General features: G+C 61.6%; 54 protein-coding genes and 1 pseudogene (2 of these 55 only partly in view). 20 read left to right on the plus strand and 35 right to left on the minus strand.

Annotated elements, in window-relative coordinates:
- Nucleotides 1-109, minus strand: partial view of an NAD(P)-dependent oxidoreductase gene (locus ACWA1U_RS05305; protein WP_463724298.1) — the beginning only. The gene continues 776 nt to the left of window position 1, outside the view; the window shows 109 of its 885 coding nt (coding positions 1-109); it begins with the start codon at nucleotides 107-109; the stop codon falls past the left edge of the window.
- Between the two features lie 83 nt (nucleotides 110-192).
- Here ACWA1U_RS05305 and ACWA1U_RS05310 point away from each other — a divergent pair, with 83 nt between their 5' ends.
- A complete protein-coding gene (locus tag ACWA1U_RS05310) occupies nucleotides 193-855 on the plus strand; it encodes a CGNR zinc finger domain-containing protein (RefSeq protein ID WP_463724299.1) in 663 nt (220 codons plus the stop codon).
- Nucleotides 856-1,445: 590 nt separating this feature from the next.
- Here the strand turns inward: ACWA1U_RS05310 and ACWA1U_RS05315 are convergent.
- The 3 genes from ACWA1U_RS05315 to ACWA1U_RS05325 all read right to left on the minus strand — a co-directional run bounded on the left by ACWA1U_RS05315 (nucleotide 1,446) and on the right by ACWA1U_RS05325 (nucleotide 5,037).
- Entirely contained in the window at nucleotides 1,446-1,943 is a 498-nt protein-coding gene (locus tag ACWA1U_RS05315; RefSeq protein ID WP_463724300.1) for a universal stress protein, read from the minus strand.
- A gap of 135 nt (nucleotides 1,944-2,078) precedes the next feature.
- Nucleotides 2,079-3,509 (minus strand): MFS transporter, encoded by a 1,431-nt coding sequence (locus ACWA1U_RS05320; protein WP_463724301.1) that lies wholly within the window; start codon nucleotides 3,507-3,509, stop codon nucleotides 2,079-2,081.
- A 364-nt stretch (nucleotides 3,510-3,873) separates the two neighbouring features.
- Nucleotides 3,874-5,037, minus strand: coding sequence for an NAD(P)/FAD-dependent oxidoreductase (locus tag ACWA1U_RS05325; protein WP_463724302.1), 1,164 nt, complete (start codon nucleotides 5,035-5,037; stop codon nucleotides 3,874-3,876).
- Nucleotides 5,038-5,138: 101 nt separating this feature from the next.
- Here ACWA1U_RS05325 and ACWA1U_RS05330 point away from each other — a divergent pair, with 101 nt between their 5' ends.
- The 4 genes from ACWA1U_RS05330 to ACWA1U_RS05345 all read left to right on the plus strand — a co-directional run bounded on the left by ACWA1U_RS05330 (nucleotide 5,139) and on the right by ACWA1U_RS05345 (nucleotide 9,060).
- Nucleotides 5,139-5,351: a heavy-metal-associated domain-containing protein gene (locus ACWA1U_RS05330; protein WP_463724303.1), complete on the plus strand. Its 213-nt coding sequence runs from the start codon at nucleotides 5,139-5,141 to the stop codon at nucleotides 5,349-5,351.
- Nucleotides 5,348-6,367: a heavy-metal-associated domain-containing protein gene (locus ACWA1U_RS05335; protein ID WP_463724304.1), complete on the plus strand. Its 1,020-nt coding sequence runs from the start codon at nucleotides 5,348-5,350 to the stop codon at nucleotides 6,365-6,367. The genes ACWA1U_RS05330 and ACWA1U_RS05335 overlap by 4 nt, the downstream gene beginning before the upstream one ends.
- 68 nt (nucleotides 6,368-6,435) lie before the next feature.
- Complete coding sequence (locus ACWA1U_RS05340) at nucleotides 6,436-8,751, plus strand: heavy metal translocating P-type ATPase (RefSeq protein WP_463724305.1); 2,316 nt, start codon at nucleotides 6,436-6,438, stop codon at nucleotides 8,749-8,751.
- 45 nt (nucleotides 8,752-8,796) lie between these two features.
- Nucleotides 8,797-9,060 (plus strand): YHS domain-containing protein, encoded by a 264-nt coding sequence (locus ACWA1U_RS05345; protein WP_463724306.1) that lies wholly within the window; start codon nucleotides 8,797-8,799, stop codon nucleotides 9,058-9,060.
- A 658-nt stretch (nucleotides 9,061-9,718) separates the two neighbouring features.
- On the opposite strand, the gene ACWA1U_RS05350 is transcribed toward ACWA1U_RS05345, so the two are convergent.
- From ACWA1U_RS05350 to ACWA1U_RS05360, 3 genes are all read right to left on the minus strand, one after another.
- Complete coding sequence (locus tag ACWA1U_RS05350; protein ID WP_463724307.1) at nucleotides 9,719-9,877, minus strand: hypothetical protein; 159 nt, start codon at nucleotides 9,875-9,877, stop codon at nucleotides 9,719-9,721.
- A gap of 305 nt (nucleotides 9,878-10,182) precedes the next feature.
- Nucleotides 10,183-11,502 carry an MFS transporter gene (locus ACWA1U_RS05355; RefSeq protein ID WP_463724308.1) on the minus strand — a complete coding sequence of 440 codons (1,320 nt, stop codon included), beginning with the start codon at nucleotides 11,500-11,502 and terminating at the stop codon, nucleotides 10,183-10,185.
- 63 nt (nucleotides 11,503-11,565) lie between these two features.
- Nucleotides 11,566-12,102: a carboxymuconolactone decarboxylase family protein gene (locus ACWA1U_RS05360; protein WP_463724309.1), complete on the minus strand. Its 537-nt coding sequence runs from the start codon at nucleotides 12,100-12,102 to the stop codon at nucleotides 11,566-11,568.
- An 858-nt stretch (nucleotides 12,103-12,960) separates the two neighbouring features.
- Here ACWA1U_RS05360 and ACWA1U_RS05365 point away from each other — a divergent pair.
- Nucleotides 12,961-13,302, plus strand: a complete 342-nt coding sequence (locus ACWA1U_RS05365; RefSeq protein WP_463724310.1) for a metal-sensitive transcriptional regulator — start codon at nucleotides 12,961-12,963, stop codon at nucleotides 13,300-13,302.
- A 365-nt stretch (nucleotides 13,303-13,667) separates the two neighbouring features.
- On the opposite strand, the gene ACWA1U_RS05370 is transcribed toward ACWA1U_RS05365, so the two are convergent.
- The 3 genes and pseudogenes from ACWA1U_RS05370 to ACWA1U_RS05380 form a co-directional block, all read right to left on the minus strand.
- Nucleotides 13,668-14,051 (minus strand): 2-oxo acid dehydrogenase subunit E2, encoded by a 384-nt coding sequence (locus ACWA1U_RS05370; RefSeq protein WP_463724311.1) that lies wholly within the window; start codon nucleotides 14,049-14,051, stop codon nucleotides 13,668-13,670.
- 94 nt (nucleotides 14,052-14,145) lie between these two features.
- A pseudogene (locus tag ACWA1U_RS05375) lies at nucleotides 14,146-14,565 on the minus strand (hypothetical protein); the annotation flags it as partial.
- Nucleotides 14,531-15,322, minus strand: a complete 792-nt coding sequence (locus ACWA1U_RS05380; protein WP_463724312.1) for an MBL fold metallo-hydrolase — start codon at nucleotides 15,320-15,322, stop codon at nucleotides 14,531-14,533. The pseudogene ACWA1U_RS05375 and the gene ACWA1U_RS05380, both read right to left, overlap by 35 nt.
- Before the next feature lie 140 nt (nucleotides 15,323-15,462).
- Here ACWA1U_RS05380 and ACWA1U_RS05385 point away from each other — a divergent pair, with 140 nt between their 5' ends.
- Complete coding sequence (locus tag ACWA1U_RS05385) at nucleotides 15,463-15,729, plus strand: metal-sensitive transcriptional regulator (RefSeq protein ID WP_463724313.1); 267 nt, start codon at nucleotides 15,463-15,465, stop codon at nucleotides 15,727-15,729.
- A gap of 201 nt (nucleotides 15,730-15,930) precedes the next feature.
- On the opposite strand, the gene ACWA1U_RS05390 is transcribed toward ACWA1U_RS05385, so the two are convergent.
- From ACWA1U_RS05390 to ACWA1U_RS05415, 6 genes are all read right to left on the minus strand, one after another.
- A complete protein-coding gene (locus tag ACWA1U_RS05390) occupies nucleotides 15,931-16,956 on the minus strand; it encodes an NAD(P)H-dependent flavin oxidoreductase (protein ID WP_463724314.1) in 1,026 nt (341 codons plus the stop codon).
- Nucleotides 16,953-17,564: a flavodoxin family protein gene (locus tag ACWA1U_RS05395; protein WP_463724315.1), complete on the minus strand. Its 612-nt coding sequence runs from the start codon at nucleotides 17,562-17,564 to the stop codon at nucleotides 16,953-16,955. Before ACWA1U_RS05395 ends, ACWA1U_RS05390 begins: the two co-directional genes overlap by 4 nt.
- A gap of 293 nt (nucleotides 17,565-17,857) precedes the next feature.
- Complete coding sequence (locus ACWA1U_RS05400; RefSeq protein ID WP_463724316.1) at nucleotides 17,858-18,337, minus strand: carboxymuconolactone decarboxylase family protein; 480 nt, start codon at nucleotides 18,335-18,337, stop codon at nucleotides 17,858-17,860.
- 225 nt (nucleotides 18,338-18,562) lie between these two features.
- A complete protein-coding gene (locus ACWA1U_RS05405; protein ID WP_463724317.1) occupies nucleotides 18,563-19,393 on the minus strand; it encodes a hypothetical protein in 831 nt (276 codons plus the stop codon).
- Nucleotides 19,394-19,815: 422 nt separating this feature from the next.
- Complete coding sequence (locus ACWA1U_RS05410; RefSeq protein WP_463724318.1) at nucleotides 19,816-21,045, minus strand: MFS transporter; 1,230 nt, start codon at nucleotides 21,043-21,045, stop codon at nucleotides 19,816-19,818.
- A gap of 375 nt (nucleotides 21,046-21,420) precedes the next feature.
- A complete protein-coding gene (locus ACWA1U_RS05415) occupies nucleotides 21,421-21,747 on the minus strand; it encodes a metal-sensitive transcriptional regulator (protein ID WP_463724952.1) in 327 nt (108 codons plus the stop codon).
- Nucleotides 21,748-22,526: 779 nt separating this feature from the next.
- Between ACWA1U_RS05415 and ACWA1U_RS05420 the strand changes: the two genes are divergently transcribed.
- The 4 genes from ACWA1U_RS05420 (at nucleotide 22,527) to ACWA1U_RS05435 (ending at nucleotide 26,102) form a co-directional block, all read left to right on the plus strand.
- Nucleotides 22,527-23,306 carry an alpha/beta hydrolase family protein gene (locus ACWA1U_RS05420; protein ID WP_463724319.1) on the plus strand — a complete coding sequence of 260 codons (780 nt, stop codon included), beginning with the start codon at nucleotides 22,527-22,529 and terminating at the stop codon, nucleotides 23,304-23,306.
- Nucleotides 23,307-23,737: 431 nt separating this feature from the next.
- Nucleotides 23,738-24,643 carry a DMT family transporter gene (locus ACWA1U_RS05425; protein WP_463724320.1) on the plus strand — a complete coding sequence of 302 codons (906 nt, stop codon included), beginning with the start codon at nucleotides 23,738-23,740 and terminating at the stop codon, nucleotides 24,641-24,643.
- Between the two features lie 130 nt (nucleotides 24,644-24,773).
- Nucleotides 24,774-25,181: a hypothetical protein gene (locus ACWA1U_RS05430; protein WP_463724321.1), complete on the plus strand. Its 408-nt coding sequence runs from the start codon at nucleotides 24,774-24,776 to the stop codon at nucleotides 25,179-25,181.
- Nucleotides 25,182-25,970: 789 nt separating this feature from the next.
- The gene (locus ACWA1U_RS05435; protein WP_463724322.1) at nucleotides 25,971-26,102 is read left to right on the plus strand and encodes a hypothetical protein; all 132 of its coding nucleotides are present in this window, start codon (nucleotides 25,971-25,973) and stop codon (nucleotides 26,100-26,102) included.
- A 731-nt stretch (nucleotides 26,103-26,833) separates the two neighbouring features.
- Here ACWA1U_RS05435 and ACWA1U_RS05440 read toward each other — a convergent pair.
- Complete coding sequence (locus ACWA1U_RS05440; RefSeq protein WP_463724323.1) at nucleotides 26,834-27,541, minus strand: FadR/GntR family transcriptional regulator; 708 nt, start codon at nucleotides 27,539-27,541, stop codon at nucleotides 26,834-26,836.
- Nucleotides 27,542-27,646: 105 nt separating this feature from the next.
- Nucleotides 27,647-29,380, minus strand: a complete 1,734-nt coding sequence (locus ACWA1U_RS05445) for a glycoside hydrolase family 13 protein (protein WP_463724324.1) — start codon at nucleotides 29,378-29,380, stop codon at nucleotides 27,647-27,649.
- A 164-nt stretch (nucleotides 29,381-29,544) separates the two neighbouring features.
- Here ACWA1U_RS05445 and ACWA1U_RS05450 point away from each other — a divergent pair, with 164 nt between their 5' ends.
- From ACWA1U_RS05450 to ACWA1U_RS05465, 4 genes are all read left to right on the plus strand, one after another.
- Nucleotides 29,545-30,888: an ABC transporter substrate-binding protein gene (locus tag ACWA1U_RS05450; protein WP_463724325.1), complete on the plus strand. Its 1,344-nt coding sequence runs from the start codon at nucleotides 29,545-29,547 to the stop codon at nucleotides 30,886-30,888.
- Between the two features lie 88 nt (nucleotides 30,889-30,976).
- Nucleotides 30,977-31,942, plus strand: a complete 966-nt coding sequence (locus tag ACWA1U_RS05455) for a carbohydrate ABC transporter permease (protein ID WP_463724326.1) — start codon at nucleotides 30,977-30,979, stop codon at nucleotides 31,940-31,942.
- Complete coding sequence (locus ACWA1U_RS05460) at nucleotides 31,939-32,889, plus strand: carbohydrate ABC transporter permease (RefSeq protein WP_463724327.1); 951 nt, start codon at nucleotides 31,939-31,941, stop codon at nucleotides 32,887-32,889. Before ACWA1U_RS05455 ends, ACWA1U_RS05460 begins: the two co-directional genes overlap by 4 nt.
- 7 nt (nucleotides 32,890-32,896) lie before the next feature.
- A complete protein-coding gene (locus tag ACWA1U_RS05465; RefSeq protein ID WP_463724328.1) occupies nucleotides 32,897-33,907 on the plus strand; it encodes a LacI family DNA-binding transcriptional regulator in 1,011 nt (336 codons plus the stop codon).
- Between the two features lie 82 nt (nucleotides 33,908-33,989).
- Here ACWA1U_RS05465 and ACWA1U_RS05470 read toward each other — a convergent pair whose 3' ends face one another.
- The 4 genes from ACWA1U_RS05470 to ACWA1U_RS05485 form a co-directional block, all read right to left on the minus strand.
- Nucleotides 33,990-34,793, minus strand: a complete 804-nt coding sequence (locus tag ACWA1U_RS05470; protein WP_463724329.1) for an ABC transporter permease — start codon at nucleotides 34,791-34,793, stop codon at nucleotides 33,990-33,992.
- A gap of 8 nt (nucleotides 34,794-34,801) precedes the next feature.
- Nucleotides 34,802-35,713 (minus strand): ABC transporter permease, encoded by a 912-nt coding sequence (locus ACWA1U_RS05475; RefSeq protein WP_463724330.1) that lies wholly within the window; start codon nucleotides 35,711-35,713, stop codon nucleotides 34,802-34,804.
- Nucleotides 35,714-35,787: 74 nt separating this feature from the next.
- Nucleotides 35,788-36,969, minus strand: coding sequence for an ABC transporter substrate-binding protein (locus ACWA1U_RS05480; RefSeq protein ID WP_463724331.1), 1,182 nt, complete (start codon nucleotides 36,967-36,969; stop codon nucleotides 35,788-35,790).
- A gap of 53 nt (nucleotides 36,970-37,022) precedes the next feature.
- Nucleotides 37,023-38,084, minus strand: coding sequence for an ABC transporter ATP-binding protein (locus ACWA1U_RS05485; RefSeq protein ID WP_463724332.1), 1,062 nt, complete (start codon nucleotides 38,082-38,084; stop codon nucleotides 37,023-37,025).
- 118 nt (nucleotides 38,085-38,202) lie between these two features.
- Between ACWA1U_RS05485 and ACWA1U_RS05490 the strand changes: the two genes are divergently transcribed.
- The 3 genes from ACWA1U_RS05490 to ACWA1U_RS05500 all read left to right on the plus strand — a co-directional run bounded on the left by ACWA1U_RS05490 (nucleotide 38,203) and on the right by ACWA1U_RS05500 (nucleotide 40,496).
- Nucleotides 38,203-38,976, plus strand: coding sequence for a FadR/GntR family transcriptional regulator (locus ACWA1U_RS05490; RefSeq protein WP_463724333.1), 774 nt, complete (start codon nucleotides 38,203-38,205; stop codon nucleotides 38,974-38,976).
- 62 nt (nucleotides 38,977-39,038) lie between these two features.
- The gene (locus ACWA1U_RS05495; protein WP_463724334.1) at nucleotides 39,039-39,749 is read left to right on the plus strand and encodes a cache domain-containing protein; all 711 of its coding nucleotides are present in this window, start codon (nucleotides 39,039-39,041) and stop codon (nucleotides 39,747-39,749) included.
- An 18-nt stretch (nucleotides 39,750-39,767) separates the two neighbouring features.
- The gene (locus tag ACWA1U_RS05500) at nucleotides 39,768-40,496 is read left to right on the plus strand and encodes an alanine--tRNA ligase-related protein (protein ID WP_463724335.1); all 729 of its coding nucleotides are present in this window, start codon (nucleotides 39,768-39,770) and stop codon (nucleotides 40,494-40,496) included.
- 10 nt (nucleotides 40,497-40,506) lie between these two features.
- Here ACWA1U_RS05500 and ACWA1U_RS05505 read toward each other — a convergent pair whose 3' ends face one another.
- Genes ACWA1U_RS05505 through ACWA1U_RS05515 form a run of 3 tightly spaced genes read right to left on the minus strand, consistent with a single transcriptional unit; the run spans nucleotide 40,507 to nucleotide 43,457 of the window.
- Nucleotides 40,507-41,796 (minus strand): MFS transporter, encoded by a 1,290-nt coding sequence (locus tag ACWA1U_RS05505; RefSeq protein ID WP_463724336.1) that lies wholly within the window; start codon nucleotides 41,794-41,796, stop codon nucleotides 40,507-40,509.
- A gap of 8 nt (nucleotides 41,797-41,804) precedes the next feature.
- Nucleotides 41,805-42,653: a DUF8083 family protein gene (locus ACWA1U_RS05510; protein WP_463724337.1), complete on the minus strand. Its 849-nt coding sequence runs from the start codon at nucleotides 42,651-42,653 to the stop codon at nucleotides 41,805-41,807.
- Between the two features lie 3 nt (nucleotides 42,654-42,656).
- Nucleotides 42,657-43,457: an exodeoxyribonuclease III gene (locus tag ACWA1U_RS05515; RefSeq protein ID WP_463724338.1), complete on the minus strand. Its 801-nt coding sequence runs from the start codon at nucleotides 43,455-43,457 to the stop codon at nucleotides 42,657-42,659.
- Nucleotides 43,458-43,553: 96 nt separating this feature from the next.
- On the opposite strand from ACWA1U_RS05515, the gene ACWA1U_RS05520 reads away from it, so the two are divergent.
- Nucleotides 43,554-44,981 carry a sensor histidine kinase gene (locus ACWA1U_RS05520; protein WP_463724339.1) on the plus strand — a complete coding sequence of 476 codons (1,428 nt, stop codon included), beginning with the start codon at nucleotides 43,554-43,556 and terminating at the stop codon, nucleotides 44,979-44,981.
- A gap of 10 nt (nucleotides 44,982-44,991) precedes the next feature.
- Here ACWA1U_RS05520 and nadE read toward each other — a convergent pair whose 3' ends face one another.
- From nadE to ACWA1U_RS05570, 10 genes are all read right to left on the minus strand, one after another.
- Nucleotides 44,992-45,819, minus strand: a complete 828-nt coding sequence (gene nadE, locus ACWA1U_RS05525) for an ammonia-dependent NAD(+) synthetase (protein WP_463724340.1) — start codon at nucleotides 45,817-45,819, stop codon at nucleotides 44,992-44,994.
- Nucleotides 45,820-45,861: 42 nt separating this feature from the next.
- Nucleotides 45,862-46,860 carry a sugar phosphate isomerase/epimerase family protein gene (locus ACWA1U_RS05530; protein ID WP_463724341.1) on the minus strand — a complete coding sequence of 333 codons (999 nt, stop codon included), beginning with the start codon at nucleotides 46,858-46,860 and terminating at the stop codon, nucleotides 45,862-45,864.
- A 45-nt stretch (nucleotides 46,861-46,905) separates the two neighbouring features.
- Nucleotides 46,906-48,006 carry a Gfo/Idh/MocA family protein gene (locus ACWA1U_RS05535; protein WP_463724342.1) on the minus strand — a complete coding sequence of 367 codons (1,101 nt, stop codon included), beginning with the start codon at nucleotides 48,004-48,006 and terminating at the stop codon, nucleotides 46,906-46,908.
- Complete coding sequence (locus ACWA1U_RS05540) at nucleotides 48,003-48,740, minus strand: sugar phosphate isomerase/epimerase family protein (RefSeq protein ID WP_463724343.1); 738 nt, start codon at nucleotides 48,738-48,740, stop codon at nucleotides 48,003-48,005. The genes ACWA1U_RS05535 and ACWA1U_RS05540 overlap by 4 nt, the downstream gene beginning before the upstream one ends.
- A gap of 22 nt (nucleotides 48,741-48,762) precedes the next feature.
- Nucleotides 48,763-49,932, minus strand: a complete 1,170-nt coding sequence (locus ACWA1U_RS05545) for a Gfo/Idh/MocA family protein (RefSeq protein ID WP_463724344.1) — start codon at nucleotides 49,930-49,932, stop codon at nucleotides 48,763-48,765.
- Nucleotides 49,929-50,801: a sugar phosphate isomerase/epimerase family protein gene (locus ACWA1U_RS05550; RefSeq protein ID WP_463724345.1), complete on the minus strand. Its 873-nt coding sequence runs from the start codon at nucleotides 50,799-50,801 to the stop codon at nucleotides 49,929-49,931. The genes ACWA1U_RS05545 and ACWA1U_RS05550 overlap by 4 nt, the downstream gene beginning before the upstream one ends.
- 89 nt (nucleotides 50,802-50,890) lie before the next feature.
- Nucleotides 50,891-52,126 (minus strand): substrate-binding domain-containing protein, encoded by a 1,236-nt coding sequence (locus ACWA1U_RS05555; RefSeq protein ID WP_463724953.1) that lies wholly within the window; start codon nucleotides 52,124-52,126, stop codon nucleotides 50,891-50,893.
- Nucleotides 52,126-53,235: an ABC transporter permease gene (locus ACWA1U_RS05560; RefSeq protein WP_463724346.1), complete on the minus strand. Its 1,110-nt coding sequence runs from the start codon at nucleotides 53,233-53,235 to the stop codon at nucleotides 52,126-52,128. The genes ACWA1U_RS05555 and ACWA1U_RS05560 overlap by 1 nt, the downstream gene beginning before the upstream one ends.
- Nucleotides 53,232-54,245, minus strand: coding sequence for an ABC transporter permease (locus ACWA1U_RS05565; RefSeq protein ID WP_463724347.1), 1,014 nt, complete (start codon nucleotides 54,243-54,245; stop codon nucleotides 53,232-53,234). Before ACWA1U_RS05565 ends, ACWA1U_RS05560 begins: the two co-directional genes overlap by 4 nt.
- Nucleotides 54,242-55,747 (minus strand): sugar ABC transporter ATP-binding protein, encoded by a 1,506-nt coding sequence (locus ACWA1U_RS05570; protein ID WP_463724348.1) that lies wholly within the window; start codon nucleotides 55,745-55,747, stop codon nucleotides 54,242-54,244. Before ACWA1U_RS05570 ends, ACWA1U_RS05565 begins: the two co-directional genes overlap by 4 nt.
- Before the next feature lie 115 nt (nucleotides 55,748-55,862).
- Here ACWA1U_RS05570 and ACWA1U_RS05575 point away from each other — a divergent pair, with 115 nt between their 5' ends.
- Nucleotides 55,863-56,713: the 5' portion of an ROK family transcriptional regulator gene (locus tag ACWA1U_RS05575; RefSeq protein WP_463724349.1), read on the plus strand. The gene runs 361 nt beyond the window's last position; 851 of the gene's 1,212 nt are visible here — the first part of the coding sequence; the start codon lies at nucleotides 55,863-55,865; the stop codon falls past the right edge of the window.

Consider the following 56,713-nt stretch of genomic DNA (forward strand, 5'->3'; position numbering starts at 1 on the left):
TCCTAGCCCGATCACGGTTCCATACCGCGACTTTGAACCCGCCTTTTAGAAGATTCCGGGCAATAGGAGCCCCCATCGCCCCCGTACCCACCACAGTCACATTAGCCATCGCACACACGCTTTCTCTGGAACCTACTCAGACGGTTCCACTATGGCACATATAAGACTCAAAGAACCATCTAAAGTGGGTCTATGAGTGCAACGGCTGATAACGGAGTCTTCGAAATTTCGCTGAGTAAGGCATCGCCCCCGCCTTTCCGCTTGGATAATGAACAGTTGGCGTTTCGTTTCACAGCCACTCTCAGTGACCGTGGTGGCGACCGTGTGGAACGATTGCCAACCCCGGAACGTCTGGATAACTGGCTTACCGTCAACGAGGTCAGACTGACGTCGCATTCGGCTACCAACGCGCACGTCGACTTTGCACGCCACATTCGTGAAGTCATTCACCGTGTCGGTACCGCCGTTGCCAAGAAGGAAGTCCCGCGTCTTTCCGATTTGAGGCATCTCAACGAACTGTCCCGCGGCAGCCAGACTTACCCCGAACTTGTTAGTGGCATTTTGCGCTGGTGCACCGACTCGGATGATCCTGTCCTCGCCGCGCTCGGATTCATCACCCATGACGCGATCACGGCGCTTGGAGGGTCGCTACGAGACCATGTGAAGGCATGTGAGAATCCTGCCTGCGGTGGTCTGTTCGTCGACACCAGCCGCGGACAGAACCGCCGTTGGTGTTCCATGAACATCTGTGGGAATCGTGCCAAAAAAGTCCGATTCCGCCATAGCACAGCCGGTGGTTTCACGCCTCGCGGGCAGCCAACAGATGGCCTCGGCAGCGCTTCCTCCGCACTATAGGGACACTGTTGCTCGGCTGTATCGATTTACTCATCAGCAAGCCACCAGTCCGGTTCAGTAGGGTCAAAGAAAAGGAGACAGCTTTGTGCCCTACTGAAATGGCACGGGCACTCTCAGAACGGCGTGATTGACGAGGATCCGGTCTCCGCCTTCGACCTGCTGGGCGCTATGGACCGTGATTCGCTTAAGGGTGCCTGCGACCGCGGTGAATGATAATCGCTCCATTTGTGCGACCAATTTTCTCCCGAAGGATAAGCCCCGGACCATGAGTCCCCCTCCTGCAGTGCCGGGAGCCGGACATGAATGCTGTGTCGTTTTTCGTAGCAGTACCGATATCCAAAGAGATTGCGACTTTACGCCTGAGTCCCGTGGCACAGCTGGCCCCAACCGGTAGTATCGAGGTCCCTCGGCGTCCAAAGCTTGTATTCATCCCGGACTAACTCATCAACCTTGGGAGCCCCGACGGGGTCGTCGGCGCCGGCGTACCGTATATTTCCCCCCATTCGTACGGCACGCCGGCACTCGACGCTAAACCATAGGGACATTATCGGCGTCACCATAGAACGGAACAGTTATTCGAGGGTGAAAGGTTAGCGCAGGCTGCGGCGGGCCCGTGCGACTTCCGTGGAAGGTATTACTAGCGTAGATCGGCTGGTGTGGTGTAGGACGTTTGTTGCAGTGCTACCCAGGATTGTGGCGCGTAGTCCACGGCGGCCGCGCGATCCGATCACGACGAGTGCGGCGTCAAACTCGTCAGCGGCTGCCACTATCGCCTCGGAGGCAGTGGCCATAGTAGACGAGACTCGCGGCACGGCAGCGAGGCCGGCATTAACGGCGTACTTCGCCCCCCGGGCCGCGATCTGTGCAGAGGTGTCGTTGCTTGCAGCATCGAGGTTTCTCAAGTCTTCTAACGCCCCATGTCCCTCAAGGTGCGCGGCGAGACTCTCCAAGGGCTGTCGAGCGTAAAGAATGATCGTGGCAGCACCTGGAAAGAGCTCGGATATTTGGTCGATGGCGGCGATCGCGTCCGGTGAGCCGTCGAAGGCGATGAGAATCGGTGTGTCGATCGAGATGGGCGTGGTAATCATGGCTTTCCACTTCTTCATGTTTGATGGCGGAATTTGAGATGAGGTCGTGAGCGGAGGTCCCGCTTGTTGTCGCCGGGGTCGGGTAGGTGCGCATATAAGCGCCTACCCGACCGATACTTTGCAGGCGGTGTCTAACTAGTGAGCTGCCGTAGTGACTTTTTCGGGTTGCGGGGTGCGCAACGTAATTGCGGCGAGAAGTGCGCCAGCGAGGGCGATAATCCCTGCGCCGAGGAAGGCCGCGGAGAAGCCGCTGGTGAGGGCTGTTTCGTTTCCTATCTGGTCGGCCCCGTAGGAAGCGGCGACTGCGGTCATGGCTGCCAGTCCGAGGGCTGAGCCGACTTGGTAACTGGTGTTGACGATGCCTGACGCTAGCCCACCTTCCTCGGGACGGGCAGAGGAGATCGCGGTTCCCAGTGAAGGGATGAATGCCAACGACATGCCTAAGGCAGCGACCAGGGAAGCGGGTAGTACGTCTACCCAGAAGTTGCCATCTGGGCGGATCAGGGACAGCCAGCCCATGCCTGCGGCGAGTACGAGCAAGCCGGTGACGATCATTGCCTTCGGGCCGAAGCGGTTGATTGCAGCAGGAGCGAGTGCGATCATTCCGATCATGATCAATACTGTCATCGGCAGGAGTGCGGCACCGGACGGGAAGGCGGAGTAGCCGAGCACCTGCTGCAGATAGAGGTTGAGGAAGAACCACATTGGGATCCAAGCGCCACCCAGCAATAGCTGTGCGAGGTTGGCCGCACCGAGATTGGGGGTTCGGAAGATCGACAACCTCATGAGCGGCTCTCGGCGCTTGCCTTGAACGATGAGGAAGATGATGAGGAGGACAGTTGCAACGCCTAGTGCAATCCAGGTTTCGCCGGAGTTCCATCCGACTTCAGGGGCCCGAACGATTCCATAGACCGCCGCGCCCAGACCGCCGGTGACGGTGAGCGCCCCGAGGATGTCGACTGAACCCCGGCCTGCCATCGCGCCACTGGGCATAAGGGCAGGGGTAGCGATTAGTGCGATGATCGCGACTGGGATGTTGATGTAGAAAACCCAAGGCCAGGAGATGTACTCGGTGATTACTCCGCCCAAAAACACGCCGGCGGTGCCGCCAGCCGGCGCCGCTGCGCCGTAGAGCGCAAGGGCTTTGGTGAGTTCCTTTGGAGAGGAACCAAATAGCATGATCAGCAAAGTCAGGGCGGACGGAGCAATAAATGCGGCGCCGATACCTTGAATAGCGCGTCCGGCCAGCTCGAGCACCACGGTATCTGCGAGCCCGGCCAGTAGGGATCCCGCCAGCAGGATAGCCCAGCCGATGCTGAACAACCGGCGTGCACCAAAGATGTCAGATAGCCGGCCACCGAGAAGTAGCAGACCACCAAACGCAACGACGTAGGCGTTGAAAACCCAAGATAGGTTCTCTTGGGTGAAACCAAGATCAGCCTGCATTTGCGGCAGTGCCACGCCGATAATAGAAGTGTCCATGATGACCATGAACTGCGCGGCCGCTATGAGGACTAGTGCCCACCAGCGGCGGTTAGACCGCGGGGGTTGCACTTCAGTTGACATACGAATCTCTCCTGTTACTTATACGGGGTATGGGTATGAGGTACGGATACCGAGCATACCCTACCGGGGTATGTTTTCTCGGTCAAGAGGTGAACCGGCAGAAATGGACGTTTCCGCCGGTCGGTCCGGAGATGTCGCACCTTTCGACGTTGCACTGACCGCCTGAGGCACGGCTGATTGCCGCAACCGCCGAAGGCACATCACCCACGAGATCGCAGATGGTGACTGTCTTCGAGCTAGTGCATGACCACCACGGTGCCGGCCTGCTCCGTCTGCCAGAGAAAGTCGGTGACATCCCTGGCTGCTATGCGCCAACAGTTCGGGGGGAAATCAACCTCTCCTTGTCCGGTGTTTGTCGGCGGGGTTACGGGGCAGTGAGCTGGCTGCGGGCCGACAGCAATTGAGGGAATGCGTCCAGGCCAGCCACAGCGGTCATGGCGCCGTCGGGGTTGTGGAAACTGGTTAGTAATGACTCGGAGGAGCCGGTGTAGTGCTGTCGTTCGGCGGTGTCGAGCAGCGCAGGGCCGTAGGCCGCGGCTGAGCGCTGGTAGAGGGTGATGGTGAATCCAGTGGTGGGTATATAGGGGGCCGGATCCTGCCTGCCGGTAAGGTCGCGCAGCGCCACCTGTGCTGCGTGGGCGCCCTGGTCGACGGCGGCGTCCCAGTGATCGATGCGGTATGGCTGCCCACTACTGGCCGTGTGAAGCGCGACGCCGCCAGCCCCGTAAACCCTCTGATAGTCGAGGGCTCGCAATTGTGAGTCCACCGCTATTCCGTCGTCGCTACCCGTCAGCCAAGCCGATGTGGGCTTAGTGCCGTGTGCAATGAGGACAATATCTGATTCCAAAGAATCACCCTCGTGGAGGGTGACGGTCGCCGAGGCGGAACCGGTGGAGATATTAGTGAAGGATTGCCCGAAGTGTGTCTTCACGTGGGCGCGGTGCAGCTCGGCGATGCGTTTTGCGACGTGTTCGCCGAGTGCTGAGGCAAGAGGCGTGGACGAGCGGGAAACGAGATTGACACGCGCACCTGTTTCGACCAGGTAACTGGCGGCCTCCGAGCCGATGAATCCGGCACCCAGGATGGTGACTGTAAAATCACGAGGGTGCTTCTCGAGTTGGGCGCGAAGTCGCGCGGCATCATCCACGGTGTGTAGGTGAAACACCCGCTCCGGGGGGGTGATTGAATGGCCGGACGGCTGTGGTGCGCTACCGCTGGCCGCGATGAGCGCGTCGTACCTCAACTGCTGGCCGTCCTCCAATGTGAGGATGGAAAGGTCGGTGTCCACTGATGTCACCTTGTTCTGAACAAGGTCGGCCTCAACTGCGGACGCTCCTGGCTGGACGATCTGTTCTGCTGTGAGCAGCCCGGATAGCACGGCTTTGTTGACGAGTGTCCGGTTGTAGGGCCGGTGAGTTTCGCCATTTATTACTGTCAGCGACCCCACGTAGCCTTCCGCGCGCAGTGTCGCGGCAGCACTGATGCCTGCTGCGCCCGCCCCGACGATGACTATTCTTAGCTGTTTCATTAGACCTTCCGATTAGTAGTATGGTTTGACACGGTTACCCCCCACGGGTATATTCGATCATACAGGTACCCCCTAGGGGTATGAAACGAAAGGAAGTCAAGATGACTACCACTGAATTTCAGGTCACCGGCATGACGTGCGGGCATTGCGAGATGTCCATCCGCGAAGAGGTTGAGGAGATTTCCGGTGTTGACTCCGTCGAGGTGAGCCACAAGACCGGCAAACTCGTAGTGAGCGGCAACGAGTTCGTCGAGGAGAGTGCGGTTCTAAAGGCCGTTGAGGAAGCCGGATACAAGGCGGTCCGGTCCTCATGAATGCTGCAGGGCGCCTCGCAGCGTATGCAGCCGGCTTGGCAGTAGCGTTTGGTGGTGCCTTCGCTGCCGCGGGAGCGCTCGTTCCTGAAGGAACGGTTACGACCTGGGCGCAGAGCGCCAAAGGCCACACGATGGATCAACAGTCCGCCGCGGCGGGGCACAATGGAGGTCACGGCGAGTCCGCCGAAGCGGCCTCCAACGCGCAGCAGATGGAGCCTTCTGTCGGCGGTGTAACGGTGGCCCAAGCCGGATACCAGCTTGAAGGGCTATCTGTTCCTGAGGGTATCGGGCAGAACAGCGAGCTGTCCTTCACTATCGCCGGACCTGACGGCAAGCCGGTCACCAGTTATGAAGTCGAGCACGAGCAGGATCTGCACCTTATTGTGGTGCGTTCCGACGGAACCCATTTCCGGCACGTGCACCCGGTCATGGACGAGGCTGGACGCTGGTCCTTGCCCTGGTCCTGGGACGCTGCCGGCACCTACCGTGTCTACGCAGACATCGTTCCCACAGAATCCGGCGAAAAGCTCACGCTCACCAGCACGGTAGACGTGGCCGGCGAGTTCAAGCCGGCCGCACCTGAGGTATCCGCGACGACGAACGTTGACGGTTTCGATGTTTCCCTGAACGGTGACCTGTCCGCCGGCGCCGAGTCGATGCTGACCGTCAATGTCAGCCGTGACGGGCAGCCGGAGACCGGGCTGCAGCCCTACCTTGGTGCCTACGGGCACCTAGTGGCCCTCCGCAAAGGAGACCTAGCCTACCTGCATGTGCACCCTGAGGGAGCAGAGCCGGTGGGGGAGGAAACGTCCGGCCCGGAGGTCGAATTCGCCACCACGGCGCCCACGGCGGGTCGCTACTACCTTTACTTCGATTTCCAGGTCGATGGCACCGTGCACACCGCGCAGTTCACCCTCGACACCACTGGATCCAACGCAACGACACCTGATCACGGCACGACCGACGGCAGCACGACCGACGACGGCGCGTCCGACGACAATCACAGCGACCACTAACTGACCACTATTATCCCCAAGGGCCCGCCGGACTAGACGGGCCCACCATTGGGGAGAAAGAAGTTCCCATGTCTGCATCCGCGGCCCAGCCGCAGACGCCCAGCATCGACATCGACCTCAAAATTGGTGGAATGACCTGCGCGTCGTGCGCCAACCGGATTGAGCGCAAGCTAAACAAGCTTGACGGCGTCGTGGCCACGGTCAACTACGCCACCGAGAAAGCCCATGTCAGTGCCCCTGCCGGTTACGACGCGCAGGCCCTGGTCGCTGAAGTGGAGAAGACCGGCTACACCGCAGCGCTCCCTACCCCCAAGGGTGGGCAGCAGGCAATCAACGACGACGAACGCCCCGATACTGAACTGCTGGCTCTCAAGCACCGCCTGATTGGCAGTGCTATCCTCGCCATCCCCGTCATCGCGATGGCGATGATCCCCGCATTGCAGTTCACCTACTGGCAGTGGCTCTCACTGGCCATGGCTGCGCCGGTCATCCTGTGGGCTGGCTGGCCCTTCCACAAAGCAGCGTTCACCAACCTGCGACATGGTGCAGCTACCATGGACACCCTGATTTCGATGGGCACCAGCGCGGCCTTCCTGTGGTCCCTGTACGCCCTGTTCCTCGGCACGGCCGGTACTCCCGGAATGACGCACCCGTTCGAACTGACCGTTGCGCCCACCGACGGCGCCAACAACATTTACCTCGAAGTCGGCGCCGCCGTCATCATGTTTATTTTGGGAGGGCGCTACTTCGAGAAGCGTTCCAAGCGCGAGGCAGGAGCAGCGCTGCGTGCACTCCTGGAGCTCGGCGCGAAAGAAGTTGCAGTCCTACGTGACGGAGTCGAGACCCGCATCCCGACCGAGCAGCTGACTGTGGGCGATGAATTCGTTGTGCGACCCGGTGAGAAAATCGCCACCGACGGGATCGTCGTCAATGGCCGCAGCGCAGTCGATGAATCGATGCTGACCGGTGAGTCCGTGCCGGTAGAAGTCGGCGAGGGGGACCCCGTCACCGGGGCAACCGTCAACTCCGGCGGACGGCTCGTCATCCGCGCCACACGGATCGGAACCGACACTCAGCTGTCGCAAATGGCCAAGTTGGTGGAGAACGCCCAGTCGGGAAAGGCAGAGGTCCAGCGTCTGGCTGACCGGATCTCCGGGGTGTTCGTGCCGATCGTTATCGTCATTGCCGTGGCGACGTTGGCCGCGTGGCTAGGAGCCGGATTCCCGATAACGGCAGCGTTCACCGCCGCCGTTGCCGTGCTCATCATTGCCTGCCCGTGCGCCCTCGGTCTGGCCACACCCACGGCACTACTGGTCGGTACCGGACGCGGAGCCCAGCTGGGCATCCTCATCAAGGGACCCGAAGTGCTCGAATCTACCCGCAAGGTCGACACCATCGTCTTGGATAAGACCGGTACCGTCACCACAGGAAAGATGACTCTGCAGGGCGTGCACACCGCATCCGGCACAAACGGTGAGGAACTGCTCCGCATCGCCGGCGCCCTCGAAGACGCATCCGAGCACCCCATCGCCCAGGCGATCGCCAAGGGAGCCACCCAACGGGTCGGCACACTTCCTACCCCGGAATCCTTCAAAAACATCGAAGGGCTGGGCGTGCAGGGAGTCGTCGACGGGCACCTAGTTATCGTGGGACGAGATTCGATGCTGGCGGAATGGTCTCTGACCATGCCCCAGGACCTCGCCGACGCCAAGTCAGCGGCAGAATCAGCCGGACAGACCGCTGTCGTCGTCGCATGGGATGGCGCCGTTCATGGTGTGCTGACCGTCGCCGACGCCATCAAGGAAACAAGCGCGCAGGCCATCGAACAGTTTCGGGTCCTCGGCCTGACCCCGATCCTGCTCACCGGTGACAACAAGGTGGTCGCCAAGCAGGTCGCAGCTGAAGTTGGGATCACCGAGGTGATCGCCGAAGTGCTGCCTCAGGACAAGGTCCGGGTCATCACGGACTTGCAGGCCCAAGGCAAAGTCGTGGCCATGGTTGGCGACGGCGTGAATGATGCGGCCGCCTTGGCAAAGGCCGATCTCGGGCTCGCCATGGGCACCGGAACCGACGTGGCGATCGAGGCAGCCGACCTCACCCTGGTTCGAGGAGACCTCCGAGGCGCCGCAGATGCCATCCGGCTCGCGCGCAAGACCCTCGGAACGATCAAGACGAACCTGTTCTGGGCGTTCGCCTACAACGTGGCCGCGATCCCGCTGGCCGCCCTGGGCTTGCTCAACCCGATGCTCGCTGGAGCAGCCATGGCGTTCTCGAGCGTCTTCGTCGTCGGCAACAGTCTTCGCCTTCGCTCGTTCACCAGCAAGGCGGTGACCCCTCCGCGGGCCGCCCAGAGCTCCAGCGTGCGTCAGCCGGTCGACGCCTAAACCCATCAACAACCCATCAACAACCCAACCAAAAGGACACAACACATGGGACAGAACACCGGAAGCTGCTGCGGCGGCCCCACCACCACGGATGCCCAGAGCCAGGAAGTGAACCTCACGGCCAGCCCGGAGCAGTCTGCCGAGGGGATTGCATACTGCCAGGTTATGGGCGGCACGCCCGTGGTCAAGGTCGAGGCCGAGGCCAAGGGGCTTTTCCGCGACTACGAGGGTGAGCGGTACTGGTTCTGCTGCGCCGGATGCGGTCCGGCTTTCGACGCCGATCCTGCCAAGTACGCATACGCCAGCTAACCGCTCGCGCAAGGAGCTCGATGGTGCGGGATCATTATGGTTCCCGCACCACCGAGCTTCTTCGTGCTTGCGTCCTTCGCTGCCGTCAGCTTCCCCTACTGGTTCAACCCGCATCAGTCGCAGCTGAAGTTAGCGGCCGCACTCCACACTTGGCGCCCCTCCCGCCCGTTCGCCCGGCCCTGCACCTTTGACTGCGCTTCTCCGACGGGATACCGGCACGATAGACAGTCACTCCCAGAAAACTAGATTGAGGAACTCTTCATAAAGCGTTACTTCACGCTTTCCGCAGCGACCCTGGCCGCCGTCTTCGTCCTGACCGGTTGAGCCTCCCGCGAACCCGCCAGCCAGAATCTCGACCGGGCTACCACCACCGCACCGTCGGTCACCGCCGCGCAACTCAGGGCCCAGCATAACGACGCCGACACCGCATTAGCCCACATGATGATTCGCTACGGCGAGTGGAATGAGGGAGATCTCGCTCGCCAAGGGACCAACGAATATGTATCTCCTGCCCATGTTAAATTTGGACAGGAGCCGGAAGCGAACGTATGAGCGGCAGCTGCCGCAACGGGGTTGCAAGGAGCGGAACTCCTCGAGGGCGATAGCGATTTCGCCTCAAGGCGTGGTCCCTCGCCGTTCCTCCTTCAGCTCGTCCGAGTCAGAGCTCATGTTCACCCATCCGTTGCCGCGCGGTGGTCGTTGCGGGCACAGTGATCCCCATTCCCACCGCTTGTTCTCCAGCTGTGTCACCGGGATCCATTCGGGTACACCACGGCATGAGCGTGTTCCCGTGCCCGACGGGGATGGATTCTGTCACCGGTCGGATTCTGCCGGCTTACGCATAGCGACCGGTTCGACGTCACCGGTGACCGGGTCGAAAGATCTTCACCCCTACCATCGACCTGATAAGACTCGGTACCGCTCATCCCGTCGTTCAGTCCTCCGGACACCCAAGGGAGGCTCGGATCTACAGGAACAGGATGGGCGAAAACCTTCAAGATGCACATTTCCCGCATTCCGCAAGGGCTCCAAGCTAGGGATGAAATTACCTACCCAAAATCTGCTTCCAGGCTCCGGGTATACCGCGGTGAATCCAGCTGAGTATCTGAAGTTTTCGCGTGGTTATGCTGCCCGGACGCATGCGCATTGACCGGCTGCCAGGGTGCCCTCTGCGGCCTCTGCCTCCGACAGTGTTGGCGTTTGTGGTGCCCGGCGGGGGGAGATCGCCGGAACGGGAACGGTTTCGCCTGCTTCGGAGCGCGGCCACAGGAAGAGCGCTGTGATCGCGCCAGCCGCGGCGAGGCCCGCCAACACCGACCAGGTGGTGGTGAAGCCAGCGCTTGTGCCAAGCCAACCGGCGATGGGATACGTGATCAGCCAGGCGAGGTGGGACAGGGAGAACTGAGCTGCGAAGACCTCGGGGATGCGGTTCGGTTCGACTGACCCGCGAAGGACACGGCCCGTCGGGGTGACTATCATCGCCATGCCACCACCAATAACCGCCCACGTGATCGCTGTACCAGTCCATGTGATTGACTCTGTCGCGGTGAGTGTGACCGCCGCTACGGTGCCAGCGACGAGTACGGCAGCCCCGGTCATCATCACTGAGCGGTCGGTGATCCGGTCGAGCACGCGGGGAAGCGCGAGTGCCGTCAGCAAGGTGCCGGCCCCGGAGGCGGCGAGCATCCAACCGACCTCCGGCTGGGAACCGCCCAGTTCATCGCGCACGTAGTTGACGGTGCTCACAATCACGATCGACCCTGCCGCAGCGACGACCAGATTCAGCGCCATGATGCCGCGAAGACGTGGTGTTCTGACGAAGGTCCTGATTCCTGAAGCAGCCCTGTCCCATGCCTTCGTGTGAGCGCTGGGACGCGCGTTGGGGATGCGGGTCAAGAGGACGAGAACAGCGGAAACGATGAATCCGATAGAGGTGCCGATGAAGAGTAAGTTGAACGTCATGAAGCTCAGTGCGATTGCCGCCAATAGCGGGCTGAGCAGGCTCTCCATAGTGTAGGCGACCTGGGATGCGGACAAAGCGCGCGTATAGTCGGCTTTTTCGGTCACGATGTCCGGAATGACGGCCTGGAATGTCGGCGTGAATGCGGCGGACGCCGCCTGAAGGAGGCCGATCAGAACGTAGATATGCCAGATCTCGGTGACGAACGGCAACCCGAGGACTACGCCACCGCGCACTACATCGAGTGTGACGAGGAAGGCCCGCCGGGGGAGCCGGTCGACGTAGGCCGCCGCGAGTGGAGCGATCAGCACATAGAGCACCATCTTGATGGTTAGGGCAGTACCGAGAACTGCCCCTGCTCGGGGACCAGCGAGGTCGTAGGCAAGAAGTGCGAGGGCGACAGTCGCCAGCCCTGTGCCGAAAAGGGCTATCACCTGGGCGCTGAATAAGTGTCGGTAGTCGCGGATTGCGAAAAGACGCATGAGGCACCTTTCATTTCTATGCAGCGGGTCGGCCCTGGGAAGGTCGTTTCCTCAAATAGGGGTCTAGGGTTTCTGCTGGCCCGTTGGGCGGCCTGGGCTTAGCCCGGCCACGAGATTGAAGGCCCCGGTGAGAATGTTGAGTGAGACAATGCCGACGACATCGATGATCTCCCGATCGCTAAAACCGTGATCGTATAAAGCAAGAACCTGCTCATCTGTGATGGCCGTTGGTTCGCGATAAATTTTCAACGCGAGGTCGATGATTGCCGCGGTCGCGGGATTCGCTGAGGTTCCGGCGCGGGCTTGTTCGATCTCATCCTCAGTGACACCAGCTGTGTGCGCTGCCTCGGTGTGCGCGTCAAGACACAGACCGCAACCTTGCTGCATCTGGACTGCAATCGAAATTTGTGCGCTGATCCTTCGGTCGAGCTTGACGCCCTTCATGGAGCGGCTGAGGTGGAGGTAGCCGTTCAGGACCGCAGGCGAGTGCGCCATGGTTGAGACCATTTCCCCAGCTTGGCCATGTAGGGAGACCAGATCGGAGAGGATGTCACGCGAAGCGCCAGCTGTTCTGGGCGTGAGTCGGGGAAGGCGAGGCATGATGGTCCTTCAGGCGTGTTTGCTTGTGGAAAGGGTTTGCGGGGCTTCGAAATCATCGAGGGTCAGCGGTCGTGGCGGATTGGTGCCCTTATATCGCTAGGTGGAGCCGGTTTCGTTCTGGATGGTTTTTATGCGGGACGCGGTGTGCACGGAGTCTGCGCGATCCGGACGGTGTCCTCGTGCTGGAAGCCCAGATGCAGGCGGTCAGTCAGCCGAAGGTGCCGTCGCGAAAAAATAAAACCTCTGAGTCTAGCGCGATAGTTCCGTCACCCGAGTCTCCTCCGGATGCGTCGCCGACCCACTGCTGTATGGTCTCCACCACCATGATCGGTGTGTGCAGTGGTGGTCATCGCAATACTCCCTACTGATGTCAGGATCAACAGTGATGTTGGCCTTAGTTAGCGCCCCCAGTGTGGATACCTCGTGGGGGGTACTAGCCATAAGAAATGTACCCCCCCGGGGTATGTATGTCAAGAAGTGAGATCACGAGTACTCCTTCCAGATCAGGGAAGAAGTTCTCCTGCGGGGACCCATTACCCTAAGGGGGTAGCGGTAAAGATGATAAAATAGCACAGGTGTGGTAACGAGAGGCATTCTTATCGCCCGATTGGATGTCATCGGGGAGGGATAGAGAAGGACAATGCTCGCCAACTCACTTCTCCAGCATCCACTGAGTGGTGGACTTCGAATACGCCGATAAACTAGAGATTGGAGCACTCCTATGAGCAAGCTGCTTCACTGGGCCGCGGCCTGCCTGTTGCGGTGCGCTGCTGCCGCAGCCGCGCAAGCCCTCCAAGATCGATCGTCTCATCGTCCGATGGGATCGCTGACCCACCCGAACAGACTGCAAGGAAAAGCATGACCACCTCCCACACACAGCTGCCTCCTACCTCCGTAGATGAGGCTCAGAGCCAGATGACCCACGGTTACATCACTGATAAAGACCGCTACCTTGCTCGCCTCAAGCGTGTCGAAGGTCAGGCTCGGGGTATCGCCAGGATGGTTGATGAGGAGCAGTACTGCATCGACATTCTCACCCAGATCTCCGCGCTGACAGCTGCCCTTCGCGGGGTCGCACTGGGACTGCTCGATGACCACATGAAGCATTGCCTCCTCGACGCAGCCCAGCTCGGTCCGGTAGCTGCGGAGGCCAAAATTCAGGAAGCGTCTGATGCTATCGCCCGCTTCGTCCGTTCCTGACATTCTCGCTACGAAATTCGATCGTTACGCGAGCTAGTGAGGAACAGGGCGAGGGAAACCGTGAGGATGCTGATCGGTTGCAATTGGCCGCAATGACAAAGGTTCATTCAGTTTGCAGACTGCGGCCGCGGGTACCAACTGAGGACAGGCGTTCAGATATCTGACGCCAACGGCCAGGCATTATCCACCCGAGACTTAGCTGCCAAGCAGAAACCCGCGTAGGAGTTCAGGCATAGATCCCCTTACCGTAACCGTCAAAAAACACGGGAGGGCTTTTCGGTAGGATAGTCAGCTGGCGGGTTTGACGATCTGTATGCAGTTGCGCGGGATCTGCCGAGCCTCAGCCCCCTCTGCGTACTTCTCCCTCACATCTGTCCGGAGAGGTCTGCAAGGCATACTTCGACGTATTCGCGGCAACCGTGGATGACGGAAACGGTCAGGCCAGCATCTGTTGCGACAGCGATTCCAATATTGACGTCCTCGAACGTGGTCACTCCTTCGTCGGAATAGTGTGCGTTCAGTTCCTTTTTCTCGGACAGCGCGGTGGCAACGGCGAGATGAGACAGTCGGGCACTGTCGATTGGGGTGAAATCGACTTCATTGTGAGAGCGTTCGTCATATCTACTTCGATGGTGAGATGAAATGCGGCGCTTGCCAGGCGGTAACCATATGTTTCGCTGCTGTACGCCGGTGCCTTTGAGCGGTTGTGTGATTCCGTGGAGGGTTGAAATGTCGTTGGGAGTAGTCATGAGTTTCCTTTCTGTTTCGAGGCTCGATCAGATGTTGATGCTGTATCCGGCTGCACCATGGAGGACTTCCTTGACTGCCTCGCTGAAGATGGGGTGTCGGTGAACGTTTCGCGGCCAGCTGAGTGACCGTTAGGCTTTCCTGCTGCGCAGAGGTCAGCTCCTTTAGCATTTCTGTGACATCCGAGCCGATGAGACGGGCTCCCAGCAGCCTTCCGGTTCGGCTATCGCTGAAAAGTTTCACGAATCCTCCCGGTTCACCCACGGTGTTTGCCTTGGTATTTGCCGCGAGAGGGAACACCGTTTTGGTGACTTCGCTGTTGTTATGAGAGGCGTCAGCCGCGGTATACCAGGCGAGCCCAACTTTGCGGTCCAGCCAGCCATACCGAAGTGACCGAAGGTCGTGGGGGTTCTTCGGACTTGTCCACTGCCGGTCCTTGTGCGTCGTTAGGCGCGGCCGCAGCCTGTGCGGCGTCGGACGACTAACGGGTGGACAGGTCAATGCTGACGGTTTCACCCCGGCCGGCCACGTGCAACCGGCCCTCCAGGTCTGCGGCGGCGAAGGCGGTCCGCACTGCTCCGACGTCTTCGCTGAAGTGTGTCCAGCCCTCAACGTGGACGGGCATTACCTGGGCGCCGGCCAGGACCATGGCCGACTGCGCGGCGGTCTCGCCGGTGAGGGTGATCTCGGCGTTGTTGAAGACTTTCTGGCCCAAGCGGCCGGCACCGGCAAAGAGAATCGCAACATCGATGTTCGGGAACCGTTCTGCGATTTCCTTCACCAGATCTACCGAGGAGTTGTCGCCGCTGACGTAGACGGTGGGCAGGTTTTCACCGTGAAGGACGAACCCGGTGACCGTGCCGGTAAACGGCTCACACCCCTCGGGCCCGTGGCGGGCCGGCACGCCGGTAATGTGGACGACCTGGCCTGCGGTGCCAGAGACATCCACGGTTTGCCAGGCCTGCAGCGCTGTAGCCCACGGAATGCGTCCGGCGGCCTCGGGGGTTGATAGCACGAGGGCAACCTGAGCGGCCAATTCCCGTCCAGTCTCGTCAAAATTATCGACGTGCTCATCGTGGGAAAGGAGCACCACGTCCGGGTGGGGCAACTCGGAAGCCTGTAGCGCCGGTGCCGTGGTTTTAACCAGGGTGAACCCGCCTGGGGTTGGATAGTCACGGGGGAGGTCAAAAGTGGGATCGGTCATAAATGTGAGACCGGCAAGGCTGAATACGGCGGTGGGCCCGCCGACCATTGTGATGTCAAGCTTGGGCATATGGATGCTTCCTTTACGGGGAGGAGTAGTTCGGGTGTGCCGAGCATGGCACATACCCACGGGGTATGCAAAATACCCTACGGGTATATAGTGAGAGTCGTGAATTTGGTTGCCTATGAATCCCATATCAGGAGGACGTAATGAAAATGGACCCGGAGCAGATAACGCCGGTACTCAACCGCCTTAAGCGCGCCCGAGGGCAGCTGGACGCCGTAATCCAGTCAGTCGAGGACGGACAGGACTGTCAGGTAGCCGTGCACAACCTCGCCACTGTCTCCCGGGCTCTGGACAAGGCCGGGTTCGCGATTATCTCCAGTACCCTCCAGCGAATACTGCGCGAACCCGAAAAGCCCGCCACAGAGGAGGATATGAAAGTCCTTGAAAAGTTGTTCCTTTCTCTGGCTTGAAAAGTACCGGGATCCTGCGCTTTAGCCAGCTAGAACCACCCGACTGTTAGTCGCCGCAGGGAGATTGTGGGTTCACGACGCGGCAAATGAGCCTCTACAGCTATAAGCCAGACGAGTCGGTTACGAGATAGACGACCGATAGGCGCGGCGAACTCGAGCGGCAGTGTGTTGCCTTGCTTCCCTGACGCTGTGGGACGAAATTTACAGGAGGGATTGAATGTACTCGGCGGCTGATTGCTTGCGGGAGAGAGGTGCTGCCTGGCCGGCCCAGAGGTTGAGGTAGTCGCTGTTGCCGAGTCGAGCTGCTGCTTGTCGCAGTGTTTGCATCAATCCGTTTTGTACCGGGTAGTGCGGCACGGCGTTTTCCTCCGGGCCGAGATCGCGAATGAGGGCATTGAGGATTCCTCGACCATGTCGGCCAGAGAATAGGCGAGTCAGTACTGTGGTCTCCGCGTCCGAACTAGCCAGCTTCTCCCGGTGCACGTCGCTCGCGCCGGACTCGGTCGTGGCAAGGAAGCCAGTACCGATTTGTACTCCGTCTGCCCCAAGGGCACGGGCGGCGAGGACGCCGCGCCGATCCGCAATGCCCCCGGCAGCAATCACCGGTATGCGGACAGCATCAACGACTTGGGGGACAAGGGAAAAGGTACCTACGAGTGATTCCTGGACGGGGCGAAGGAAGGCGCCGCGGTGCCCGCCAGCATCGCTTCCGGAGGCTACGACGGCGTCAAGCTCTGATGCTTCTATCGTGCGGGCCTCAGCAACAGTCGTTGCGGTGCCGATCAGGAGGATGCCATCTTTCCTGGCACGGTCAATCGCCCACTGGGGCGGAAGTCCCATGACAAAACTGATGATCGGGGGTGCCGCAGTGAGAAGTGCATCAAGCTGTTCGTCGAAGTCTGGGACCTTGGCGAGCTCTCCGACCCATTCTATTCCCAGCTGGGCATATAGAGGGGCGAGCCGCTGGATATGCGGAGCGAGGTCGATGACGTCCTGTTCGCCAGGCTGGGGGACCCAAAGGTTGACCGAGAAGGGAGACGTCGTTCGTGATCGGATCGACTGCACCAGGGTTTGGATCTCTCCGGCGGGCAGGATGTGGGCGCCGAAGGACCCCAGTCCACCGCAATTCGATACGGCAGCAGCAAGTCCGACAGTAGAAAGGCCGCCCCCAAATGGGCCCTGAATGATGGGATGCGTGATTCGCAGCAGCTCGCTGACCCGGTTCACTGCTGAACCAGTTCCGCTGCTCCGTGACGCAACTGAACAGCAACTTCGGCGACCCGACGAACCACGTGCTCGGCAGTCTGCAGATCAGCGTCGGACGGCGCCATATCGGCACCGGCGTCCGAAGGGAATTGCGCCATCGCACCCAGGAAGCCGCCCAGCCAATTGAGATCTTTCACGCTTCCAGCTGATGAATACAGCCATGCTGGAGGCAGTCCAAGCGACACCCGCTGCATCCCGTGCTGCGCGGCAAGCACTGAGAGAGAAGTCAACGTGTTGAGGTTGTAACCGTTGACGCCCGCGGAGTTCGTAAGATCAGCAGCGGCCCTGTCTTTCCACCCCTGCACCGCCCACACCCCTCCGCTTGCTTCCGCAAACGCCTGGAAGACAGGCGTCTGACTCCCCGTGTAGGTAGGAGTTCCGAAGATGATTGCATCTGATGCAGCAAGACCCTCCCACAATTCATCGTTGAAATCAGCCATGTTATACATGACGGCGCCGATTTCGGACGCCTGTCGGGCGCCCGCAACGACTCCTTGCGCATAGCGTTCTGTATGTCCGTATCCACTGTGGTGCGCCACTGCGACCGTGACGCTTTCTTCTGTATGCATGCTGACCTTCTTTCTGCTCTTTGTAATTGAGGGTGTGTAGCCGGGGTGAGCGGGGTTGGCGCGTCGGTCGCTGGATAGAGGTCCTGCAATCATGCGGTATCTGACCCCACCTACACTCTCGGTTGCGATGAGCCGATTTCCCCACTATGCAGAGCGACCCCACCGGAAAAGAGGGTTTGAGGCAGGGATGTTGATTCGATGCCTGCTCGAGGTCAAATACGGCGCAATGAGCGCTGGAAGGGTAGCCTTCAAAGCGCCGTTTGAGCTTCTTGAATTGGCTTGACCAGGCTTTTTCATGATTTGGGCATTCGGCCAGAGGAGGGGCGGGGCGGAGTCAGGCCGGCAAGGAGGTTAAACGCTCCCGTGAGGATGTTCAATGACACGACGCCGACAACATCGGTGATCTCGCGTTCGCTGTAGCCGTGATCGTACAAGGCGAGGATCTGCTCGTCGGTGATGGACGTCGGCTCCCGATAAACCTGAAGCCCCAGGGTGATCATCCCCGCGACACCTGGGTCCGCTGATGTTCCGGCCCGGGCGCGATCGATTTCCTCGTCGTCGATCCCGAGCGCGGAAGCGGCACTTATGTGTGATTCCAGGCACAGGCCGCATCCTTGCTGGGTTTGGACAGCGATCGAGACTAGTTCGCTGACCTTCCGACTGAGCTTGGTCCGCTTCATGGCACGGCTGAGCTGCAGGTAACCGGTCAGGACGGCGGGGGAGTGCGCCATGGTTGCGACCATGTCACCGATCTGGCCGTGTCGGGATACCAAATCGGTCAGCATATCGCGGGAGGCACCCGTCGCTGTCTGGGGACTTAATCGAGTGAGGCGAGGCATTTTGACCTGATTCTTTGGCGGAATGTGCAAGGCGATGAAGTTGTGAGGCGGTGGGGCATCGTTAGGCCGATGGTCGGGGCCCGGGCCTCTGGCCCTGTCAGTGTCTGGCGGCCACATCGGGTCTCCAGATGTGTGTGCGCCCACTGGGCCCTGGTTACGTCAGAACGTGACGGCCGCAGGCACGTGTACGGTGAACTGTGCGGTCCGGACGGTGTCCTCATGTTGGAAGTCCAAGTGGAGGCGGTAGGTGCCGCCCGATGGGGCGATAGCGAAAAACGATACCTTCGGTCCAGGCTTGGTCTGTCCGTCGCCCGGGCCGCCTTCCGGGTGTACGTGGAGGTAGGCGAGATCGCCCTTCCGCAGTGCTACCAGGTGACCGAAAGCTCCCAGATAGGGCTGGAGATCGGTCACGGGTTGGCCGTTCCTGCTGACTGTAAAAGTCAGTTCGGTGGCCTCGTTCGCCACGAGCTCCCCTTCGAGCGTCACGGTGTAGCTATCCAGCTGCACCGTCCGGTCCGCAGTAGGTAGCTGATGCGGCTCATACATGCCGCCGACGGAGGCATCGATACCCAAGGTCATCGGCTGACCGTGCCCGGCAGGGTGGAAGTCGGCGAAAATCCGCCAGACACCCGGGTTCAGATTCAGGTCGATGATCCAGGTTCCGGAAGCGTCCCTCATCGGATGCACGTGCTGGAAGTGGGCCATATCGCGGCGGACGGCGATCAGGTGCAGTTCCTTCTCATGCGTGTCCTGGTATTCAGTGACCGGCTGCCCGTCCGGTCCGATGATCCTGAAGCTAACGGTCTGTAGCCCGCTACCCAAGATCGGGGCATCCAGCTCAAGAGTGTAACCATGCTCGGACACGAGCACTCCGCCAGGCTGGGTACTGCCATGCCCGGCATGGGAACCCAGATCGGGGTCGGCACTATGTCCCTGGGAGCTGCTACCCGGGTGGCTTTCGTGGTTTGTGTGATCGAGTTCGTTCGTCATGTCGTTCCCACCTTTTGTGTTGTCGGCTCTGTTTCAAGGAGCTGTCCGCCAGATATAGACGGCGACTCCTATTTGCTCCTTAGGCCGGCGCCCCTCCGAGAGCTTCTATCTAATACGAGAACCATATACCCCCCCAGGGTACTTGGCTACCCTCCCCGCGCACCTCCTATAAGTGGCCATGATGGAGCACGAGAATCCGCCAACGAGGTCCGCTCGTCGGCGGTGAGCAGTGAACCCGTTGCGCGAAGGCGAAAGTCACGGATGGCCGTCACGACGCTCGCGTGGGTCGACCATCCGTCCGGTAACCCTCATCGAGGTCATCTCAGTCGGAGTGGCGGCTCTCCACAACCTAAAGGTGGCAATATCCCGTGTGTGGTGAGAGTAACGTTCCTCACTCGTGGCTGTCCCAGCGTGTTCTAGCGTCAAGTGAGGTGGGCATTGACTTTGGGTTCGATTTGGAGGGTGCTGCAGGCGCACCCGCCGCATGGGCATGTGCTGAGTGCCATTTGGATTGAGGTCGTTGAGGATGCTCGAATGCGCGTGAGAACGATGAAAGCCACGCCCCCAGCCGCTGCCGTGGTCACGGTGAGAACTGTGCCGTAGCCCAGCGCGTTGTGCAGCAATCCCACTCCGGCATATCCGGCGCTACCCAGGCCTGAGGCCAGCCCGAGGATCCGGGCCACGGCTGGGCCGGCTGAGGTCTCGTCGTTTTTACGTGCGCTTGTCACTAGGAGTGGAAGGCTGCCTGACAGACCTGTCCCGGCCACGGCCATTGCTGCCGGCACAAAGTGGGGGGGCAAGTGTGGGATGACCAGCGAAGCCAATATTCCCGCAAGACAGGCGGACAGAATGACCGGACGCAGTGCGGTGCGTCGAACCCAAAGGGCGAGGAGAACTCCTCCCAGCGCCGCGGCCGTGCCGTAGGCGGCGAGAGAGTAGCCGAGTAGCGGGTTCGTTGACCCTATCTTGTCTGCCAGCAGCAGCGGTGCACTGGCCATGACGGTGACTCCAACCAAAGCAAGCAGCGCGCCGGCAAACACCGGCACGACAACCGACGTTTGACCGCGACGCTCAATCGTCCTATCGGCACGGCGGTCGCGTGATGGCTTGGTGCGCATCAGCCGTGATAGCAGAAGTGCGGCCGTCACTGCCACCAGGGGTACAGCGAACGGAACAGCAGCGGCGCCGCCGAAGGTATCAATTCCACTGAGCACAGCGACAGGCACGAGAGCCGAACCAACCATTCCTACGGCCGAGAACACGGCAAGTGACATGGATTCCTGACCCTCCGGTGCCGAATGCACAGCCAGCGCACCGGCCGCCGGGTGGAACAGTGCCGACCCTATGCCGCCCACGGCTACTGCTGCGATGGCGAGGCCAGGCTGGGTCACAGCGGGGAGCAAGCCATAACCAGTGGCTGCAAGAGCCGAGCCGATAATTGCCACGCGCCCGTCGCCGAACCTCGAGGCAAAGCGGGCGCCCAAAGGCTGAAGCAGCGACGACGAGGAAAAGGCCACCGCCACGAGCAGACTCAGCATCGCCGGCTCAGCACCAGTTTGGTCACGGATCACCGCTTGAAGCGAGATGACGCTACTAGCAAGTCCGTCAACGAATAAATGGACGGCGCCCAAAGCCGAGGATACTACTCCCACCGATGTCAGTATGCTGCGACTGATACGCATCAAGACCGGTCCCTTTCTCCGGTTGGTCACGGGAAAAGTTCAATGACGGGAACCAGGACGATGAATTTTCTCGCTGTCCCTTCTGATGAAACCCCAGAAGGTAGATCCGATTACATCCCACCGGGGTACCTGCACCACGTGACGCTGGGCTTGAGCTGAGGTGACGGATCGACGTCGAACTGCTCACTTATGAACAGCGAAAGAGACTGATCGCGCGTCGTAGTCATTCATCCTTGGTGAGCAGCACCGGAATCAGACATAGGAGTATTCAAACTCGGGGATTGGCCCGGTCTTTGTATACGCCGGTCGGGTCGCAGCGGCGAGAACTCTGCAGGGGATTGCGCGTCAGGATCTCACGAGGCGCGCAATGGCGTCGGAGGCTTCCTGAAGTTTGGCCTTTGCCTCGTCGCCGCCGGTGGCCGCTGCGCCGACTACACAATGGCCTATGTGTTCATTCAGCAGCCCAAGAGCCACTGATTCCAACGCGCTGGTCATGGCCGCAATTTGCGTCAGGATGTCGATGCAGTACTTTTCATTTTGAACCATTCCTTGCAGTCCACGGGCCTGACCTTCGATGCGCCGAAGCCGCCGCTGATAATCCCCCTTGTTGGAGATATATCCATGGAATCCGCCGTGCTCGTCCACGCCGGATGCAGTTGTTTCTGTCGCTATTGTCAAGGGAGATTCCTCTGCTCGCAGGGTTGCTTTGGCGCCGCCGACTCAGATGCGGTGTTATAGAACGGTACCCCCCTATGGTATACGTGTAAAGGGGGGTAGGTTTGCCGTGAGCCAGGTTCCGATGAGCCTAAGATGGCACGGTGGCACCGCCTTCACCTGGAATGTGCGTACATGGACAAGGGTCTTGGCCCTGATCTATTCCAGCCTTCTCTATTAGTTTGTTTGACATCGATACCCCCGGCCCGTATGGTGTCCGGTAGCTACATACCCCCTATGGGTAAGAGGAAGGGTGATAGTAATTATGACCATGACTCGTTTTTAATTAACGGAATAAAGCACTGCGTTCTCGAGGCCCTCAACTCGGCGGCAAGCGGGAGAAGTGAGAATTCAAGAGCCTCTGAGGCCATCGCACGCCCGGTCCGCTCCTACCGCTTTCGTTACTACTTCAGGGGAAGGTCGGATGGCCCCGCTACTAGACCGTGGGCAGGGATGCTCACGAGTTATCCCGGCGGCGTCGGAGGGCAGCGCAGCTCCCGGCGCCGCCGGGGACATGTAACTCCCACGGCCCGCAGAACATAGCAGGGTTTGGCATCTCGCCCTCTGAGCGTCCTGGGACATCAGGTTGCAGAAACAATGAACGACGGCGCGTACACGAAACTGGAAGGACCCACAGATTGACCGGTAGAGCTCTGACAGTTCGCTGTGAAGACGGCTACGAACTCCGAGGACACATCTGGGAACCTTCCCCCCTCGACGGGCAATTGGCCGGCCGGGTGGTCGTCGTCGTTGGTGCCACCGGAGTTTTAGCCTCGTATTATCACCGCTACGCCTCTTTCCTTGCGGAAAACGGTTTTACCGCCATTACCTTCGATTACCGTGGGATCGGGCAATCCAGGGAAGCGGACATCAAGAACCTGCAAGCCACTTGGTATGACTGGGGACTGAAAGACATTGACGCAGTTCTTCATTGGGCCTTAGACAACATCAGTCAAGACCTTCACGTCGTTGGCCATAGCTTTGGCGGATTCGGCGTCGGTCTGGCAAAACACGGTCAACAGGTAAAACGACTTTTAACCGTCGGCGCTCAACACGCCTACTGGAGGGACTACCGCCCCGGACACCGGCTGCACTCCTGGTGGCGTTGGCACATCGTAATGCCAGCCATAACGCTTTGGCACGGTTACTTCCCTGGCAAGAGTCTCGGATGGCTCGAAGATCTGCCCAAAGGCGTTGCCCTGAACTGGGCTAAAAGCCCTAGAGACTTCCCTGCCGGGGCAGGCCCTATGCGGAAGGTGTTGAATGAACATCAGACCTCCTTTACAGCTGCGACCCTTGCCGTTTCCGCAACTGATGATCCGTTCGCATCCGAGGACGCCATTATGCGGGGACTGAATTACTATCCGAACAGCCCCGCCATGGTTGTGCGGCTAAATCCCCAGGACCTCAACAGCACCGAAATCGGACACTTTGCCCTCTTCCACGGCCGCTTCCGTGGCACATTCTGGACCGGAACCCTCCAATGGCTCCGCGACGGATCTAATCCCTGGGCCTAAGTACCACTAAAGCTGTGGGTGGTTGCTCCCGGCGTGTCCGCTATTCGACTTGCAGGCGCCGAGACACTACCGAATCTAGGCCCGGTACCGTCTCGGGGATTTGCAAAAAGGGAAGAGTGATGAATATGGGTTCACGAAATACCCGGACCACCGTTTCTGCAGTGGATCGCTTGACTATATTCGGCACATCACTCGGATGCACCTCCGGAAATGAAACGTACCCGGATCGGTCAAGTGTGTGGGTCCGGCAGTCACAAGGAGGCAATCTGCGTAGACTAACGCTCCTTTGGGCGGCGGGTACCCATCTCATTGCACCCCCCACCAAGTTTCCGGTCTCGTGATGCTTAAGGCAGGGTCTTAGTGTGAGTGTCTCACCTCAATCGGGTATGCACGGATCCGATAGTGGAAAGCGGGAAAATCAGGTGCGGACGATGTGGGATGGCCGCCTCGCGGTGCCTGGAGCTTTGCTGTTGGTCGGATTGCTGTGGGGAAGCTCATTTCCCCTCATTGCTGTGGCGGCACCGACATTTGGAGCTGTTGGTACGACGCATGGACGACTCATCGTCGCAGCGTTGGCGCTGGCGCTTATCGCGGCTTCCACCAGGGCAACCTGGCAGGCCGTGGGGCGCCAATTTCCTTCATTTTTGATACTGGCGGCCCTCAACGTCGCCGGCCCTCTCACGCTTGTCGCCACCGCAATCGTAGGGCTCAACTCGTCCATGGCATCGATCCTAAACGCCACGACCCCGATGTTTTCCGTATTCATCGCTGGATTTTGGCTTCGACAGAGGATCACCTGGCGCAAACTGTTGGGCGTTGTAATAGGCATTACCGGTGTCTGGGTGCTCGTCGGAGGGGCACCCTTGCAGATGGACAGCCGTGCGATGCTGGCCGTCGGCGCATCTTTGATCGCGGCGATGCTATATGCGTTCGGAGGCGTGTATACACGAAAGGCATTCCAGGCCACGCCCCCCATGGCGGTGGCCCTCGGTCAACAGCTTGCTGCCGCCGCTCTGCTAGTGCCGGTGACAGCGATCGCGCCCCCACCTGGGCCAATCAGCTCCGGGCCGCTAATCGCATTGATTTTCCTCGGACTGGGGGCTACCGCAGGCGGTTATCTGATCTACTTCTGGATCATAAGCCAGGCAGGGCCAGTGGCGGCTTCAGCGGTTACTTTACTGGTCCCGATCTCGGCCTCAACCGTTGGGGTGCTGTGGTTGGGTGAGCCCGTAACTTCGGGACTCGTAGTCGGACTTGTCATCATTCTTTCCGGGGTCGGACTGCTCATGGATTTCCCGCGCCCCACAAGTGATCAAAAGGTAGCCGTCACTGACTGAAATCAAACAACATCGGATCACGACGTGGAAAAGTGAGGGGCACCGGACTTAACATGACGTGCATCCTGCAACACCCGGCGTGCCTGTCACCCTAAATGTCACGGGCTCGCTTTGCCTAAAGCTGCTACCGGTGCCGATCACAAGAGCCGCAGCGCAAAAGTGGCTCGATGCATACGTGGCGGCGTGGGAGTTCTTCGACGATCGAGCGATTGCGGATCTTTGGTCGGAGGCAGCGGAGTGCCCCATCGCGGGGTACAACTTGGCCTACGTTCCCAAGGAGTATGTGTGTCCGGTTTCCTCTACCGCATCGGTAGGTTTTGAGGCGACAGCTAGCACGCTTGTCCTCGACATGGCAAAGACCCGCCGAGTCATGTCGACGGTCGCTCTGAGCGATCATCAGACCTGGGCGCACGTCGCCCGTGAAGCCTCAGGTGTATTCGGTGCTTGGTCGAAGGCCACTGAAGCTGAGCCAGGTCCCCTGGTTCATGCCTCGCGGGTACTGGCCCGGTCCGCACGCAGGTCCGGGGGTGAACTTTAGCGACCCGTGAAGCCAGGACTACGGAAGTGGGCACCACAGCATTCCTTCTCGCGGCTTCCACGGCCCGTCTCCGGTCGCGCAAACGCTTATCATGCAGCAGATGCTCCGCACCATTCGCCTCCTGCACGACATGTAACGCAGCAACTAGGAGCTGCGCGAAGAAGCCCTCCTGACCGAGACGGTGCGCGAACACCTGAGCATCGTCCGAGCGCCGCTGCTCGACGTCCGTGAGCCGAGGTTGCCGGGACCGGAACACACCGTCGGTGTAGAGCGAAAGGCGGTGCCGTTTCTGACCGAAGACACGCCCCCGCAGCGGGTACAGCGACCATCTGAGAACTACGAGACAGATCTGCACATGCGGGAGCAGGGGATATGGAGATAACGCATGGAACACGACACACCCGATGGGGCAGAGGGCCTGTTCCGGCCACAGTAGCAGTCGGCCCTTGCGGTCGCAGGAAGACTGGGCGAGATACTCGCTCGGCAACGGGCAGAGCGGAATGAGCAGATGTTGCGGGCGCAGGACGCCGAGCGTCGACAGCTCCAGGAGCGATTCGAAGCCGAACGAGCCGTCATGCGAACCCAGCTCGGCGCTGTCTACCAACCATAGTTCCGGGAAGCCGCGAAATCCGAGGACATCGCCTCCCAGTATGCCCTGGCCCAGCAGTGGGAGCAGTTCGACGACATGGCACGTCTGTCCCCCGCGAACACATGCACGACGAAATCCGGACACGGTGCAAGCGTCCTCCTCGAGGAGTACTCGAGGAGGACCGACAGGCACCACGGCAGGTGGCAGCGGACGTTACCTCTGCCGGACAGGAAGCGGCCATGGATCGGGAGGCGCAGCGCGACCACGCAAAGGCCGAGCGGCAATCAGCGGTCGTCGCGACCAGGGACTTGCAGAACGACGTCGACACATAGAACGCAGCATCGACCGCCGAGGAGCTGTGGGACTCAGGGGATCGCAGGGCTAAACTCGCGGAATTTCTCACCAAGCGGGTCGGGACTACGGACATCGGGCGGGAAGGTGTCGCCGCTGCGTTGGCAGCCACCTCAGCAATGGAACCCCACCATCAGCTGCAGTGTAAGCCGGTAAACGATCCTTTTCGCCGCCAGGAAACTCCAGAACCAGAGCGCAAGAAGGGGCGGGGATTCGGCCGCGGCTAGGCGAGACCGAAGAAGCCAGCGGCGAGAAGAGGGCGACCAATTGGTCGCCCTCTTCTTGCTGCAGCTACTACAGCTGCAACAACACCCTCATCGGCTGAAATCTGGAACTTCAGCTGTGAACAACATCCCGTTGGAAGCCCGGTCGCGTGGATGTGAGCGAGGACGTCGCACACCTACGCTTGAGGATGCCAGAGCAGGCGACCGTTTACGCGATGGTGCGCAGACTCGCGCCGTTTTGATTTGCCAAAGCGTGCAATTTTTCGGGCAGCGCGATAGGTCGCATTGTCGCAGTGCTGATGCGGGCTAAGTTTTCGACAGCTCCAACCACATCGGTGGAATCGGCGCGTCACCTGTGAGCTCAAAGGTCTGCTCGGCGGCTCGGAGACCAAATTCGTCCTTTAGGCGTAGCAGGTTGTTGTTCCCCCATGCCGCGCAAAACCGCAGCGCCAGCAGGCACCTCCCGGGCTCGCCCGCGTTTGCGGTTATCAGTTCGAGGCTGCTTCGTTCGCAGCGTTGGTGGCTGCCGTGGCCTGCCGCAGCCACTGTTCCACGCCACTGATGTGCACGGTGGTGAGCGCCCGTGCAAGTTCGGCGTCGCCCCGGGCAAGTGCGTCGACAATTGCATGGTGCTCTGACAGAGTGCGCGCGACGGCCTTGTCCTGGGTGATGCCACGCCACACTCGGGCGCGTACGGTACGGCTGGACAGCCCGTCCAGCAGGCTGCAGAGGTAGTTGTTCCCTGCCGCAGAGGCGATCATGCCGTGGAACTCGAGGTCATGAGCCACCAGATCCTCTACGGAGGTGTCCTTCCGGGCCGTGGCGATGGACTTCCTGAGAATTTCCACCTGTTCTTCGCTAATCCGGGATGCGGCCATTGCCGCCGATGCAGGCTCGAGAATGCGCCGCACCTCAAACAGTTCCAGAACCGAGTCGTCCTGGTGCAGGTCCACGACGAAAGCGATGGCCTCAGTCAGCAGCTGCGGTTCGAGGCTGGTCACGTAGGTGCCGTCTCCGCGGCGTACGTCAAGCACGCGTATGAGGTCGAGTGCCTTCACAGCTTCGCGAAGGGAGCTGCGGGACAGACCCAGCCGTTCGCTGAGCTCCTTCTCGGGCGGAAGGCGGTCTCCCGCCTTCAACTCGCCCGAAAGCAGCATCTCTTTGATCCGGACGATCGCTTCATCTGTTACGGCCATGGTCTTATTCTATTGGTCTGATGTCTCTGCTGGGCGAAGTAGCCGTTGGGCGGCTTCAAAGCTTCCGGCCAGCCTCCTGAGAGACCGGCCGGAAGCACGAGGCTTCTAGGCCTCCAGCCATACCGCCCTGTCAACTTGCAAAGCACCGTCCACCACTGCGTCTTCCGCACTCGACAGCACGACGACGCCGGCAGGAACCGCTACGGGAGCCTCGCTCATGTTGACCAGCACCGTGAGGCGGTTGTTCGTGAAGGCGAGGACGCCGTCGTCGGGCAGGTGCTGCGCCGCCCACTCGAGTGAGCCGCGGCCCAACGCCCTGGCGGCGCGTTCGGCGAGTGCCCCGGTCACGAGGGAATGGGTGGACCCAGGCTGACCCACCTGCTGATCAACCGCGTACTGCGCAAAGTCCGCTGGCTGGGGGAGCCATGGCGGAACTGGCGCGCCATCGTCGTTCGTGCTGAAGCCGAAGCCCGGGGCGTCCGCCGTCCAGGGGAGGGGAACCCGACATCCGTCGCGCCCCCGCTCTGCACCATCGGTGCGGAAGAACGCGGGGTCCTGGCGGGCGTCGTCGTCGAGCGTGGTGTGCTCGGGAAGGCCGAGCTCGTCGCCCTGATAGAGGTAAGCCGACCCAGGCAGCGCCAGCATCGCAAGAAGGGCAGCCCTGCCTCGGCGCAGGCCGAGCGCGGCATCCGGTTGCTCGTCGCGGGCGCTGATCCCCTTCGGAAGCAGGGTGGGGTCCGTGAGGCCGAATCGGGAGGTGTGGCGCACGGTGTCGTGGTTTGAGAGCACCCACGTGCTCGGTGCGCCAACCTTGCCGGCCTGCGCGAGGGACTCCACGATACTTGCGCTCAGGCGTGACGCACTCCAACCAGCGCGTAGAAAATCAAAGTTGAACGCCTGCTGCATCTCGTCGGGGCGCACGTAGTGGAAGAGCCGTTCGGCCGGCTCCACCCAGGCTTCCGCCACCAGCATGCGGTCCCCCGGATACTCGGCCAGGACCCGGTTCCACTCGCGGTAGATGGCGTGGACGCCGGGTTGGTCGAAGTATGGTGCGGTCGGTTCGCTGGCTTCTGCCTCTTCGGTGGCGTCGGGTGTCTCCACGTCACCGACCATGCTCTCGCGGCCAGACCAGTCAGGGAGGCCGTCCGCCTTCACCAGTCCGTGGGCCACATCGATCCTGAACCCATCCACGCCGCGGTCCAGCCAGAATCGGAGCACCGAGATCATCTCTTCATGGACTTCAGGGTTCTCCCAGTTGAGGTCCGGCTGCTTGGTGTCGAACAGGTGGAGGTACCACTGGCCGTCATCGGGGCGCGCGCTGTCTACGCGCGTCCATGCATTGCCTCCGAAAATCGACTGCCAGTTATTCGGCGGCAGCTCACCGTCCTCACCGCGCCCGTCACGGAACATATAGCGGTTCCGCTCCGCAGAACCCTTCGGCGAATTGAGGGCAGCCTGGAACCAGACGTGCTCATCCGAAGTGTGGTTGGGCACCAGATCCACGATGACCTTCAGCCCGCGGGCGTGCGCTTCGGCCAACATGACGTCGAAGTCCTCCAGCGTGCCGAAGCGGGGGTCGACGTCGCGGTAGTCAGCGACGTCGTACCCCGCGTCCGCCTGTGGCGAGACATAGAACGGTGACAGCCAGACGGCGTTGACCCCCAGATTCTGCAGATAGGGGAGCTTGCTGGTGACGCCGTGTAGGTCACCCATGCCGTCACAGTTCCCGTCAGCGAAGGAGCGCGGGTAGATCTGGTAAATCACTGCGTCTTTCCACCAGGGTGACAGTTGCTCGAAGTGATCATCGGTGATCGAAACGGCGGGCTTTGAAGCAGTCATGAAAATCCTCTGCGGATGGTCGGTCACGATTGGATATCGACAGCCTAAACGGGCTGCCATTTGTGTTGCGTGTCACAACGTAAGCGCTTACATTCAGGGTATCAAGAGGCGAGGCGGCAGCTCCTCATTGGTGTGCCTGCTGCCAGACAAAGGAGTCAATTTCCATGGCGATAAATCGCGGTAAGAAAGCAGTGCTGCCAATAGCGGCGCTCAGCATACTGGCGCTCACCCTCTCCGCCTGCGGCGGCAGCGAAGGTGACGGAGGCAGCGAGGAACCAGCTGCTGAATGTGCCGATTACGGGGACTACGGCACGTTCGATGGTGAAGAGGTAAGCGTCTACTCCACAATCACCGACAGCGAACAGGATCTGTTGGAAGCATCCTGGGCGGACTTCTCGGAATGCACCGGCATCGAGATCTCCTACGAGGGCTCGAATGAGTTCGAGACCCAGGTGCTTGTCCGCGCCCAGGCGGGAAACCCGCCCGACGTCGCAATCTTCCCGCAGCCGGGCCTACTTGCCGCACAGGCGCGTGAGGGTTACCTCAAGCCCGCGCCGGCCGAGGTTGAAGCCCTGGTCGACGAAAACTGGTCTGAAGACTGGAAGGGCTACGGAACGGTCGACGACACGTTTTATGCGGCTCCCATGCTGGCCAGTGTGAAGGGTTACGTCTGGTTCTCGCCCGCCACATTCGAGGAGAACGGCTGGGAGGTTCCCGAAACCTGGGACGACATGATGACGCTGTCCCAGACCATCGCAGACAGCGGCCTGAAGCCGTGGTGCGCAGGTTTCGAGTCCGGTGAGGCAACAGGCTGGCCGGGAACTGACTGGATCGAGGACGTAGTCCTCCGCCAGGCAGGCCCTGACGTCTACGACCAGTGGGTCAACCACGAAATCCCGTTCAACGATCCACAAATAACCGAAGCCTGGGACACCGTGGGCGAAATCCTCAAGAACGATGAGTTCGTCAACGGTGGATTCGGTGACGTGCGGTCCATCATCTCCACCAACGTCGACGTGGCCGGCGATCCCGTTGCTGCCGGCGAGTGCGCCATGTACCACCAGGCAACCTTCCAGGCCGCGAACTGGCCCGAAGGCACCGACATCTCGGAGAACGGCGACATCTGGGCGTTCATCACCCCTGGTGAGGAAGCTGGCTCCTCGGCCATCACCGGCGGCGGCGAGTTTGTCGCGGCCTACAACGAGGGCGATGCAATCACCGCATTCCTGAGCTACATGGCTTCGGCGGAGTTTGCCAACAACCGCGTTGAGCAGGGCGGTGCCATCAGCGCCAACCGTGGGCTGGACGCCTCCCTCGCTTCGAGCGACCTGGACCGCCAGTCCATCGAACTGCTGCAGAATGAAGAGACGGTCTTCCGCTTTGACGCATCCGACCTCATGCCGGGTGCCGTAGGTGCCAACTCCTTCTGGAGCGGCATTGTCGAGTGGATCAATGGCAGCGAGACCGAAGAAGTAGTGGACACCATCGAGAGCAGCTGGCCCGAGTAGCTCCTCTCCCAAGAACCCGGCGTGCCACTGGTCCAGTGGCACGCCGGGCCTTTCCTGACTCTTCTTCATCTCTAAAGGAGGCTGTGCCATGGAGGATCTCGGAGAGAAAATCCTGCAGGTAGTAATTGCCCTCGCCCTGTTCGCCGCCGTCATCGGACTGATCATGCTGCTGGTGGACCGGGCACCCAAGTCCTTCCGCGACAAGGCAACCGTCATCGGATTCCTGGCTCCGGCCGCGATCCTCCTGGTCGTCGGCATGGTCTGGCCTGCGGTGCAGACCACTTTCCTCGCATTCACCGACCGCAGCGGGAACGTCAACGGGATGGACAACTTCGTCTGGATGTTCACCGAGCCCACGGCCCTGGTGACGCTCCGCAACACGGTGCTGTGGGTGATCCTTGTGCCCACAATCTCCACGATCGTGGGCCTGGTCTACGCCGTCTTCATTGACAAGGCGCGTGGGGAACGCGTGCTGAAAGCGCTCGTCTTCATGCCGATGGCCATCTCCATGGTGGGTGCGGGAATCATCTGGAACTTCATGTACGCCTACCGCGGTTTGGAGCAGGACCAGATTGGGCTGGTTAACCAGATCCTGGTGTGGTTCGGCGGCGAGCCCCAGCAGTTCCTGCTTGATGCACCCGGTAACACCTTCTTCCTCATCGCAGTGATGGTGTGGATCCAGGTGGGCTTCGCCATGGTGGTGCTCTCGGCAGCCATCAAGGGCGTTCCAGCGGACATCATTGAAGCGTCCCGGCTGGACGGAGCTTCCGCGTGGCAGCAGTTCTGGTCTGTCACCATTCCCTCAATCCGTGGGGCGCTGATCGTGGTTGTCACCACCATCACCATCATCACGCTGAAGGTTTTCGACATTGTGCGCACCATGACCGCTGGCAATTACGACACCTCGGTTGTCGCCAACGAAATGTACACACAGGCCTTCCGGGCAGGCGAGCCGGGTCGTGGCGCTGCCCTCGCGGTGATGCTGTTCCTGATGGTGCTGCCGGTAGTGCTCTACAACGCACTGCAGCTCAAGAAGCAAAGGGAGATCCGATGACCTCGACCCCAGCCATACCGGCTATGGCCGCGAACGAACCTTCCAATGTCCCCGAGCCACCCATCACCAGGCGGGTCAAGAACAAGCTGACCTCGCGCGGCGCCACCATCGCGGCAATCATCATCGCGGTGGTCTGGACCGTTCCTACTTTCGGGCTATTCGTCTCGTCCTTCCGCTCCGAAGAGGTCATCAACGACACAGGTTGGTGGAACAGCTTCGGCAGCTTCGACTTCACGCTCCAGAACTACGTCGACGTGCTTGGAGACGAGGGGAGTTCGTCCTCGAACCTCGGCCAGTACTTCGTCAACTCACTGGCGATCGTGATTCCCGCGACGCTGATCCCGCTGGTGATCGCCTCGATGGCGGCCTACATTTTCGCGTGGGGTCGGTTCAGGGGCAAGGACGGAATGTTCGTCTTCATCTTCGCCCTGCAGATTGTGCCCCTGCAGATGGCATTGATTCCGCTGTTGAGCCTGTTCGTCAACCTCCGGATAGGGGAAGTCCAGCTGATTCCTGCGGGCTCGTACGCGCAACTGTGGATTGCGCACACGATTTTCGCACTTCCACTTGCCATCTTCCTGCTGCACAACTTCATCGCCGAGATTCCAGGTGAGGTGATCGAGGCAGCAAGGGTCGACGGCGCGGGCCACGCCACCATCTTCTGGCGCATCATCATCCCGTTGTCGGTGCCGGCGCTCGCTTCCTACGGCATCTTCCAGTTCCTGTGGGTGTGGAATGACCTGCTGGTGGCGCTGGTGTTCTCGGGTGGAACGGCCGACGTCGCACCGATCACCCAGCGCCTGGCTGAACTTACGGGAACCCGTGGAGGCGAGTGGCACCGGCTGACGGCGGGTGCGTTCGTCTCGATGATCGTTCCGCTGCTGGTGTTCTTCGGGTTGCAGCGGTACTTCGTCCGCGGACTTCTGGCGGGTGGCCTCAAGGGCTGATGCAACCGTGACCGGCATCGAGGACGTTGCGGTAGCCACCGGAGTCTCAACGGCGACGGTATCGCGTGCCCTCCGCGGACTCACCGGAGTTTCGGAGGGTACCCGTGCCCGTGTCCTGAGCGCAGCGCGGGAGCTTGGGTACGTGCCGTCGTCGGCGGCGTCCGGACTCGCTTCCGGGCGCACCATGGCGATGGGCGTGCTGTTGCCGCTCATTGATCGGTGGTACTTTTCCGCAGTCCTTGAGGGAGTCGACCGCCAGCTCCGTGCAGCCGGCTACGACCTGATCGTGTTCAGCCTCGGGGGGACCGGATCCAACCGGGAGCGGGTTTTCCACCGGTCAATCCTGCGGAAGCGGACCGATGCGCTCCTGGTCATGTGTATGGAACTGACCGAGGAAGAGCACCGGTCCCTGCGCGAGCTTGAATCGCCCACCATTGTGGTGGGCGGCGCCGTTCAGGGTGTTCGGCACGTCGGGATCGATGACAGCGCTGCGGTTCGCGACGCCGTCGGGCACTTGATCTCGTTGGGCCACCGGAAGATCGGGCACGTGCGCGGCGAAGGAGCCGACGGACTGTACTTCGAGGTGCCGCGGATTCGTGAGGAGGCATACCTCGCCACCATGACCGCCCATGGCCTGCCCGTCAGGGAAGAGTGGACCATCTTCGGTGACTTCCGGTTCAAGGACGCCAAGGCTGCGGTGATGCGGGTGCTCTCGAACGTCGCTGAACGCCCGACGGCGCTGTTCTGCTCCTCCGACGAGATGGCCTTCGGAGCGCTCAGCGCGGCGGCCGCACTTGGCATCAGGGTGCCGGAGGAGCTGTCCATTATCGGCATCGACGACCACGAGTTCGCCGAACCGATGGGCCTCACCACCATCCGCCAGATGCCCGAGGACCAGGGGGCGTTCGCAGCGGAACTGCTGCTCGGTGAACTCGGTGGGGCCCCACCGTTGCTGTGCCCGCCAACGCAACCGCACCAGCTGATCCGGCGGGCGTCCACGGGGCCGGTGGCTAGCTAGCGCCGTAGGCGAACTCATCCTCGCGCCAGTCATTGATGCTTTCCTTTTGAACTCTGAGTGTGTTGAGGGGTTTGCACAGCACCTATTGGTCGTTCCGCGTAAGTCGCTGTGAGATGTAGACAGGCACGAACGAGAAGACGATGAGGACTGTTGCCGCGACGTTGACGAGGCTGGCCTCGTTAGGCCTTCCCATCTGGTTCATGATCCACAGAGGCAATGTGTCGACTCCGGGTGGTGCTGTGAAGATCGTGACGACGACCTCGTCGAAGCTGAGGGCGAAGGCCAGAAGGGCACCGGCAATGAAGGCCGAGCGGAACTGCGGGAACGTGACAAGGCGAAAGGTCTGCCATATGCCCGCGCCGAGGTCCATTGAAGCCTCCTCAAGGCTCAGATTCATCCGTCGGAGCCGTGCGAGGACATTATTGAACACCATCACGATGCAGAATGTGGCGTGCGCGACGATCATGCCGAAGTAGCCGAGGTTGATCCCGATCGGCTCGAGGATGCTGCCGTAGGTATTGCTGAGCGCTACCCCTGTGACGACGCCGGGCAGGGCGATGGGGAGTACGACCAGCAGATTCACCGTATCCCTGCCGAAGAAGGAGTACCGCTGGAGGGCGAACGAGACAAGTGTTCCCAGGACGGATGCGATGATCGTGGCTCCGGTCGCGGTGATGACCGAGTTGAGAATCGCAGTGTGCAGGGAAGTCTCGGTGAGCGCCAACGCCCACCAGTCGAGTGAGAACCCGGGGATCGGCCATGCAGAAATGCGCGCCGAACTGAAGGAGTTCGCAACGACCAGCAGGAGGGGAATGTATATCAAGGTGAGTACAACGATGACGAACGTGCCAAGTGCTATGCGCGTCGCCCTGGATAACCTGAGCATGTTGCCTCCTATAGCCGTTCGAGCGCGCCCGAACGGCGCACTGAGACAAGGTAGAGGAGCACGAAAACGATCGGGATGACCGAGAATGCTGCCGCTAGTGGTGGGTTGAGATTGATGTTCGAGGCGATGATGGTGCCGATCATCTGTGTGGATCCGCCGACGAACTTGGCCGTGATGTAGTCACCGAGACTCAGCGAGAAGGTGAAGATCGACCCGGCAATGAGCGCGGGCACAATCAGGGGGACCACAACAGACCGCACAGCCATCCCGTTGCCTGCTCCGAGGTCAGAGGCCGCATCGAACAGGTTGTCAGGGATCTGCCTGATCGCGGTATAGACCGGCATCGCCATATAGGGGAACCACAAATAGCAGAGCGTGAGGATAACGACGGGGATGCTGAAGCCAGGCCCCGAGAAGCCGAACGGGTTAGCCAGCCAATTGAAGAGTCCGTCCTCCGTGAAGGTGATGCGCATGGCGAGCACTTTCACGAGGTAACCGGCCCATAGCGGCATGGTTATGGCGATAATCAGGAGCTCACGAACCCTCGGGCTCGCAATCTTCGCCATGAAGATCCCCAGCGGTATTGCAACGGCTGCGCAGATCAGGGTGACAGCCACCGCGATGCCCAAGGTCCGGAAGCTGGTTGCCAGATACGCGGGCGTGCTGAAGATTGCGGCGAAGTTTTCGAGTGTGAACCCCGGCTTGACCTTTGAGGTAAAGGGATCAGTGATCCAAAATGCCGTCACAAGAAGGAAAGCGAGCGAGAAGATGTAGATGCCTACAAGCCACAGCATCGGGGCGGCGAGAAGCCCTGCAATCCGCGCGCTTTGATGACCGTGCAGCCAGGTCTCAAGCGGTCGGGCGGTGCGGTGCTCCCTCTGAATGTCAGTAGCAGCCCTCGGGGTGTCAGTGGTTGTCACCGTCGTGCCTTTCTAATGGGACGGAGGTGGCGGCCGGAGCCGCCACCACCACCTGTTTCAGATTCGATCGCCTATCAGCCCTTGACCGTTTGCCAGGCCGCAGTCCATTCCTGGAAATTCGTGCATTCAACATCTGTGCGACCGTCGACGCACTGCTCGATCGGGGTAGTCCAGAACCAGACCTTGGAGAAGTATTCTTCGTCCAGCGCGTGGAACGAATCGCAGTGCTTCTTTGCTTCGTCGCTCATTTCGCAGAATGCGCCGTTGGCAGGTGCCATACCGAAATTCATGGCAATTTGACCGTTGATTTCGGGTGCACTCGTGTAGTTCATCCACTCGTAGGCACAGTTGGGGTTGGCGGCCTCGGACGCGACCATCCATGTGTCTGACCACCCCGTGGAGCCCTCCTCGGGAAGCACGCTCTTCATGCGCTCGTCCTCCGAGAGTTTGCGCAGCACCTCCCATGAAGTTCCGACTACCGAAGTGCCGCCCGTGAAGGAGGTAATTTGAGCGGTCGGGTCGCTCCAGTACTCACTGACGATGCCATTCTGCGTCTTCAGGAGATTTACGGCCGCGTCGAGCTGCGTCTGGTCGAGTGCGTACGGGTTGGTTATCCCGAGGTCTGGTTGGGTAGCCATCAGGTAAACCGCAGCGTCTGCTATGTAAATGGGTGCGTCATAGCCGATGATCTGCCCCGCGTAAGGGCTGTCCGCTTCCCAGGCGACGTCCCAGCTCGTCGGAGCCTCAGTGACGACTTCGCTGTTGTACTGCAGGATGTTGGCGCCACGGCCGATGGGCACCCCATAACTCTTGCCGTTAATCGTGTCGTAGACCTGCCCCTTCATTCCCTGCACGATGTCGCCGCCGAAGTTGGGGATCAGGTCGAGGTTGATCGGCGCGACGTCGCCACCGGCGATGAGGCGGAGGCTTGCATCACCCGATGCCGAGACGAGGTCATACTCACCTGTGCGCATCAGGGTGACCATCTCGTCGCTTGTGCCTGCGACGCGACGGTTGACGACGCACCCGGTTTCTTCAGTGAACTTGTCGCTCCAGTCGGGTTCGACAAAGCCGCTCCACGCGACGATATTGACTTGGCCTTCACCCTCCCCGAGCTCCTCGAGCATAGGCACGTCGGGCACATCGATACTCAGGCCGCTTTCACCTGTCGGGCTGGAGGTATCTGAGCCGCAACTCGTCATCACGAGCACGGCGGCTGCCGCCATAGCTGCAAACGTTGCATGTGCTGGTTTCATGGTTTTGTCCTTATCGGGGTGGATGGTGGTGAAGCGGTGGGGTTTTCGAGAATTCAGACGACGACGGCGACGTGTTCTTCTTTCCACACGGCGCGGATCGTCGTTCCACGCCCGGGGCCCCGGCTCGTCGAGCCGGCCTCGGAGTTCTGCATCTCCGCGATGAGCCGGATGCCGGCCTCACTGGTGAGGACGAAACGTGTGGTCGGTCCCGTGTAGATGACTTCGTCGATGGTGCCGACGATGCTTTGCTCGCCGGGTGCCACGGGGGCCTCGACGGTCCTCAGCGAGATGCGCTCGGGGCGGATGCTCATTAGGGATGCCGAACCGGTCGCTGCCTCGGCGGGTAAAAGGTTGGAGACGCCGAGGAACCCGGCGACGAACGGTGTCGATGGGAAGTCGTAAACCTCAACCGGCGTGCCGATTTGCTCGATCTTCCCCTCATTGAAGACGGCGATGCGATCGCTCAGGGTGAGTGCCTCTTCCTGGTCGTGAGTGACGAAGATGAAGGTAATGCCGATCTCCCGCTGGATTTGTTTGAGCTCGATCTGCATTTGTTCACGTAGCTGCTTGTCCAGGGCCCCCAGTGGTTCATCGAGAAGCAGGACCCGCGGTTGCAGGATGAGCGCTCGCGCGAGGGCGATGCGCTGCCGTTGGCCACCGGATAGCTGGCTCGGTTTACGATCCGCGAGGTGTCCCAACCGCACCTGGTCAAGGGCAGCGGCAACACGTTCGGCTCGTTCGGTCTTCGATACCCGACGCACCCGCAAACCGTAGGCAACGTTCTCGGCGATGGTCATGTGAGGGAACAGCGCGTAGTCCTGGAAGACCGTGTTGACGTCACGGTCGAACGGCGCCATCTTCGTCACGTCCCGGCCAGCCAGCGAAATGGTGCCGGCAGTGGGTTGCTCGAAGCCGGCGATCATCCGCAACACGGTCGTCTTACCGGAGCCTGACGGACCGAGCATCGAGAAGAACTCCCCGGAGTGGACCTCAAGGTCAAGGCTTTCGACGGCGGTGAAGTCGCCGAAACGCTTGCGCACGCCTCGGAGCGAGACCCCCGTGGACGCCGAGGTGCTTGGTTCTGAGGTGGGGGTTTGGGTGTCGAGGATCGACAATTTGGGGTCTCCTTGTGCAGCCTGTGGAGTGGAATATAGATAACATATAGTTTCATAGGTCATACTTCAAGGGTTTCCAGAAAAATCATTCCGGAAGCTGATGGGTGACAATGGTGAAGTGGACTCAGTGGCAGAAGTGAGCGAGGTGGTGCCACGGGCCTCCCGCCTCCGAAATGCGGTGTTTCAGTCGCTGGGGGAGGAAGCGAAAGCCACTCTCGTCGTACGCCAAATCGGAGCAGCGATAAATCGCGGCGTGCTAGTCGCCGGCGAACGCCTGCCTGCAGAAGCGGAGCTTGCCAAATCTCTGGGGGTTGCTCCTGTCACTGTGCGCGAAGCGCTGGGGCTGCTGCGGGAACGCGGTCTCGTAACGACAAAGCGCGGTCGCGGCGGCGGCAGCTTCGTCACTGAGGGCGCCGATCCCGCGCGTCACGCGTCGAACGTGCTGGTGAATATTTCACGCACATCGCTGCGTGATCTGGGTGCGCACTACCTGGCGTTGACCGCCGGATGCCTGGAGTTGGCTTCGGAGCGTGCCGCACAGAGCGAGGTGAACGTCATCAGTGCCCGTCTCATCGACCCGGCAGGGCTAACGTCATCGCAGTGGCGGCATATTGCGGATGACGTGCTAGTCGAGCTCTGCGCCTTGGGCCAGTCGGTCCGGCTCACGCGTGAGCAAATGCGGGTGCAGGCGGAATTTTCGCCGTTGCTGGGATTACTCGCCACTGAAACCGAGGAGCGCGCACGCCAGCGCCAGAACCTGGTGCAACTCGCTTCGCTCGTGGCCGCAGGCGATGCTGATGCCACACGGTCAGCCTTGCGGGAAGGGGTTACGGCCTCGATCCTCCGCTTGGAGAAAGTGAAGCGGGAGCTATCCGAGATCGATAGCCCGTAACAGCCCGTCGCGCACCGATTTGTGTGTAGCATCACTTACTACCAGTTCAGAGGAGGCTCGTTGTGCGTGTGCCCACCAACGGTGCCCTCGTTGCCGGCAGCCCTTCCGACTTCCTGGATGACTACTTCCGGGCGGTACTGGATGCTCTCGCTTCCGCGAGCGCATCCCTCGGAGGTGCGATCGGCGAGCTTGAAGCTCGTGGTGCCCTTACGGATCGCCACATCGACGAACTGGTGGAGCCGATCGCCAGGTCGCTCTTTGGCTCCACCTCGCCCGCCGCCTATGGAGCAGGATTCGTCGCGTCCCTTGATCTGGTTGGCTCCACACGCGGATACCTGTCCTGGTGGCAAGGCCCAATGCGTTCGCAGCTACGCCTTTCTGCACAGACGCCGAACAAAGAGAACATCGACTACAGTGCCTTCGAATGGTTCCGTGTGCCTTTCGAAACAGGGAAGGGCCACATAGCTGGACCGCACGTGGATTACCTTTGCAGTGACGAATACACGCTTACGGCAAGCCTTCCGGTAACGCACGCGGGCCGGTTCCTTGGCGTGGCGGCCCTCGATCTGCTGGTCGACGACGTCGAGGGTGACCTGATCCCCAACCTCCGACCATTCGGCGATGTAAGCGTTGTTAACTCTTCGCAGCGGGTTCTTGCCTCGACCCGGAAAGAGCTGGCACCCGGTGATTCCGTTCGCTCGTTCGCTGCCGGATGCTCCCGCACCGAGTGTGAGACCGCCGGACTTTACATTCTCGGGGGCGGAGCATCCTGAGTCGCTAGGCTTGGACGCATGGCTACAGAACTTCTTTACCTCGGCGGCTTCGGCGTGATTACCGGTTCGGCGACCGTCATCGCGGTGACAGGGCTCGAGGACGGCCGCACCGACGTCGTACTGGACCGCACCTGCTTCTATCCGCGCGGAGGCGGTCAGGACTGGGACACCGGCGTCATCCGGGCGGGCGATTCGACCTTTGCGGTGGACGAGGTGCGGTTGGATGAGGACGGCGCAGTGCACCACCTGGGCACCGGGACCGTGCTTGACGGTACCGCCGTCGACCTTGAAGTCGACGCCGATCGCAGATCGCGGAACACGCGGCTGCACTCGGCCGGGCACATTGTGGACCTTGCGGTGGAGCGGCTGGGCCTGCCATGGGTTCCGGGCAAGGGAGCGCACTACCCGCACATGGCATTCGTGGAATATTCAGGCGAGGTACCCGCCGACGTCGAGGAAGTGCGGCAGCGCATTGAGCGGGAAGTGGCGGACGTGATCAGCGCGGGCAGCCGGAACGAGATCCGCTTCATGCCGGTCTCCGAGATGGGCGCCTACTGCAGGCACGTGCCCGCGAACATCCCGACCAACAAGCCCGCGCGGATTGTGCTCTACAACGAAACCTTCGGGGTGCCCTGCGGTGGGACGCACGTGCAGGACGTCGCCAACGTCGGGACGCTGACCATCACCAAGATCAAGTCGAAAAAGGGCATCACGAAGGTTTCCTACGCGGTGGAAGGCCTGAACTAGTCAGTTCTGGTCAGTTCCGTCCCTGATTCTGGGGCAGGAAGTCCCGGTCAGAGGCCTCGCGGAACGGTGAAAACGCCAGGATCAGGGCAGCGCACAGCATGACCGCCGCTGATGCCGCCAGGGCAGGCACGCTTCCAAAGGACGTGGCGAGTGCACCCCCTAGCGGCGCCCCGAGCACGATCATTCCCCGGTTCACCGATCGCCTTGTCGCGTTCATCCGGGCCATCAGCGCATCCGGCGTCACGGCCTGCCAATACGCCATTTCGACAGGGCCCTCGGCGCCCATCGCGCACCCGAACAGCAGCTGACCGAAGAACGCGAGCGCGAAAGCCGCCCATAGCTCCGGCGGCCAGGTACTCGCATCCCCGGTTGCCGCTGCACCCCCTGCGACAAGCGGTGCCAAAAGTACGACGACGACGGCGGCCGGTTGCGCGAGCCGCGCGCCGATCACCACCACTCCCGTTCCCCAGCGTTCACCCCAGCGCTGGGAGAGCGTGGTTCCGATGACCGCACCGATACCGGCACCTCCGAGCACCAGGCCGAGGCCGAGCGCGCCGAACTGCAGGTCATTGAGGATCAGAGCCGGAAGCACTGCGCCCAGCATCGACGAGCCGATGAACCACACGTGCGAGCTGAGCGCTACGGGACGCAGCATACGGTGACCGTAGATCCAGCGGATGCCGGCGGCAATGCGGGTTCGCACCGGCGTCGTCGGCTGTTGCAATCGTTCTCCTGGCGCCAGGGTCAGGAGGGTGAGACCGGAAAGCAGGTAGCTGACGGCGTCGAGCAGCAGCGCGAAGGGTGCGGTGAGCAGGGCTACCAGTCCGCCCGCGACAGCACCGCCCGCGGACTGTGCAACGGTTTCGCTCTGCTGGAGCCGAGCGTTTGCCCGCACAAGTTGGGACCGCGGTACGAGTTGCGGCAGGAAGGATTGGTAGGCGGCGTCGCTCATGAGCGCAAGCGTTCCGAAGGCGAACATGAGCGCCATGATCACCGGGAGGGAGGCCACGCCGGTCGCTCCGAGGACGCACAGCGCAGCGAGGATCACCGCCCGGCCGAAATCGCCGGTGACCATAACCATGCGCCGGCGGAAGCGGTCCACCCAGATGCCCGCGAGCAACCCGAACAGCAGGTAGGGGAGCCATCGTGCAGCGTTTACCAACCCCTGGTCCAGGGCGGTGCCGTTCATGGTGACAAGGATGAGGACGGACAACGCGACGGTGGTCAGGTAGGTCCCGAAGTCCGAGATCGACGATGCTGCCCAGAACCGGACAAAGGGGCGGTTCCGGCGCAACTGCACGCTTCAGCCTACGAAGCGCGCGCGAGTTGGCGGATAGGGATCCATCGTGAAGCGAGACGGCGGTAGGCCGCAGCCGCACCTGTCATGTCCGCTTCTGCGAGGCACTCGATTCCAAAGCGCACGTCCATGGGGGATTCATCGGGGAAAACCAGGTCAGCCACGGGTCCGTAGTCGAGTTCCACGATGGCGTCGCGGCGGAAGAGCTCAAGCCACTCGGTCAGTTCAGTCAGGTCCTCCAGCAGGTCCAGCTCGGGGGCCGCGAGCGCAAGGCTGGCAACGGCCCGCCGCGTGCGGTCGATGCAGTCGCTGATGGTGACGGACACGCGCACAGTGTGGACTTCGCCGTCGTCGTCCACTACCTCGGTGAGGTCATCCTCGTGGATAAGTACGAACCAGGCAAAGGGCACGCCCCAGGTTGCTGAGCGCGTGTGCAGTTTCGTGGAGGACTGGGTGAGTGTCTCGGGGTCCAGGCGGGCCTGGTGCGCAACCCGCGCAACCTCGGGAAGGAGCACGTCCATGAGCGGGCCGCGGAGGGTCTGCTCGAGTGACTCGGCAGCGAGCGAAGTGCGCGCAGCCAGCTGGTTGGGGCAATAGAAAGGCGCTGTTGTCCCGTTGGCCCGGGGGAAGTGCAGCACGCGCACCAGGTCCGGTTCGTGGTGGGGGAACGGGTCCGAGACCACGCGGGTGATGCGCCGCAGGGCATCGAGCCGGTCCATTTCCTCGGTGGTGTGCCGCTCGCGGGTGCGCTGTTCGAGGATGGCGAGCTGCTGGGCGTCGCTGAAGGCATCCAGCGGCTCATAGATCCGCAGGTAGGAGACGTAGGGGAAGCTACGCCCCGCGCCCGGTGCGCTCGCCACCGGTCAGTCCAGCTCTACTATGACCGGAGCGTGATCCGATGCGCCCTTGCCCTTGCGTTCCTCGCGGTCGATGGAGGCGCCGGTGACCCGCTCCGCCAGGGCGGGGGAGGCGAGGACAAAGTCGATCCGCATGCCCATCTTCTTCGGGAAGCTGAGCTGCTTGTAATCCCAGTAGGTGTAGACGCCGGGGCCCGGGGTGTGCGGGCGGGCGACGTCGGTGAAACCTGACTCCTCGAAGGCATGGAAGGCTGCGCGTTCAGCCGGGCTGACGTGCGTGTAGCCGTTGCGGATGAAGAGCTCGTTGTCCCAGACGTCTTCCTCCCGCGGCGCGATGTTCCAGTCACCAGTGAGGGCTACTTGAGCTGTGGGGTCCGCTTCAATGAGCCCAGCGGCGTGCTTGCGCAGAATCTCCAGCCACTCGATTTTGTACGGCATGTGCGGGTCGTCCAGTGCACGCCCGTTGGGGACGTACAGGCTCCACACCCGCACCCCGTTGCACAGTGCACTGATTGCCCGGGCCTCCTGCACAGGGTCAGTGTCCTTGCCGAAGACGGGCTGGCCGGGGAAGGTGCGTTCGACGTCGTCGAGCCCGACCCTCGACGCAAGGGCCACGCCATTCCACTGGTTCACGCCGAAATGCGCTACCTCGTAACCGCTTCGCTCGAACAGTTCCCAGGGGAAATTGTCGTCCTTGCACTTGGTTTCCTGAATGGCGAGGACATCGGCGTCGGAGCGCTCGAGCCAGGCCTCGACGCGGTCGGCACGGGCGCGGAGGGAGTTGACGTTCCAGGTGGCAATCTTCACACACGCTACGTTACCGAAGATGCCCGAGATTCCCCGATGCTGCCCTACTGCATCCCGCCGGGCGCATTCTCATCTGCCGCGGATACCCTTGCGCATATGCCGCGCAGCACCGTTCACCCCAGGGCCTGGACCTCCAGCATCCGGTTCCGCATCATCGCAGTAGTCGGGACCCTGCTGGTGCTCTCATCGATGGGTTCAGTGCTGTTGCTTCGCGTGGTCCTTTTTGAGCAACTCGAGGAGGAGAACCGGGTCAGCCTGGAACGGGAAGCCGATGAGTTCCAGCTGTTGGCGCAGGGACTGGACCCACGGACCGGTGAACCCTTCGGCGATGACCTCCGCGCCATTTTTGACGTCTACTTCTCGCGGGAAATCGCGGATGAGGGTGAAACGCTGCTGGCCTTCATCGACGGCGAACTGTACGAGTCCAGCCGGGCCTCCGCCGTACCGGACCCCGAGGACTTCCTTCCCGCCGTCGACTACTGGCTTTCCCTGACCGAAGTCACCGGCGGGAAGATCGATACGCCGGCTGGCGACGCGCAGTACGTCACCGTGCCGCTGGTGGGTGAGCCGAGCAACGGCACCATGATCATCGCGAACTTCCCGGCGTTTGAGCAGAGCGAGATCGACAACGCCGTCCAGACCCAGTTGGTGGTGCAGCTCGGTACCGCGATTGTCGCCACCCTGCTTGGTATGGCGCTCGCCGGCCGCATCCTCCGGCCGCTGCGTTCCCTCGCCGAGACCGCGTTGAGCATTTCCGAGACGGACCTGACGAAACGGATAGACATCCGAGGCCGCGACGAGGCTTCGAGGATTGCCACGGCTTTCAACGACATGCTCGAGCGGTTGGATCAGGCGTTCACCACCCAACGCCAGTTCCTCGACGACACCAGCCACGAACTGCGCTCGCCGCTGACGATCATCCGCGGGCATATCGAACTGCTGGAGCTTGACGAAACTCCTGAGGAGCGAGCCGCGACCATCGCGCTGGTCACTGACGAGATCGACCGCATGAACCAGATCGTCACCGACCTGTTCCTCCTGGCGAAGGCTGAGCAGCCGGACTTCCTGCACCTCGAGAGCATCAACCTACGCGACCTGGTGCTGAGCGTCCACCGGAGGATGACAGCCCTGGGCAAGCGCGACTGGCAGGTGTTGGTGCCGCCGTCGGTCCGGTTCACCGGCGACAGGCACCGGCTGACGCAGGCGATGCTGCAGCTCGCCGACAACGCGGTCAAACACACGGCCGACGACGGCGCCATCCAGCTGGGTGCCGAAGTCACCGACGGCGAGGTGCGGCTGTGGCTCGCGGACAGCGGGCCCGGCATTGCCGCCGTCGACGCCGACCACATCTTCACGCGCTTCCGTAAGGGGACAGTTGCACGCCTGGGAGACCGTGCACAGCGCGGCGGCGCCGGGCTTGGCTTGTCGATTGTGAGCGCGATCGCCGAGGCGCACAACGGGTCGGCGGCGCTGGTGGAGAAGGCCGGCTGGGGAGCGTGCTTCAGGATCACCCTGCCCCGCTGAGTGGGTCTGGCTAGTTTGCGCGCCACCAGTCATCGTGGATGGTCACCGGGACGGTGCGCTTGTGGCGGGTCATCAGGAAGCGGCGTTCGATGGCGTGTGCAGCCTCCTCAGTCACCTCGCGTCCCTCGAGATAATCGTCAATCTGCTCGTAGCTGAGGCCGAGTTCGTGCTCGTCGGCCTGCCCCGGGCTCCCGTCCAGCAGATCCGCCGTCGGCACCTTGTTGTAGAGGCGTTCTTCCGCCCCAAGTTCCTTGAGGAGCTGACGGTTCTGGCGCTTGTTGAGGCCGAACAGCGGCAGGATGTCCGCGCCGCCGTCACCATATTTGGTGAAGAATCCGGTGACGGATTCGGCGCCGTGGTCAGTGCCTATCACCAGGAGGTTCTGCTCACCTGCAATGGCGTACTGCGCCACCATGCGGGCGCGTGCCTTCACGTTGCCTTTGTTGAAGTCCGACATTTCGACGCCGGCTGCGCTCGCGAATTCACCCTGGAAACCGTCGACGGCGGGAGCGACGTTGTAGGTCACTGAACGGTCCGGAGCGATGAAGGTCAGGGCGGCCTGGGCGTCATCCTCGTCGTGCTGAGCTTTATAGGGGAGGCGGACGGCGACGAACTGCGCCTCAACGCCGTCCTGCTTCAATTCGTCCGCAGCCAGCTGGGCGAGTTTGCCGGTAAGTGTGGAGTCGAGGCCGCCGCTGATGCCCAAAACAAAGCCCTTTGTTCCGGTCGCCTGGACGTAGTCCTTCAGAAAGGTAATCCGCTGCCGGATCTCCTCGGCGGGGTCGATTGAGGGCTTCACACCCAGTTCTTCGATGATCTTCACCTGAAGTTCGCGCATTCCCTCAGGCTACTACGCGTATGTTTCAGTCGTATGGCAGGGTTACTGCTTGAAGGCGGCATCGAAGGACGACGACGGCGGCGCCAGGTCGAATTTGCGCAGGAATTCCAGCGCCTCGGGCGCGCCCTGCAGCCGGTCCATTCCGGCATCTTCCCACTCGACCGAGATTGGGCCGTCGTAGCCGATCGCGGCGAGAGCCCTGAAGCTGTCCTCCCACGGAACATCACCACGACCGGTGGATACAAAGTCCCAGCCCCTCCGCGGATCGCCCCACGCGAGGTGGGAGGAGAGAATTCCGTTGCGCCCGCCACCCATCCGCATTTTCGTGTCCTTGCAGTCCACGTGATAAATGCGGTCTGGGAAATCAGAGATGAATGCCACCGGATCTATCTGCTGCCACATGAAGTGGCTCGGATCCCAGTTCAACCCGAATGCGGGACGGTTTCCGACGGCATCGAGGGCACGCTTCGTCGACCAGTAGTCGTAGGCGATTTCCGATGGATGCACTTCATGGGCGAAACGGACACCGCACTCATCGAATACATCGAGAATGGGATTCCAGCGGTCCGCGAAGTCCTGGAATCCGGCGTCGATCACGTCCTGGCCGACCGGCGGGAACATCGCGACGTACTGCCAGATCGAGGAGCCGGTGAAGCCCACAACCGTCTTCACTCCGAGCTTTTTCGCGAGCCGAGCCGTAAGTTTCATCTCCTCGGCGGCACGCTGACGGACACCTTCGGGATCACCGTCACCCCACACCTTCGGCCCGACAATCTGTTGATGGCGGAAATCGATCGGGTTGTCGCAGACAGCCTGGCCCTTGAGGTGATTGGAAATCGCCCACACTTTCAGCCCGTTGCGTTCCAGGATGTCCAGCCGGTCCTGGATGTAGTCGTCGTCGTCCCAACGCCACGCGTCGAGATGGTCGCCGGAGACAGCGATTTCCAGTCCGTCGTAGCCCCATTGGCCGGCGAGCTCGGCGACCTTCTCGAACGGTAGGTCGGCCCACTGGCCGGTGAAGAGCGTGAAGTTGCGTCCCACGGGTGTCTCCTTCTGTGACGAAAAGTTTGGGTTCGGGAATGGTGGCTAGAGCGTGACGGCGGTGGGGTCCCAGTCCTCCGGCAATGGCGCCGAAGCTGTCGCGGAACTTGCGACGTCAATAAACTTCCCTGTCTTTGCAGAGTCCGCAATTGAGGCCATCGTGTCCAGTGCATGGAACGCGAGCTCGCCGGGAGCACGGTGTGCAACCCCAGCCCGGATTGCCCTGGCGAGCTCCAGCACACCGGACCCGCGGCCGAAGGTGGAACCAACAGCAGGGAACACCTCCCACTCTTCACCGCCATGGCGGTGAAGGCGGACCTCGCCGTCGAACTTGTTGGGGTCAGGAAAGGAGATGGTTGCTTCGGAGCCCGTGATTTCGACGAAACCATGCCGGGGGAGCGGTGAATCAAAACTGAAGTTGCTGGTTGAGGAAGCCCCATTCTCGAACTGCAGCAGGGCACTCACATGCGTCGGAACGGTGACCGGGAACTCCTCGCCAGCCTTCGGGCCGGAACCGATGATCCGGGTCTCGCGGGATCGCGACCCGACAGCCGCAACCGATCCGATCCCGCCGAATGCCTGGATGAGGGTGGTCAGGTAATACGGACCCATATCGAACAACGGACCCGCACCCTCCTGAAACAGGAACGCCGGGTTAGGGTGCCAGCCCTCAGGCCCGGGTGACTGCATGAGGGTCAACGCGGTCAGGGGCACACCAATGTCACCCCTGCCGATCATGCGCAGACCTGTCTGCAACCCTGCCCCGAGGAAGGTATCAGGGGCGCACCCGAGCCGGACACCGGCGTCGGACGCGGCTTCCAAAAGGGCACGGCCCGATTCACGGTCCAGCGAGAACGGTTTCTCGCTCCAGACGTGCTTCCCTGCCGCTACGGCGTCAAGCCCGACGGGGACATGCGCTGCGGGAGTGGTCAGATTGATGATGATTTCGACGTCGGGGTGGGCGAGTGCGTCTGCGACGTTGCCGGAGGAAGGAATGCCGAACTCCTCGGCGCGTGTCCGCGCCGCTTCGGGCACCAGGTCCGCAACGATGTGCACGCGCACATCGGGGAACATGGTCAGGTTGCGAAGGTACTCCTGGCTGATGACGCCCGCGCCGATTACACCTACCCCTACTGGACCCTTCACAGCGAAAGCTCGTCCTGGAGGTACCGGAGGCTGCCCTCGAGCGCTTCGAAGACGTCTCCGGAGGTGTCATCGAGCTCGACGACGCCAACTGCGACAGAGCCGGCTGCTCGAATCACCGCGGGGATGTCCATCCGCCCCGCACCCACGGCGACCTGCGATTCATTGTCCCGGTCTACAGCACCGTCCTTGATATGAATCAGGTGGACGCGGTTGCCGAGCTTCCCCAGCAGTTCAGCGGGATCCTGTCCGCCTACCGCCACCCAGTAGGTGTCGACTTCCAGCACGACGGCCGGGTCGAGGTTCTCTGCGAGTACCTCCAGCCCGGTGCGGCCGTCAAAGTTGGCCTCGATCTCCCACCAGTGGTTGTGATACCCAACCGTGATTCCGCGGGCAGCACCGTGCCGGGCAGCCTCATTGAGGGCAGCGGCCGTTTGGACGATAGCCTCCTCACTGGTCCATCGGGCAGCCTCGACGGACGGATCGATGACCGTTCCGATACCTAGCCTCGTCGCGGCGTCGAAGATGCGGTCCCGGTCCCCCTTGAGGAGCGGAGCGTGACCGGACGGAGCACTGACGGCGTTGCGCCCGAGCGCGGTTGCCAGCTGCTCGGTGTTCTCCGCGAAGTTGTAGGGCTCCACGCTGGTATACCCGATGGCCGCCAGACGGTCTATTGTCCCGTCGAGATCGGCTTCCAGGGCTTCGCGGACGGTGTAGAGCTGAACGGAGAGTTTCACGGGTCTCTTTCGGTTGGTTGTTTCAGAGTACGACGGCGGCACTGGCCTGAGCGGAGCTTGTCTGGATTGCCTCGAGTACCTTCTGCACTTTCAACCCGTCCTCGAAGGACGGCGACGGCGGGGTGTTGGTCTGAATGGCCGAGAGGAATTCAGCGGCCTGGTTGGTGAACGTGGAATCCCAGCCGAGGATGTGTCCGGCAGGCCACCATGCCTCGAGATAAGGGTGGCTCGGTTCGGTGACCACGATGGTGCGGAAACCCTGTGAACCAGCGTCTTCGGTGCCGTCAAGGAACTGGAGCTCGTTGAGCCGTTCAAGGTTGAACGCTAGGCTGCCCCTGGACCCATACACCTCGATGTCGAGCGAGTTCTTACGGCCCGTCGCGAAACGCGAGACTTCGAGGCTGGCGATCGCGCCGGTCGAGAGGCGCAGCGTTGCCCAGGCGGCGTCGTCGACCGTTACGTCTTCCGGCCCTTTAGGGCCCAGCCGGGTCTTGACGAAAGTGTTCACCGTGCCGGTCAGCGACTCGATCTCAGCGCCGCACAGGAACCGGATCTGGTCAGCGGCGTGCGAGGCGAGGTCCCCCAAAGCGCCCGAGCCCGCGGTTTCCTGGCGAAGCCGCCAGGTCATCGGGGCGTCCTTGTCAGCCAACCAATCCTGCAGGTAACTCACCCGCACCTGCCGGATGTCGCCGATTCGCCCCTCGGCAATCAGCTTCCTCGCAAGGGCGAGCGCGGGAACTCTTCGGTAGTTGAACGCAACCATGGACTGAACTCCGCGTGCCCGTGCACGCTGTGCCGCCGAAACCATCTGCTCGGCTTCGGCGAGTGAGTTGGCCAGCGGCTTCTCGACGATGACGTGCTTTCCGGCGTCGAGTGCTGCTATGGCAATCTCGGCGTGCAGGTGCCCCGGGGTGCAGATGTCGACAATGTGGATGTCGTCGCGTTCGATGACCTGCCGCCAGTCGGTGAGGCTTTCTTCCCAGCCGTACTGGCGCGCGGCCTCGCCCACCTGCGTGGCGTCACGGCCTACCAGGACCTTCTGCGCGACCTGGGGGGAGGGGTAGAAGGCGTTGACGTTGCGCCACGCGTTCGAGTGGGCCTTGCCCATGAACGAATACCCGAGCACCGCTACGCCGAGCGGAGTGGCCGTGCGGTCTTCCGTGGAAGCTGGGGCGGGCGCCGTTGTGGTCATGGCTGCATCTCCTTGGTGGTGCTGTCCTGCATGATGCGGAGGAATGCCAGGCCGTCCTCAGCTAGTTTGTCCTGTGTCTCCGCCAGCGGACGCCAGATCGACGCCGCCGTGGCGATGGTGGCGTTGAGTGCGGTGAAGCTCTCGATGTTCAGGGCACCCGAGTACCCGATCCGGTCCAGTGCGTCGAAGATTCCGTCCCAGTCGGTCTGGTCTCCGCCCGGCGTCCCGCGATCGTTGCCGCAGACCTGCAGGTGGACCAGATGTTCACCGGCGGATTCGATGGCTTCCGCTGAGGAACGCTCCTCGATGCCGAGGTGATAGGTGTCCAGCGCGAGCCCGACGCCGTTCCCGAGCAGGGGCTCGAGCGCGACGAGTGCCTGCGCTGCCGTGTTGATGAGTGAAGTTTCGTACCGGTTGAGCGGTTCGATGCCGAGTACGACGCCGGCGCCCACTGCTTCCGCAGCCAGCGGTGCCAGATTGCGGCGCAGCTCAGCGTACGTTTCCTGCCGCTCGGCGTCGTTCATCCGCCAGACCCGGCCTGTGGAGGAGTAGAACGGACCGCACACGGCTGGGGCGCCGACGTCGTGCGCCAGCTGGATGCAGGCGCTGAGGTAGCGCTGCGTCTCGGCGATCGCTGCGGGGTCCGCGAGGACCAGGTCGCGGCCGGGAGCCATTGCCCCAACAATGTATGGCTTGAGGCCGGAGAGGTTATCCAGCACTGCCCGCGCGGACAAGTCGCCGATGTTCTCAAGTGGCAACTCCACAGCATCGAAGCCTTGCTCGGCGATGCGCGGAAGGAGATGGGTAAGGGTTGCGTCCGTCAGGGGCGATTCCCAGACCCAGGTGTTGACGCCGATCACGCGCTGCATTGTTCTCTCTTCTGACACTTTTTGTCGCCTAGTTGCGCTCTGAACGCTGTCCAGGCGGCAACTAGGCGACAAAAACTCGAAAGTGGGGGTTACGGGATGATGCGTTCCTGCCAGACCTCGGGGTAACCCGCAAGCTCCTCGCCGCCGAACTTGGCGTAGTGGCCATCAGGCATGCCCTCGTTGTCGGCCAGGAAGTCTGCTCGCTCGTCCTCGGTGATTGGCGTCTGCGGGAGGACCCACTCTGCAGGGATTTCCTCGCCGGCGAAGATCTTCTCAAGCGCCAGCAGCGGGGTGCGCCACTGGAAGTTCGAGTAGACAGGTGCCAGGCCGTTCAGGCCGGTTTCCTCCCACTTGCGCAGGAAGCTCATCTCGTCCTCGCCGGTCATGACCGGGTAATCGACGCCAGCGTCCTCGAACGCCTCGATGGCGGCAACTGCGCCGTCGCCCGCGTCCATCCAGATGCCGTGGACGTCACCGGTTGCGAGCTCATCGGAAATGATCTTCTTAATTTCTGTGGGATCGGCGCCGGTGAAGTAATCCACTGCTTCGATGCCGTTTTCTTCGAAGATCTTCTCGGCAGCAGCCCAGCGCTGCTCAAGGACGTCAACGCCGGGGAGGATCCTCAGCGCAACAACTTTGTTGCCTTCCTCGAGATTTTCGCTGAGGAAGGTGGCGGTGTCGATACCCCAGGCGAAGCCGCCGATGGGGTGGATGAACGTGGTTGCGCAGTCGGTCTCGACGCCGCGGTCGAAGACCACTACGGGCTTGCCGGTCTCGCAGGCACGCTCAACGGCGGGCGTCATGGCCGCCGTTGAGTTCGGCGAGATGACGAATGCGTCGCAGTTGCCTTCAGCGATGAAGTAGTCGATGTCGGCGATCTGCGTATTGTCGTCGTCCTGTGCGTCGCGGGTCTCCATCTCGGAGATCACCCCGGACTCCTGCAGCGCCTTGAGCTGCTCATTCATGGTGATCCAGCCGGTCTGGCGCCACGGGTTGGAGATGGAAGCATTCGCGAAGCACACCTTCTGCGGGCCGTCGACGGCGAGCTCGGAGGTGTCGGTCATTTCGCCGTCAATGTACTGCAGCCAGGGCGTTGCTTCGTCGCCTTCGAAGGTGGCCGAACGCTGTTCGAACTGCTCGTCGTACACTTCCTGCACGAACCACTCGTCGCTGCTTTCCTCCGCCGGGCTGGCTGTGGTTTCTTCTCCTCCACCGGCGTCGGCGGAGGGTGGGTTCTCGATGGACGAATCGGTGGTGCAGGCGGTCAGTGCAAGCAGCGTTGCTGCTGCGAGCACGGTGACCTGTGATGAGATGCGTCGGCGCATCATTTTCCTCCCTCATAGGAGCCCACGGCGGGCTTTGGTGCATCTGTTGTAGCTATTGGATGGGACGGTTCATGAGTGGTACTGCTCCGGCCGCGCCGTCGGCGTTGCCAGGTCTGTGCTCCCGCTGCAACGGCGAGAATGATGATGATGCCCTGCACGGTGTCCCGCCAGGTGGACTGGACGCCCATAAAGTTCAGGAGCGTGAAGAGCATTTCGAGGGCGAAGGCCCCTGCGGCAGCCGATAGCACCCAGCCGCGTCCGCCGCCCAGGACAACCCCGCCAAGCACGACGGCGGTGATCGCCGTGAACTCATAGCCCCGCCCCACGGAGGGGTGTACGCCCGCGTAACCGACCAGGATGATTCCGGCGACGGTGGCTGCCAGCGAGGACAGCATGAACGCGCGGGTCCGGATCCACCACACCCGTGCTCCGGTGAGGGCGGCGGCGTCTGCGTTGTCGCCTACTGCGATCAGTGTCCGTCCGTATGGCCGGCGCATGAGCCAGAACGCTCCGGCACCGAGGACCACCAGAATGATCACGGGGTAGGGGAGTATCTCCAGGATGGGAATGTCTTCGATTCCCCCGCGCCCGATCTGCCGGAAACTGTCCGCTGGGTTGCCCGTTGCTGCGCCGCCGGTCCAATAGAGCACCATGCCGAGCAACGCCAGCATCATGCCGAGGGTGACGATGAAGCTCGGCACCTTCAGCAGGGTGGTCAGCAGGCCGTTCACCAGGCCCACGAAAGCCCCGAACACCAGCATCAGGAGAAGTACGGGAATGACCAGGGCGTCGTCGTCGCCGATGAGGTTTCCGGCGATGATTACCTGCGCGGTCACCAGGGACCCCATCGAGAGATCGAATTCACCGCAGACAATGACGAAGTACTGGCCCATTGCCGCGATGGCGATCGGAGCCGTACGGCCAATGAACCGGATCAGTGATCCTGGTTCGCCGAAGTTCGGGTTCACCGCGATGACCGCGATCAGCAGCACTACCAGTAGAACGAATACGGCGCCGCTCGGGGTGCGCATGGCTCGGAGCAGGCGTTCGCCCCGGCCGGACCGGTTTTGCTCGAGGGCTTTATTACGGGACGCGGTAGTGGTGCTCATGCTGCAACCTCCTGCCGGGCGTTGCCCTTTGCCCGTGAGCGCGGCGTTGACGGGAATCTGTCGACGCGGCTGGTGGTCTTGCGCCTTGCGTAGATGGCCACCGCCACCACAATCACAATTCCGCGCACAACGTCCTTCAGGAACGGGTTGATCTGCATGACACTCATGATGTTGTCGATCATGGCGAAGATCAGGACTCCGCCCAGGGTGCCGATAAGTGAGCCTTTGCCGCCCGCAAGCAGTGTTCCACCGAGGACGACGGCGGCAATGGACAGGAGGTCATACCCACCCTGTGAGCCGATCGTGGGACTGCCGACGCCAAGGCGTGCGGCCAGCAGCAACCCGGCGAGGCCGGCCATGACTGAACAGATCACGTGGGCCGCGATGATCGGCGTGCGGGTCTTGATTCCCGACATGCGCGCCACCGTTATATCTCCGCCCACTGCGTAGATGTGGTGGCCCAGGCGGGTCCGGGTGAGCACCAGCAGGACGAGGGCGGCGCAGGCCAGCATGATGAGCGTGGAGACGGGGACGGGCCCGATGCCGGTTGCCCCGATCAGCCGGAACTCGACAGGAGCTTGCCCGGAACTGCCCTTGTAGTTGGTGGCCAGGTACCCGCTGACAATCAGTCCGACACCGAGCGTGGCGATGAAGCCGTGCACTTTCAGCCCGGAGACCACTAGGCCATTGACCAATCCGATCGCCGCCGAAACCAGCAGTGCCAGTAGGACGCCGGGAAGGATGTTGCCTGCCTGATTGGCCATGATTCCTGCAGCCAGGAGACTCGAGAGGCTTACCACGTAGGGAACCGAAAGGTCGAGGCTGCCGACCAGGATCACCAGTGTCTGCCCGATGGCGATGAAACCGAGCACGCTGGTGCCGGTGAGGATGGCCGAGATGTTGCCGGTGCTGAAGAAGTTGCGTCCGGCTGCGCCCACGAGAATGGCGCCGACAATGATGGTCAGCACCACCACTGCGTACACAACGTGCGTTGATGTCAGGCGTTTCACGAGATTGCCTCCGTCCGCGCGCCGGTTGCCAGTTGCAGGACCTGCTCTTCGGTGCTGCTGGGGGAGAGCTCACCCGCGATCCGGCCGTCGCGCATCACGATCACGCGGTCCGACATGCCAAGTACCTCCGGAAGCTCGCTCGAAACCATGAGGATTGCCTTTCCTTCTGCTGCAAGTGAGCGCATCAGGTTGTAAACGGCAACCTTTGCGCCGACGTCGATGCCCCTCGTTGGTTCATCGAGCAGCACTACCTGAGGGTCGATCGCCAGCCATTTCGCAAGCACAACCTTCTGCTGATTGCCCCCGGAGAGGTATTGCACTTCCTGGTCGAGATCGCGGGCGATCACCTCGAGGGAGGAGAACACGCCCGGCACGTTTGCCCTCGCGTTGGCGGTTTTCCCTGGAAAGACCGAGCGGATGACGCCCAAGGCGTTGTCGAGGATGGACTGGTTGAGGCTGAGGCCCTGTGTCTTGCGATCTTCGGTGATGAGGGCAATACGACGGCGGATGGCTTGCCTCGGGCTTCGGGCCGCGTAGGCCTGCCCCGCCAGTTCCATGCTGCCGCGGGTGAAGGGCTGCGCGCCGAAAACTGCCTCAACAAGCTCGGTGCGCCCCGAGCCCTGAAGCCCGGCCAGACCGACTATCTCGCCTGCGTGAAGCGTCAGCTCGATGGAATCGAGCTCGTGGTTGCCGCCGCCGCCGATTGTCAGGAGCGCCTCGCCTTGCTCCGTGCCGGGGAGTTTGTCCGGGAAGAAGGCCGAGATTGGACGGCCAACCATCATGCGCACCAGAGCGGCGTCATCCATGCCCGACGCCGGTTGGGTGCCGACAATTTCGCCGTCCTTGAGGACGGTGATGGTGTCGCACAGGTCAAAGATCTCCTTGAGCCGGTGGGATACGTACAGGATTGCGGTACCGCGGTCCTTCAGGCGACGGATGATCCCGTACAGCAGTTCGACCTCGGGCCCGGCGAGGGCGGCCGTTGGCTCATCCATGGAGATGATCCGGGCGTCATAGCTGACGGCTTTTGCGATTTCCACGATCTGCTGCTGGGCAACTGAAAGCGAGCGGACTTCAGTGGAGGGGTCAATGCTCGTGATCCCGAGCTGCGCCAGTAGGTCCGAGGTGTTGGACTGCATGGCTTTTCGGTCAACGAGGAGGCCTTTTCTGGGCTCGCGGCCAAGGTAGATGTTCTCTGCGACCGTGCGGTCAGGGAGGAGGTTGAACTCCTGGAAGACGGTGGACAGACCGGCTTCATGGGCTTGGGTGGGGTGGTGGAAGTTCACTTCCTTGCCAGCTATTTCAACTGTTCCGGCGTCCCGCTGGTACACCCCGGCGAGCAGCTTCATCAGCGTCGACTTACCTGCGCCGTTCTCGCCCACGAGGCCGTGGACCTCTCCGGCGCGCAGTTCGAGTTCTGCATCCTTCAGTACCTGCACCCCGAAGAAGGCTTTGGAAAGGCCCCGTACTCTCAGTGCTGGCTTGTTGACTTCATCATCCACGCCTTCACTGTGACACAGATCCCATACTTTTGTCGAGCAACGCACAAAAGTCTTTTGTGCGATATCTAATAGTTACCTGATGACGAGTGGAAGTACCGCGTGATTTACTGAAAGGGTGGGCAGATCAACCGTGGAACCATCGACGCAGCGCGCTTCAGCACTTCCCGCTCCGGGAGCCAGTGAAGTCTTTCAGCTGCTCCGGGACGGTCAGCCGCGCACACGCGCCGAACTCGCAATCCTGACCGGGCTGGCCCGTTCGACGGTGACGTCGCGGGTGGACTTCCTGATGCGGACCGGACTTGTGGCGCCCTACGGTGGGGCCGTATCCACTGGCGGGAGGCCGCCGTCGTTATTTGCTCTGAATCCCGGCGCGCGGGTGGTTGTCGGTGCGGACATTGGTGCCACGCACGCCATCGTGGTGCTGACGGACCTTTCAGGTAAAGAAATCGTGAGCGAGCGCGCTGAGATCACCATCTCCGACGGACCTGAGGAAGTGCTCGGTTGGCTGAGGAAGGCCATTCGCACGCTCCTCCATCGGGGCGGGCGCGGGTTCGAAGAACTGGCGGCCATCGGGATTGGGCTCCCTGGTCCGGTTGAACACCAGACTGGAATGCCCATCAACCCGCCGATCATGCCCGGCTGGGACCGGTTCGACGTGCCGCATTTCGTCCAGCGGAGCTTCGACGTCCCTGTCCTGGTGGACAACGACGTAAACATCATGGCGCTGGGCGAGCAGACTGGAAGCTGGCCTGAAGAAGCAGACCTCATGTTCATCAAGGTCGCTACGGGTATCGGAGCCGGCATCATCTCCGGCGGGCAGCTTCAGCGGGGAGCGCAGGGAACGGCGGGAGACCTCGGTCATGTGCGCGTTCCCCGGGGTGGAGAAAGGCTTTGCCGCTGTGGCAACACTGGATGCCTTGAGGCGCTCGCCGGAGGCCCGGCACTGGCTGCCGCTTTGAACGAGCT

The sequence above is a fragment of the Arthrobacter sp. TRD_SC_6 genome, assembly GCF_055361185.1.

Coding starts and splice junctions, on each gene's coding strand:
- ACWA1U_RS05310 (WP_463724299.1), top strand. CDS start 193: ATGAGTGCAACGGCTGATAACGGAGTCTTCGAAATTTCGCTGAGTAAG.
- ACWA1U_RS05315 (WP_463724300.1), bottom strand. CDS start 1,943: ATGATTACCACGCCCATCTCGATCGACACACCGATTCTCATCGCCTTC.
- ACWA1U_RS05320 (WP_463724301.1), bottom strand. CDS start 3,509: ATGTCAACTGAAGTGCAACCCCCGCGGTCTAACCGCCGCTGGTGGGCA.
- ACWA1U_RS05325 (WP_463724302.1), bottom strand. CDS start 5,037: ATGAAACAGCTAAGAATAGTCATCGTCGGGGCGGGCGCAGCAGGCATC.
- ACWA1U_RS05330 (WP_463724303.1), top strand. CDS start 5,139: ATGACTACCACTGAATTTCAGGTCACCGGCATGACGTGCGGGCATTGC.
- ACWA1U_RS05335 (WP_463724304.1), top strand. CDS start 5,348: ATGAATGCTGCAGGGCGCCTCGCAGCGTATGCAGCCGGCTTGGCAGTA.
- ACWA1U_RS05340 (WP_463724305.1), top strand. CDS start 6,436: ATGTCTGCATCCGCGGCCCAGCCGCAGACGCCCAGCATCGACATCGAC.
- ACWA1U_RS05345 (WP_463724306.1), top strand. CDS start 8,797: ATGGGACAGAACACCGGAAGCTGCTGCGGCGGCCCCACCACCACGGAT.
- ACWA1U_RS05355 (WP_463724308.1), bottom strand. CDS start 11,502: ATGCGTCTTTTCGCAATCCGCGACTACCGACACTTATTCAGCGCCCAG.
- ACWA1U_RS05360 (WP_463724309.1), bottom strand. CDS start 12,102: ATGCCTCGCCTTCCCCGACTCACGCCCAGAACAGCTGGCGCTTCGCGT.
- ACWA1U_RS05365 (WP_463724310.1), top strand. CDS start 12,961: ATGACCACCTCCCACACACAGCTGCCTCCTACCTCCGTAGATGAGGCT.
- ACWA1U_RS05370 (WP_463724311.1), bottom strand. CDS start 14,051: ATGACTACTCCCAACGACATTTCAACCCTCCACGGAATCACACAACCG.
- ACWA1U_RS05380 (WP_463724312.1), bottom strand. CDS start 15,322: ATGCCCAAGCTTGACATCACAATGGTCGGCGGGCCCACCGCCGTATTC.
- ACWA1U_RS05385 (WP_463724313.1), top strand. CDS start 15,463: ATGAAAATGGACCCGGAGCAGATAACGCCGGTACTCAACCGCCTTAAG.
- ACWA1U_RS05395 (WP_463724315.1), bottom strand. CDS start 17,564: ATGCATACAGAAGAAAGCGTCACGGTCGCAGTGGCGCACCACAGTGGA.
- ACWA1U_RS05405 (WP_463724317.1), bottom strand. CDS start 19,393: ATGACGAACGAACTCGATCACACAAACCACGAAAGCCACCCGGGTAGC.
- ACWA1U_RS05425 (WP_463724320.1), top strand. CDS start 23,738: ATGTGGGATGGCCGCCTCGCGGTGCCTGGAGCTTTGCTGTTGGTCGGA.
- ACWA1U_RS05440 (WP_463724323.1), bottom strand. CDS start 27,541: ATGGCCGTAACAGATGAAGCGATCGTCCGGATCAAAGAGATGCTGCTT.
- ACWA1U_RS05445 (WP_463724324.1), bottom strand. CDS start 29,380: ATGACTGCTTCAAAGCCCGCCGTTTCGATCACCGATGATCACTTCGAG.
- ACWA1U_RS05450 (WP_463724325.1), top strand. CDS start 29,545: ATGGCGATAAATCGCGGTAAGAAAGCAGTGCTGCCAATAGCGGCGCTC.
- ACWA1U_RS05455 (WP_463724326.1), top strand. CDS start 30,977: ATGGAGGATCTCGGAGAGAAAATCCTGCAGGTAGTAATTGCCCTCGCC.
- ACWA1U_RS05460 (WP_463724327.1), top strand. CDS start 31,939: ATGACCTCGACCCCAGCCATACCGGCTATGGCCGCGAACGAACCTTCC.
- ACWA1U_RS05470 (WP_463724329.1), bottom strand. CDS start 34,793: ATGCTCAGGTTATCCAGGGCGACGCGCATAGCACTTGGCACGTTCGTC.
- ACWA1U_RS05480 (WP_463724331.1), bottom strand. CDS start 36,969: ATGAAACCAGCACATGCAACGTTTGCAGCTATGGCGGCAGCCGCCGTG.
- ACWA1U_RS05500 (WP_463724335.1), top strand. CDS start 39,768: ATGGCTACAGAACTTCTTTACCTCGGCGGCTTCGGCGTGATTACCGGT.
- ACWA1U_RS05520 (WP_463724339.1), top strand. CDS start 43,554: ATGCCGCGCAGCACCGTTCACCCCAGGGCCTGGACCTCCAGCATCCGG.
- nadE (WP_463724340.1), bottom strand. CDS start 45,819: ATGCGCGAACTTCAGGTGAAGATCATCGAAGAACTGGGTGTGAAGCCC.
- ACWA1U_RS05545 (WP_463724344.1), bottom strand. CDS start 49,932: ATGACCACAACGGCGCCCGCCCCAGCTTCCACGGAAGACCGCACGGCC.
- ACWA1U_RS05550 (WP_463724345.1), bottom strand. CDS start 50,801: ATGCAGCGCGTGATCGGCGTCAACACCTGGGTCTGGGAATCGCCCCTG.
- ACWA1U_RS05555 (WP_463724953.1), bottom strand. CDS start 52,126: ATGCGCCGACGCATCTCATCACAGGTCACCGTGCTCGCAGCAGCAACG.
- ACWA1U_RS05560 (WP_463724346.1), bottom strand. CDS start 53,235: ATGAGCACCACTACCGCGTCCCGTAATAAAGCCCTCGAGCAAAACCGG.